39 protein-coding genes and 1 pseudogene are annotated in these 51,700 nt (G+C 40.7%); 16 read left to right on the top strand and 24 right to left on the bottom strand.

From position 1 onward, the window contains the following. Positions 1-200: 200 nt before the first annotated feature. The 4 genes from J8M01_RS19520 to J8M01_RS19535 form a co-directional block, all read right to left on the bottom strand. Positions 201-1,127 (bottom strand): putative sulfate exporter family transporter, encoded by a 927-nt coding sequence (locus tag J8M01_RS19520; protein ID WP_211059033.1) that lies wholly within the window; start codon positions 1,125-1,127, stop codon positions 201-203. A gap of 51 nt (positions 1,128-1,178) precedes the next feature. Then, entirely contained in the window at positions 1,179-2,327 is a 1,149-nt protein-coding gene (locus tag J8M01_RS19525) for a 5-(carboxyamino)imidazole ribonucleotide synthase (RefSeq protein ID WP_192507399.1), read from the bottom strand. Between the two features lies 1 nt (position 2,328). Beyond that, positions 2,329-2,811, bottom strand: a complete 483-nt coding sequence (gene purE / locus J8M01_RS19530) for a 5-(carboxyamino)imidazole ribonucleotide mutase (RefSeq protein ID WP_192507398.1) — start codon at positions 2,809-2,811, stop codon at positions 2,329-2,331. A 220-nt stretch (positions 2,812-3,031) separates the two neighbouring features. Then, the gene (locus J8M01_RS19535) at positions 3,032-4,621 is read right to left on the bottom strand and encodes an ABC-F family ATPase (RefSeq protein ID WP_192508543.1); all 1,590 of its coding nucleotides are present in this window, start codon (positions 4,619-4,621) and stop codon (positions 3,032-3,034) included. A 411-nt stretch (positions 4,622-5,032) separates the two neighbouring features. On the opposite strand from J8M01_RS19535, the gene J8M01_RS19540 reads away from it, so the two are divergent. Further along, positions 5,033-5,557, top strand: a complete 525-nt coding sequence (locus J8M01_RS19540) for a TetR/AcrR family transcriptional regulator (RefSeq protein ID WP_211059034.1) — start codon at positions 5,033-5,035, stop codon at positions 5,555-5,557. Here the strand turns inward: J8M01_RS19540 and J8M01_RS19545 are convergent. Continuing rightward, positions 5,537-6,097 carry a GNAT family N-acetyltransferase gene (locus tag J8M01_RS19545; RefSeq protein ID WP_211059035.1) on the bottom strand — a complete coding sequence of 187 codons (561 nt, stop codon included), beginning with the start codon at positions 6,095-6,097 and terminating at the stop codon, positions 5,537-5,539. The genes J8M01_RS19540 and J8M01_RS19545 overlap by 21 nt on opposite strands. Before the next feature lie 75 nt (positions 6,098-6,172). Here J8M01_RS19545 and J8M01_RS19550 point away from each other — a divergent pair, with 75 nt between their 5' ends. Together J8M01_RS19550 and J8M01_RS19555 are read left to right on the top strand one after the other, a co-directional pair. Next, positions 6,173-6,373, top strand: coding sequence for a hypothetical protein (locus tag J8M01_RS19550; protein WP_211059036.1), 201 nt, complete (start codon positions 6,173-6,175; stop codon positions 6,371-6,373). A 203-nt stretch (positions 6,374-6,576) separates the two neighbouring features. Continuing rightward, complete coding sequence (locus J8M01_RS19555; RefSeq protein WP_211059037.1) at positions 6,577-8,088, top strand: DUF1735 domain-containing protein; 1,512 nt, start codon at positions 6,577-6,579, stop codon at positions 8,086-8,088. A gap of 70 nt (positions 8,089-8,158) precedes the next feature. Here J8M01_RS19555 and bioD read toward each other — a convergent pair whose 3' ends face one another. Genes bioD through bioB form a run of 4 tightly spaced genes read right to left on the bottom strand, consistent with a single transcriptional unit; the run spans position 8,159 to position 11,791 of the window. Continuing rightward, positions 8,159-8,842 (bottom strand): dethiobiotin synthase, encoded by a 684-nt coding sequence (bioD, locus tag J8M01_RS19560; RefSeq protein WP_211059038.1) that lies wholly within the window; start codon positions 8,840-8,842, stop codon positions 8,159-8,161. Next, positions 8,839-9,624, bottom strand: coding sequence for a methyltransferase domain-containing protein (locus J8M01_RS19565; protein ID WP_192507392.1), 786 nt, complete (start codon positions 9,622-9,624; stop codon positions 8,839-8,841). Before J8M01_RS19565 ends, bioD begins: the two co-directional genes overlap by 4 nt. Beyond that, positions 9,621-10,754: an 8-amino-7-oxononanoate synthase gene (locus tag J8M01_RS19570; RefSeq protein WP_211059039.1), complete on the bottom strand. Its 1,134-nt coding sequence runs from the start codon at positions 10,752-10,754 to the stop codon at positions 9,621-9,623. Before J8M01_RS19570 ends, J8M01_RS19565 begins: the two co-directional genes overlap by 4 nt. Beyond that, complete coding sequence (bioB, locus tag J8M01_RS19575) at positions 10,754-11,791, bottom strand: biotin synthase BioB (protein ID WP_210997600.1); 1,038 nt, start codon at positions 11,789-11,791, stop codon at positions 10,754-10,756. Before bioB ends, J8M01_RS19570 begins: the two co-directional genes overlap by 1 nt. A gap of 122 nt (positions 11,792-11,913) precedes the next feature. Between bioB and bioA the strand changes: the two genes are divergently transcribed. After that, a complete protein-coding gene (gene bioA / locus J8M01_RS19580; protein WP_211059040.1) occupies positions 11,914-13,203 on the top strand; it encodes an adenosylmethionine--8-amino-7-oxononanoate transaminase in 1,290 nt (429 codons plus the stop codon). 151 nt (positions 13,204-13,354) lie between these two features. After that, positions 13,355-14,692 carry a lysine 2,3-aminomutase gene (locus tag J8M01_RS19585; protein ID WP_192507388.1) on the top strand — a complete coding sequence of 446 codons (1,338 nt, stop codon included), beginning with the start codon at positions 13,355-13,357 and terminating at the stop codon, positions 14,690-14,692. A gap of 92 nt (positions 14,693-14,784) precedes the next feature. On the opposite strand, the gene J8M01_RS19590 is transcribed toward J8M01_RS19585, so the two are convergent. Beyond that, a complete protein-coding gene (locus J8M01_RS19590) occupies positions 14,785-15,228 on the bottom strand; it encodes a GNAT family N-acetyltransferase (protein ID WP_211059041.1) in 444 nt (147 codons plus the stop codon). Positions 15,229-15,788: 560 nt separating this feature from the next. On the opposite strand from J8M01_RS19590, the gene J8M01_RS19595 reads away from it, so the two are divergent. The 3 genes from J8M01_RS19595 to J8M01_RS19605 all read left to right on the top strand — a co-directional run bounded on the left by J8M01_RS19595 (position 15,789) and on the right by J8M01_RS19605 (position 20,397). Next, on the top strand, positions 15,789-16,295 hold the full coding sequence (locus tag J8M01_RS19595; protein WP_192507386.1) for a hypothetical protein: 507 nt from the start codon (positions 15,789-15,791) through the stop codon (positions 16,293-16,295). Positions 16,296-16,526: 231 nt separating this feature from the next. Then, positions 16,527-17,162: a hypothetical protein gene (locus J8M01_RS19600; RefSeq protein WP_247671203.1), complete on the top strand. Its 636-nt coding sequence runs from the start codon at positions 16,527-16,529 to the stop codon at positions 17,160-17,162. Between the two features lie 13 nt (positions 17,163-17,175). Next, complete coding sequence (locus J8M01_RS19605) at positions 17,176-20,397, top strand: carboxypeptidase-like regulatory domain-containing protein (protein ID WP_211059043.1); 3,222 nt, start codon at positions 17,176-17,178, stop codon at positions 20,395-20,397. On the opposite strand, the gene J8M01_RS19610 is transcribed toward J8M01_RS19605, so the two are convergent. Continuing rightward, on the bottom strand, positions 20,381-20,713 hold the full coding sequence (locus J8M01_RS19610; protein WP_211059044.1) for a hypothetical protein: 333 nt from the start codon (positions 20,711-20,713) through the stop codon (positions 20,381-20,383). The genes J8M01_RS19605 and J8M01_RS19610 overlap by 17 nt on opposite strands. Positions 20,714-21,067: 354 nt before the next feature. Here J8M01_RS19610 and J8M01_RS19615 point away from each other — a divergent pair, with 354 nt between their 5' ends. Continuing rightward, entirely contained in the window at positions 21,068-21,484 is a 417-nt protein-coding gene (locus J8M01_RS19615) for a methylated-DNA--[protein]-cysteine S-methyltransferase (RefSeq protein ID WP_247671204.1), read from the top strand. A gap of 23 nt (positions 21,485-21,507) precedes the next feature. Here J8M01_RS19615 and J8M01_RS19620 read toward each other — a convergent pair whose 3' ends face one another. From J8M01_RS19620 to J8M01_RS19640, 5 genes and pseudogenes are all read right to left on the bottom strand, one after another. Next, positions 21,508-21,669 carry a hypothetical protein gene (locus tag J8M01_RS19620; RefSeq protein ID WP_211059046.1) on the bottom strand — a complete coding sequence of 54 codons (162 nt, stop codon included), beginning with the start codon at positions 21,667-21,669 and terminating at the stop codon, positions 21,508-21,510. A gap of 284 nt (positions 21,670-21,953) precedes the next feature. After that, positions 21,954-22,904, bottom strand: coding sequence for a nucleoside hydrolase (locus tag J8M01_RS19625; protein ID WP_211059047.1), 951 nt, complete (start codon positions 22,902-22,904; stop codon positions 21,954-21,956). 134 nt (positions 22,905-23,038) lie between these two features. Continuing rightward, the gene (locus J8M01_RS19630; protein WP_211059048.1) at positions 23,039-23,971 is read right to left on the bottom strand and encodes a GTP-binding protein; all 933 of its coding nucleotides are present in this window, start codon (positions 23,969-23,971) and stop codon (positions 23,039-23,041) included. 60 nt (positions 23,972-24,031) lie between these two features. Next, a pseudogene (locus J8M01_RS24385) lies at positions 24,032-24,400 on the bottom strand (DUF6702 family protein). Between the two features lie 476 nt (positions 24,401-24,876). Continuing rightward, complete coding sequence (locus J8M01_RS19640) at positions 24,877-25,311, bottom strand: AAA family ATPase (protein ID WP_192507377.1); 435 nt, start codon at positions 25,309-25,311, stop codon at positions 24,877-24,879. Positions 25,312-25,618: 307 nt separating this feature from the next. Here J8M01_RS19640 and asnS point away from each other — a divergent pair, with 307 nt between their 5' ends. Further along, on the top strand, positions 25,619-27,016 hold the full coding sequence (asnS, locus tag J8M01_RS19645) for an asparagine--tRNA ligase (protein WP_192507376.1): 1,398 nt from the start codon (positions 25,619-25,621) through the stop codon (positions 27,014-27,016). Between the two features lie 94 nt (positions 27,017-27,110). Here asnS and J8M01_RS19650 read toward each other — a convergent pair whose 3' ends face one another. From J8M01_RS19650 to J8M01_RS19660, 3 genes are all read right to left on the bottom strand, one after another. Beyond that, the gene (locus J8M01_RS19650; RefSeq protein WP_210997613.1) at positions 27,111-27,269 is read right to left on the bottom strand and encodes a hypothetical protein; all 159 of its coding nucleotides are present in this window, start codon (positions 27,267-27,269) and stop codon (positions 27,111-27,113) included. A gap of 95 nt (positions 27,270-27,364) precedes the next feature. Continuing rightward, the gene (locus J8M01_RS19655; protein WP_348772766.1) at positions 27,365-28,120 is read right to left on the bottom strand and encodes a phytanoyl-CoA dioxygenase family protein; all 756 of its coding nucleotides are present in this window, start codon (positions 28,118-28,120) and stop codon (positions 27,365-27,367) included. A gap of 107 nt (positions 28,121-28,227) precedes the next feature. After that, a complete protein-coding gene (locus tag J8M01_RS19660) occupies positions 28,228-28,995 on the bottom strand; it encodes a type 1 glutamine amidotransferase domain-containing protein (protein WP_211059051.1) in 768 nt (255 codons plus the stop codon). Between the two features lie 400 nt (positions 28,996-29,395). On the opposite strand from J8M01_RS19660, the gene J8M01_RS19665 reads away from it, so the two are divergent. Next, positions 29,396-29,554, top strand: coding sequence for a YqaE/Pmp3 family membrane protein (locus J8M01_RS19665; RefSeq protein WP_192507372.1), 159 nt, complete (start codon positions 29,396-29,398; stop codon positions 29,552-29,554). A gap of 105 nt (positions 29,555-29,659) precedes the next feature. On the opposite strand, the gene J8M01_RS19670 is transcribed toward J8M01_RS19665, so the two are convergent. The 3 genes from J8M01_RS19670 to J8M01_RS19680 form a co-directional block, all read right to left on the bottom strand. Then, positions 29,660-32,788, bottom strand: coding sequence for an efflux RND transporter permease subunit (locus tag J8M01_RS19670; RefSeq protein ID WP_211059052.1), 3,129 nt, complete (start codon positions 32,786-32,788; stop codon positions 29,660-29,662). Next, complete coding sequence (locus J8M01_RS19675) at positions 32,785-33,873, bottom strand: efflux RND transporter periplasmic adaptor subunit (protein WP_211059053.1); 1,089 nt, start codon at positions 33,871-33,873, stop codon at positions 32,785-32,787. Before J8M01_RS19675 ends, J8M01_RS19670 begins: the two co-directional genes overlap by 4 nt. A gap of 102 nt (positions 33,874-33,975) precedes the next feature. Next, positions 33,976-34,677, bottom strand: coding sequence for a class I SAM-dependent methyltransferase (locus J8M01_RS19680; protein WP_211059054.1), 702 nt, complete (start codon positions 34,675-34,677; stop codon positions 33,976-33,978). 183 nt (positions 34,678-34,860) lie between these two features. Here J8M01_RS19680 and J8M01_RS19685 point away from each other — a divergent pair, with 183 nt between their 5' ends. The 5 genes from J8M01_RS19685 to J8M01_RS19705 are packed head-to-tail and all read left to right on the top strand — an operon-like array spanning position 34,861 to position 41,769. After that, complete coding sequence (locus J8M01_RS19685) at positions 34,861-35,610, top strand: MipA/OmpV family protein (RefSeq protein ID WP_211059055.1); 750 nt, start codon at positions 34,861-34,863, stop codon at positions 35,608-35,610. After that, positions 35,600-36,688, top strand: a complete 1,089-nt coding sequence (locus J8M01_RS19690; RefSeq protein ID WP_211059056.1) for an efflux RND transporter periplasmic adaptor subunit — start codon at positions 35,600-35,602, stop codon at positions 36,686-36,688. The genes J8M01_RS19685 and J8M01_RS19690 overlap by 11 nt, the downstream gene beginning before the upstream one ends. A gap of 4 nt (positions 36,689-36,692) precedes the next feature. Next, entirely contained in the window at positions 36,693-39,719 is a 3,027-nt protein-coding gene (locus tag J8M01_RS19695; protein WP_211059057.1) for an efflux RND transporter permease subunit, read from the top strand. A gap of 20 nt (positions 39,720-39,739) precedes the next feature. Next, positions 39,740-40,405 (top strand): response regulator transcription factor, encoded by a 666-nt coding sequence (locus tag J8M01_RS19700; protein ID WP_211059058.1) that lies wholly within the window; start codon positions 39,740-39,742, stop codon positions 40,403-40,405. After that, positions 40,402-41,769, top strand: coding sequence for an ATP-binding protein (locus J8M01_RS19705; protein WP_211059059.1), 1,368 nt, complete (start codon positions 40,402-40,404; stop codon positions 41,767-41,769). Before J8M01_RS19700 ends, J8M01_RS19705 begins: the two co-directional genes overlap by 4 nt. Before the next feature lie 2,604 nt (positions 41,770-44,373). Here the strand turns inward: J8M01_RS19705 and J8M01_RS19710 are convergent. After that, entirely contained in the window at positions 44,374-44,682 is a 309-nt protein-coding gene (locus J8M01_RS19710; RefSeq protein ID WP_211059060.1) for a hypothetical protein, read from the bottom strand. A 693-nt stretch (positions 44,683-45,375) separates the two neighbouring features. Next, on the bottom strand, positions 45,376-51,700 hold a 6,325-nt coding region (locus J8M01_RS19715), incomplete at its 5' end, for an Ig-like domain-containing protein (protein ID WP_211059061.1).

Raw genomic sequence — 51,700 nt, forward strand, 5'->3', positions numbered from 1 at the left:
AAATATGTCTTCATATTTCGACTTATTTAAGACTAACAACCAAGTTTCAAGATAAAAAAAGGCCAGTAAAGGTTACTGGCCAAATACTCTCTGCGCTCACATAATCGTTGATGGACAACGAGTATGAAGTGAGGCCTATCCACGCCTCATAAAATAAGACCGCCGAAACCACAAAAGAGTTCCAAATTAAATAAAACTTTTTACGAAATGTAACCATCTTTTATTAGTAATAAAAGCACACTGCTTACTATGATCCATAAAATCATGGCCATAGCGAATGGCCGCCAGCCAGTTTCTATGAGTACTTTTCTCGAAACGCCAGCACCAATCAAGAATAAAGTCGCAACCAAGATGTGTTTTGCCCCCGAGTAGACACTCTGCCAAACAACTTCGAACTGCTCAAACCACGTATTGCATAATGCCGCAATTAGAAACCCAAATATAAATAGTGGAATGTTGGCCTTTTCTTCACTTTTCCAAAATACGCCAGCCAATGCTGTATAGGGGATTATCCACATCGCCCGCGTTAACTTTATCGTTGTTGCAATACCCACCGCCAATGGGCTAAATGTTGCCGCTGCAGCAACCACACTACTGGTGTCATGAATAGCCAGTGCAGCCCAAACAGCAAATTGCTGTTCTGAGAGTACAAAGTAATGGCCAATAAGGGGGAATATTATAAGGCCTACCGCGTTTAACAAAAACACCACTGCAAGCGCAACAGCAATCTCATGTTCCTTGGCTTTAATAACTGGCGCCATAGCTGCAATGGCACTACCGCCACATATTGCGGTACCAAAAGAGATTAAAATACCGGTGTTTTTATTTAGCCTAAATAGTTGAGTCAGTATTTCTCCTAAACCAATGATTGCGGTAATACTAACAATGGTTAACACGATTGAACTGCGACCGACTTCTAGTACATCATATATATTGACATTAAAGCCGAGTCCAATCACTGCGACTTTCAGCATCCATTTACTGACTTTGCTACTCCAAGCCTCCATGGGGTTTCCCCAGCACCACGTAAACAGCATCCCCATGGCAAGGGCCAATGCGGGTCCAACGAAGGATGTAAAACTCGCAATAAATAACAACAAGAAACTAAATTGACTAAAAGTCATCATATGCCACGTGTTTAAATCCAAAAAAAGCCGGATATTAAATCCGGCTATTGGTTAATTTAGAATAAGTTGGTGCCCAGTCGCGAGTACACCGGGGTAGTACTCCTCTGGCAGAAATTCTGCAAGTTCACCTAACTTTTCTCCCAACTCATGCAGCGAGTTAGCTGACACATTAATGTGCCCCATTTTTCGACCAGGCTTCGCAGTTTTACCGTACCAATGGCTCGTCACGCCATCGACGGTTAGTACTGTACTCGGAATGCTTTGCTGACCCAACACATTGATCATCGCTGTCGGCCTAATCAAGGTGGTCGAACCCAACGGCAATCCAGAAATTGCACGCATATGGTTCTCAAATTGACTTGTATGACAGCCCTGTTGTGTCCAATGCCCTGAATTATGAACACGTGGCGCAATTTCGTTAACCAGCAGCTCCCCTTGTACATCAAAAAACTCGATGGCTAAAACACCCACATAATTAAGCGAATTGGCCAATGCATTAAAAGCATCTTCAGCTTGTTGCTGAATATCATTTTTCTCTTTACCTGCAATCGACAAGGTCAACACACCATCCGTATGTTGATTTTCAGTCAATGGATAGATTTTACACTGTCCGTTACGATCACGAACACCAATAATTGATACTTCACGATCAAATGGGATCATTTTCTCAGCAATAATAGAATGTGGACTCAGTGTTGTACCTGTCGATAAAAACTCAGCCATTTCTAACCAGATTGACTCAATATCCTCAACTGATTTAACACGCCACTGCCCTTTACCGTCATAACCGGCTTGACATGTTTTGACAACCATAGGCAAAGCCAATTGTTCTACGGCATCTAAAAAGTGCTGTTTTTCGGTGATCAATTTATAAGGCGCACATTTCACTGCCGCTTTATCAAGTAACGCTTTCTCTTTCGCTCGATCACCGCCAGTCGCTATGGCTTGCGCACCTGGATAAAACTTCCCGCTGAGTGAACATTGTTCAAGCACATCATGAGGGATATGCTCAAACTCAGCCGTGATTGCGCAACTTGATGCAATCGCCTGTGATAACGATTGCTCACTAAGCTGACCGGTAACCGGATTAACGACCTTTTTAGTGCTAACGTCATACGCTAACACATGTAAATCTAAATGCGTCGCAGATAAACTCATCATCCGCGCTAACTGCCCTGACCCTAAAACTAATATATTCATATTATTCAGCTGGATTCGGGTTAGCTAGAATTGTTTCCGTTTGCGCTTTGCGGAACGCTTCAACTTTTTCGAAAATCTCCGGTTGCTGACAACCCAAAATTTGCGCAGCAAGCAATCCAGCATTAGCAGCACCAGCATCACCTATCGCAAGGGTACCTACAGCAACACCTTTTGGCATTTGACAAATAGAAAGTAATGAGTCAACTCCGTTTAATGTTTTAGATTTAACGGGAACGCCTAATACGGGTAAACTCGTAAAAGCAGCAGCCATACCCGGAAGGTGTGCAGCACCACCTGCGCCTGCGATAATGACTTTAATACCACGCTCAGCAGCAGTGGATGCATAGTCAGCCAATAATTGAGGAGTCCGGTGCGCTGAAACAACTTTAGTTTCATACGCAATGCCAAATTTGTCTAACATATCTGCTGTATGCTGCATGGTAGGCCAATCTGATTTTGAACCCATAATAATGCCAACCGTCATAGTAAATCCTCGGTAATAGTAAGTTAAACGATACAATATAAATCACAGTTTTGAATGTATGTTGGGGTAATCAAAACTATGTTAATTTTTGCGCGGTATTATACCTAAGTGCGATGCTAATACCATTTTTATTGCCGCTTTGTGATATACAGCCTTTGATATTAAAAACGACAATAAAGCGCGTAACAAAAAACCGCACTCTACAGCGCGGTTGATTAAGTTATGCCAGTTCTTGTGATGCTAGGTACTCTTCGTAACTACCTCTAAAGTCAATTACTTTCCCGTCTTTAATCTCCCAAATTCGGGTCGCAAGTGATGATACGAACTGTCGATCGTGAGATACAAAAAATAACGTGCCTTCGTACTGCTCTAACGCCAAGTTTAATGCTTCAATTGACTCCATGTCCATGTGGTTTGTTGGTTCATCCATCAATAACATGTTGTGTTTGAACATCATTAACTTACCAAAAAGCATACGACCTTGTTCACCACCTGAGAGCACTTTCACCGACTTCTTAATGTCATTTTGAGAGAACAGCATACGGCCTAAATAACTGCGAATAACTTGCTCGTCGTCCCCTTCTTGCTGCCATTGCTCCATCCACTCAAAAACGGTCATATCTTTGTCAAATTCATCAGCATGATCTTGCGCATAATAACCAATATTGGCATTTTCAGACCATTTAAAGTCACCCTCTTTTAGGTCAAGTCTACCAGCAAAAGAATGCAATAGTGTTGATTTACCAACCCCATTCTCACCAATGATCGCGATGCGTTCACCTACTTCAACTAACCCTTCAAGGCCAGAAAATAATAACTCATCATAGCCTTGGCCAACGTTATTAAGTTCAAGTGCGTTTCTGAAAAGCTGTTTTGACTGTTCAAAACGGATGAATGGTGACTGACGAGATGATGCTTTAACATCATCTAGCTGAATTTTATCTATTTGTTTAGCTCGAGAAGTCGCCTGTTTAGCTTTCGATGCATTGGCAGAAAAGCGTGATACAAACTGTTGTAGCTCCGCAATTTGCGCCTTTTTCTTGGCATTTTCACTGAGCAGCTTTTCACGTGCTTGTGTTGCCGCGAACATATATTCGTCATAATTGCCCGGGTAAACACGTAACTCACCATAATCTATGTCAGCCATATGTGTACACACTGAATTTAAGAAATGCCGATCGTGGGAAATAATAAGCATAGTACAATCACGTTGATTCAAAACGTCTTCCAACCACTTGATAGTATAGATGTCTAAGTTGTTGGTTGGTTCGTCTAGCAGCATGATATCTGGATCAGCAAACAACACCTGCGCTAACAGCACTCGCAGTTTAAAACCAGGCGCAACTTCAGACATCAAACCATAGTGTTGCTCAGTTGGAATCCCCACACCTAACAGCAATTCACCTGCTTTAGCTTCGGCGGAGTAACCATCCATTTCTGCAAATTCCGTTTCAAGATCTGCGACCTTCATCCCGTCTTCTTCACTCATCTCTGGTAATGAGTAAATACGATCTCGCTCTGCTTTTATGCTCCAGAGTTCTTTGTGACCCATAATAACCGTGTCAACAACGGAGTACTCTTCGTAAGCAAATTGGTCCTGATTTAATTTAGCTAGACGGGTGTTAGGTGACACACTTACGTTACCAGCGCTGGCTTCAAGTTCGCCACCAAGAATCTTCATTAACGTAGATTTACCACAACCGTTTGCACCGATAAGGCCATAGCGATTGCCATCTCCAAATTTTACAGAAATATTTTCGAATAATGGTTTTGCACCAAACTGCATGGTGACGTTAGCTGCGCTTAAAATAACAGGCTCCTCAGGATTATCTGAATTTACATTTTATCAGTGCTTGATTTTAAACTAAACGCGCGCGTAAAACCACGAAAGTTCATAGTGAAGTACTTGCTTTATGCTTTCTAAGTATATTTTTTATTGGGGTTCAACCATTCTCCAGCGTTCCACAGCAATTAAATACCGATATTAAAAAGAGTAGCAACATACCTGTTGGGCATAGCACCTCCTTCTATAGCGAGCGTAATCGCCATGGATAAAAGTCAACAACTGGAAATAGTAAACGTCCCAATATCTGAGACACAGCACGTTACTTTAAATTGAGCGCACTCATAAATATAGCTGAGCGCGCTCATAAAATAAGCATTTTATGTGTTTGTATAAAAAATAGTGCTAAGATATTTGCTTCTTCGGATAGGGACTATTATGAATAAAAGAGAAAAAACATACTCTGCAATTTTAAACGCAAGCTGGGACCTATTTAACAAGTATGGGTACCACGACACCACAACTCGGCAAATATCACAATATGCTGGTGTAGCAACTGGCACGGTGTTTAGCCATTTCCCGTCAAAAGCCGACATACTGAAAGTCGCAATGTATCGCAAAATAGACTCGGTAATACAGGAGGCGGCAGAAACAGATACGCACCATACACCCAGATTAAAGCTTCGCCATTATGCCAAATATTTGTATGCCTTTTATTTAGAAAATAAAGAGTTTAGTAAAGAGCTAGTGGTTTGCATTTTATGGCAACAAGCGTATTTTCTAGATCAATTGAACGCATTTAAATTAATGCTATATTCCGAACAGCAATACGATGCAACACAGGCAAACGTCATGATGGATTGCTATTTCATGACTTTATTACAAGGGTTATGTGACGACAATACCACTGCACAGGAGATGGTCCGTACTCTCAGCAATAAATTACATTTGATCCAAAAGTAATGTATCTTCTACCTGCTCGTACATCGCATTCGGATCTGCTTCTTCTGCAGCTTCTAAGAGCATGATATATTCATTTACGTTCGATTGCGTAAACATCAAGCGTGTTAATAGTTTTATGCAGTTCTTATTTAAACTCTCAACTTTTGCTCTTACCAGCAAAGGAAGCGCATTTTGTGCGATGTTTTCAACTAAATAGTTAAATAGGCACTCGAGTGCTTCACGCATAATACCTTTTCCCCATTCGGATGGCGAAAGCTCGAAACCTAAAAAGCAATGCTTTTTAATAATATCATGGTCATAGATGCCTAATGTGCCTATAAATTCATTTGATATTTTATTAATAATAACAAAGCGCGTACCTGTTCCCTGATAAGCTTGCTCAAGATCCCATTGGATCAATGATTTTGCTTCATCACGGCTCACTGTTTGCCCATAATCATTATACTGAGCGATCAATGGCTCATTAAGTAGCCGCAACAGGGCATCTATATCTCGATGCGAGATAGGCCTTAAAAATAAACGGGTGGTTTGTAATACCATCGGAGCTACATAGATTGGAAAATTCTATAATTAGTATAAACTATCAGCGCAAAATCAGTCCATCTAGGAAATATAATGTCTGAAGAGTTTAAAGTGATTCAACCCACCACGAAAGTCTACTGCCCTGAACGCGGCGAAGGTTGGACACTAACCGGAATAACAGGTATTGATGAACAAACTTCTGTTATGTTTAGTGGAGTCCGCTATACCATTAGTGCAAAAAAAATTGTCGAAGAGCTATTACCTAACTATATAAAAATGAACAACAAAGCGTAACCCCCACAAAAAACCAACCCTTTAGTACCAAATAAATGTTGATAAAATGTTTTTAAGTGTAGATAATAACCTCAGATTGCAAAGTCAATAACGGAAGCACTCGCCTCAAAGGATTAAGAAATCACACCTGCGATATGGACCGGGTGTGACATTACTTTGTGTTGTATTAGTTGTTCAGGATGAACTACCTTGGATACTACACCATGACAAAAACTTCATTAACCATGCCTGCACTATCACTCATAGCTATTAGTATTTGCGCTCCGAGCTATGCAAACGAATGCCTAGGGGAACTCTATGGGATCAATGCCGGTCGCGGAGATTTAGGTCTGCTCTTCAGCCTCAATGAGGAAGTGCAATCAGCGCAAGCTAAATCAATTGCTAAGTTCAGCTCTAGTGCACTCGCCTATGATAACAGCAATAACCGAATGTATTATGTCGCCTCCCCGCGCCCAACAGAGTATGAGGTTGACGTAAGTGCCTTGGCGATTAGCGCCGATGAACTTGCACACCTACCAATTAAAGGTAAAAGGTACAAATCAACAAAGTTAGCTTATTATGACTTTGCAAGCCAAAGCCATACTATTGTTGGTACAACAAAATCAGTAATAGGCATGGTTTATGATAATCAGAATGATACTTTACTCGCCAGCAGCTACAGTAAGCTGTATCAAATAGACAAGCAAACTGGTGAAGCAACCGAACTTGCTAGTTTAGGTAACCTATTAGGTAAGTATCGTGGTGACTTGGTAATTAAAGGCAGTCAACTGCTGCTCGTGACGTCAAGCTCAACCTACGAAATCAACCGCAGTACCTATGCACTAACTTTACTTTCTAATCACGGCTTAACTTCAGTTACAGGCGCAACCCTAAATCAAGCAGGCGATGTGGTGATCAGTCGGACACTCATTAACGACCATGGGCACGCTAATAAGTCGCAAATATATATGTTGGAGCCTAATACAGGGTCAACTTGCTTACTTGCCACTGTGCCCGTTAGATTAAATGATTTAGCAACAAATACTAATCAACCTGTCGCATGCTACACAAACGTGCAATGCGGCACTGCACCCAAACCCACTTTTTCACTTCAACCCGTCACAGACTCGGTTGTCGAAGGTGGAACACTGACATACAATGCAACAATAAGTACAACATTTACTGAAGATATTACGGTTGCATTGTCGGTGACGGATGGAACAACATCACCAAGTGATTACACATTATCAACGGCATCCGTGACAATTCCGTCTGGTCAAACAAGTGCCGCAGTCTCTATTCTAACAATTGATAACACTGTACATAGCGCAGATAAAACGCTAACCGTTAATGCTGTTGCACAGTCAGGCATTTCTGGACAAAGCAGTGCCGGTGGCACAATTGTTAATGATGACGCTCCATGCACGCCTGCAAATTACACGCGTATTAATTATCAATTCGTTTCTGAAGATTCATTATTTAATAATGACTGGGGTATAAAAGTGAATGGTAGTTATGTCAAACTGCTTGATGAGTATGGTGCAAATGGCAGTTATGATGTATTGCAATCGAGCTCAATCTCATACGTTATGGCTATCAATGGTAACAGTGGCCAATTAACTACTAATATGAGACAAAGTGGTAATATTCAGTACTGGGAAGACCAAAATGATAGTGATTACAATGATTTCACTGTAAGAGTATCAACTCAAACTGTACAAAAAGGATGTAATTAAGCTTCAGTACTATCTCCAACCTGTAGCACGCAAAGCCAAAGTGAACCTTTCACTTTGGCTTTTTATGTATTTAAAGATCAATACCAAATAAGTTGGTCAATGCAGCATGGATCTGCAAGGTAGGGGTTTCTTCTGTGTAAGGCGCAACAGCGAGTAAAGGGGCGCTTATTCGCTGTCGAAGAGACGCTAAGTTTTCGTCAAACTCAGCCATATCTCTATCAATCTGATTGGCAATCCAACCTACACACTTTACGCCTTGAGATTGCAAAACCTGCATCGTCAAAAGTGTATGGTTAAGGCAGCCAAGTTTCATACCTACGACCAGTATGACAGGTAATTGCTCAGCAATTACCCAGTCGTAAAGGTATTGTGTATCATTGATTGGTAACGCCCAACCGCCCGCACCTTCCACGAGTCTAAATTCGGCACCCAGGTCATCTAATGCGAGATAGTGCTTGTGCAAAACTTGAACAGAAACTTCAACACCAGCCCGTTTTGCAGCAATATGTGGTGCAATTGGAGGGGCAAAACAAATAGGATTTATTTGCTCATATTTACCGTGTACCGACGCACATTCCATTAGGCTGAGTGCATCTTCGTTGACTAATTGGCCAAAAGCTTCCTCAGCCCCTGCTGCTATGGGTTTAAAGCCCAAAGCTTTCCGCTTGTGCTTGGCTAAAAACTTCAGTAACAAAGAAGTTACGTAGGTTTTGCCAACCTCAGTATCTGTACCTGTAATAAAAAATGCGCTCATCGTTTGAATAACTCCAATAGTGCGACTTGGTAGGTCACAGGCGCACAGCTATCTGTAATTGGATACCCATCAAGTACTTTTCTGTACGCTTTTCGCCCCATCAAGCCTTTCTTTTCTCGGCTACCTTGTAACTTATTTGCTCCAATATGTTTGATTGATTGTATTGCTGCTTTCGCATCAGGATACTCGTCTACCAACGCAATTTGCTTAGCACTGCCAATGTCGAAGCCAGCCTCTGCTGCATACCCAATCAGTGCCGATAAAGTCAAAAAGTGATTAACATGTGTTTCACAATCATTTGCCTGCCATGCTACCGCTATCTCGTTTAGCGAACCAGTTAATACAGATGATAGGACAACCTGCCCTCCTGACTTACATACTCTCGCCAATTCTGTAAACAACTGAGCCGGGGACTGACTCCATTGAATTGCAAAATTTGAAAACACCGCGTCAAAAGTTTCAGATTGAAATGGCAAGGCATCCATATCAGCGCACACACGTCCTGTCGTATTTGGCCCCTGCATTAACATGGCATGACTCAAATCCATATGTACTACATCGGCGGCCCGGGCTGCTAATATATCATGGTGTAATAGTGGCCCCGCCCCCAAGTCTAGTATATACCGATTACTTAAACGCAACTTAGTGAATAATAATGCCGCTGCTTTTGTTTGTACTTTTGCATATTTACCATAATTATCAGCCGCTTTGGAGAAGCATTCAGCCGTATGTTGTTTAATAGCATCTGACATTACACTGCTTTTTGGTGAGTGGCGGTTCATAATACCTCCCCCAAAACTTGTACTAAATAGTGTATATCATCACTTTTATGGGCTGCTGTTAAGGTAACTCTGAGCCGTGCCGTATTGTGAGGTACCGTCGGTGGCCTAATGGCCGTCAACCAAATATTATGTTCTTTAAGCTTTCTCTGAGCCTTTAAAGCATTCTCAGCGGACCCTAACACAATAGGTTGTATCGGTGTGTTCGATGTCAATAAAGGGATATTTACGTTTGCACATAATTGTTGAAATAGCGCAATATTTTCTTGTAACTGAGTACGCGCGTCATCTGCATTAATCACTTTATCTAACTGTTGTAACGCACTATGTGCCATGACTGGCGACATTGCGGTAGAGTATATGTAATCCCTATTTACCTGTACTAGATAGTCAATAACATCGTGGCTAGCCAATACTGCAGCGCCTTGGCAAGCCATTGCTTTACCAAATGTGATCACTAATATGTCCGGTTTGTTCTGTGTTTGTGCACTACCTAGTCCCTGCTTCCCGGTAATACCAAAAGCGTGCGCATCATCAATCATTAACCAAGCACTATGCTGCTGCTTTAATGCATGTAACTGCGCTAATGGCGCGCTATCACCATCCATTGAAAACACCCCTTCACTCACGATCAACTTATTTAATGCGTTACTTTTTTCTAAACGTGCTCGCAAGTGATTCATATCATTGTGATTAAATCGAATGTGCCTTGCATCACTGTGCAATGCGCCATCAATTAAACTGGCATGATTGAGCTTGTCTTGAAAAATAGCACTGTCTTTTGCAACTGATTGTTCATTAAAAAGCGCTTTTAATACACTGCTATTCGCGCTAAACCCACTGCTAAATAACATTGCATCATCGTAACCCAGCAATTGACATAAAGCATGTTCTAGCTTTTTATGAACGTCTAAATATCCCGTTACCAATGAAGAACTTCGGCTCCCCGATAATACGTCGTTAGCCAAAACCGGGCCACCTAAGCCTAAATAATCATTGCTGGCAAAGTTCAAGTAACGTTTTGAGTCAACGTTAATATACCTTGCATCACCGCTTTGTATACATATACGACGGCGCAGCAACGACTTAGTACGTCGTTGCTTGATACTGTGTTCAATAAAATCAAACGCCATTAATTTGCTTCGTAAAATAGCTCTGAGGTTGCTTTATCAGCGATGGCTGAAGATAGAGATGCCTCATAAGCTTCATCAGAATAATCATGACGTTCTTCAGGCTTCATTCCTAACTTTTTCAGTAAGTTCATATCTGCATCCGCTTCAGGATTTTCAGTAGTCAGCAGTTTGTCACCATAGAATATTGAATTGGCACCAGCGAAGAAACACATTGACTGCATTTGCTCATTCATTGCCGTGCGACCTGCAGAGAGTCGTACGTAACTAAATGGCATCATAATGCGCGCTACTGCAATTGTGCGAATAAATTCGAAATGATCTAAATCATCCACATCTTCAAGTGGCGTCCCTTTAACTTTAACCAGCATGTTAATTGGTACACTTTCTGGTTGTTGGTCTAAATTCGCCAATTGAATTAGTAAACCGAAACGGTCAGATGCTTGCTCACCCATACCAACGATACCACCAGAGCATACTTTCATGCCTGCATCGCGTACATGGTCAATGGTGTCAAGTCTGTCTTGATAAGTGCGGGTTGTTATTATTTGCTGGTAATATTCTGGTGAAGTATCTAAGTTGTGGTTGTAGTAATCTAGCCCAGCGTTTTTAAGCGAGTGAGCCTTATCATTGTCTAGCATGCCTAATGTCATGCAGGTTTCTAAACCCAACTCTTTAACTTCTTTAACCATTTTCTCTATATATGGCATATCACGGTCTTTAGGATCTGACCATGCTGCACCCATACAAAAACGCGTTGCACCTTTATTCTTAGCTAAACGCGCTTGCTCCACCACTTTCTCAACTTCCATCAAACGTTCACGTTCAAGGTCTGTTTTATAATGACCTGACTGAGGGCAGTATTTACAATCTTCAGGGCACGCCCCTGTTTTTATTGATAGCAAGGTTGAGATTTGCACTTCATTGGGATTAAAATTTTCGCGATGAATACTTGCAGCCCTAAATAGTAAATCATTAAATGGCATCTCAAATAGTGCTTTTACTTCTTTATGAGTCCAATCGTGGCGAACTGTGATCATATTGTTTCTCTTTATTCTTGTAGCAAGTGTCTAAATTATGTGCACTTAACTTGACGGTGATTGGCTTAGTCTACTGAGTGACGTAGTATTGTCAACGACAAAGCAAGCAGCAGGGTTTACAAGTGAGCAAAAATAACGCAGTTGATTTAGATTTTGACAAAGAGCATATTTGGCATCCTTATACATCCATGATTGACCCACTCCCCGTTTACCCGGTGAGTCATACGGATGCCGCACATATATATTTAGAAACTGGAGAACAACTCATCGATGGCATGGCATCTTGGTGGAGTGCGATTCACGGCTATAATCACCCAAAACTTGTGAAAGCCATCACTGAACAAGCGCAGTCTATGAGCCATGTCATGTTCGGTAGTATTACGCATGCGCCAGCGATCAATTTATGCAAAAAATTAATCAACATAACGCCAGAGCCATTACAAAAAGTATTTTTGGCCGATAGTGGCTCGGTCAGTGTTGAAGTGGCTATTAAAATGGCGCTGCAATTTTGGATGAGTCAAGGGACGCAACATAAAACGAAACTAATGACGGCAAGAAAGGGTTACCATGGAGATACCTTTGCGGCAATGAGCGTATGTGATCCCGTTAATTCAATGCACAGTATGTACCAAGGGTTTTTACCAGAACATATTTTTGTGCCAGCACCAGCATCATCATTTGGCGGTAATATTAATCATGATGAATTAGTAGAATTAGAAAATAGCTTTAAGCTACATCATCATGAAGTCGCGGCGTTCATTATCGAGCCTATAGTTCAAAATGCAGGCGGCATGAATTTCTACCACCCCGCTTATTTAAAAGAGCTACGCATACTCTGTGATAAATATAATGTGTTATTGATCCTCGATGAAATAGCAACAGGTTTTGGCCGTACAGGGAAATTGTTTGCTTGTGAACATGCGAACATAAGTCCAGACATACTGTGCATAGGCAAAGCCTTAACTGGTGGAACCATGACACTATCTGCAACACTTACCACAAACCATGTCGCCACCGAAATAAGTAAAGGCAATGCCGGTGTACTTATGCATGGGCCCACATTTATGGGCAACCCATTAGCCTGTGCTGTGGCGTCAGCAAGCATTGATTTATTATTTGAAAATAACTGGGAAGCGCAAGTAACGAGGTTATTTGGTGCAATGCAACATCTTCGTTTGTGTGAAGAACTCGACGCAGTAGAAAATGTGAGAATACTCGGGGCTATAGGTGTGGTGGAAGTAAAGCACACCGTCAATGTTGCCAAAATTCAGCGATACTTTATAGACCAAGGACTATGGATCAGACCTTTTGGCAAATTAATTTATATTATGCCTCCTTACATTACGTCAAACCAACAAATTCACGCCCTATGTAATGGTATTTATACTGCTTTAGCGCAACAACAGTATTAAAAGACTATGCTCTAAGGGAATAGGGCAAACGGTTTTATTGACTTAACCCTGTCTATCAAATTATTGCAAATTCTAGTATTTACACTGAAATTTGTTCCTAAAGATGATAGACTATGGCCTTTTTGAATCTAGCAAGCTTAAAAGGGCAAATATGCATCAAACCGTCAAATTGCAGCCAGTCGAGGCGTATAAAGCGCCTCGATTTACCGTTTATCAACATCGTCAAATCGACAAGATTGAACAGCTAGACAAGCTACCAGAACACCTTCGTTTCGAAATGAAAGTTGTGGCTAACGTCTTCCCATTTCGGGTAAACAATTTTGTTATCGAGGAATTAATAGATTGGGACAAGGTGCCCAACGATCCAGTATTTCAGCTTACCTTCCCTCAACGTGGTATGCTTGATGATGAATCTTATGATGAAATGGCTGCTTTGTTGCAAGGCGATCATACTCCTGAAGATGTGTTTAATCTTGCCACAGAACTTCGCCAAAAGTTCAACGCACACCCTGCGGGGCAAATGGAAAAAAACGTACCTGAATACGAAGGCGAACGGGTTGACGGTATTCAGCATAAATACAAAGAAACCGTCTTATTCTTCCCTTCTCAAGGTCAATATTGTCATTCTTATTGTACTTTTTGTTTCCGCTGGGCCCAATTTGTAGGCAAAGCAACTCGATTCAACAATAATGATGAAGAACTGTTACATAACTATCTTGCAGAACACACCGAAGTCACTGATTTACTCATGACCGGTGGTGATCCGATGGTAATGCGTACCGTTAAATTACGTAAATATTTAGAAGCATTAAAAGAACCCCGCTTTGACCATATTCGCACTATTCGTATTGGTACTAAATCTTTAACGTTCTGGCCATTCCGTTACGTTACTGATCCAGATGCACAAGAGTTACTCGCGCTTCTTAAGGAGCTAGTTGATGCAGGCAAACATGTATCCATCATGGCGCATATCAACCACAAGCAAGAATTGCGTACCGAAGTAACTAAAGAAGCCATCCGTTTGATCCGTCAAACTGGTGCACAAATAAGAACCCAAGCTCCTCTTCTGAACAACATCAATACAGACCCTAAAATGTGGTCTGAAATGTGGAAAGAACAAACTCAAATGGGCATGATCCCTTATTATATGTTCATTGAACGTGATACCGGTGCCAAGCGTTACTTTGAGTTGCCGCTTTATAAAAACTGGGAAATATTCCGTGAGGCTTATAAAGAAGTATCTGGCGTAAGTAGAACTGTGCGAGGCCCTTCAATGAGCGCTGGGCCCGGTAAAGTAGAAGTATCAGGTGTCAGTGAAATAAACGGTGAGAAAGTATTTGTTTTACGCTTTATTCAAGCCAGAAACCCTGATTGGGTACAGCGGCCTTTCTTTGCAAAATACGACGAGAAAGCCACTTGGCTTGATGGCTTAGTCCCCGCGTTTGGAGAAGAAAAATTCTTCTGGCAAGATGAATACGACGCAATGTAAATATTTATATATACATTAAACAGATGCATTACAAAGCCGATTAAATTGCAGGTTCAATTTTATCGGCTTTTTAAATGAACATACATTTTTGCTCACGTGACATCAGGCTTAATGACAAACCCTTTCTCAATACCACTTTTGAACCCTACAGACTCATAAACACGGTGCGCCGCAGTTAATTTTTCACCCGATAATAGCATCACTTTACAACAACCTAGCTGCCATGCCAACGCAACAGCATATTCTAGTACCTGGCGACTAAACCCTCGTCTACGAAACCCACTTCCTGTGACTACATGTTCTATGATTGCAAATGGTTTTCCACCATTTGCAATGCTCCTATTTAAACCTAACGCACATGTTGCGGCTATCTTCCCCCCTGCTTCTGCAACAATTATATGGGAATGCTCATCATCTATTAATTCCGCCCATTTCTTTTTCATAACTTCCAGTTCAAGTACTGGATCATGTGGCCTAAGCTCCTCATACAACCCCAATACACCAATTAAATCATTTATATTTGCTAATCTGATCATAACCGCCACTGATTTGTCGTTCTATCACTATGAAACGGCTTATTAGACACCACCTCACAGTACATTTGTCCCTAACTTTTGACCATAAATAAAATTTACTGTTGCGTCAACCATTTACCCCTCGTAACTTATTTTTGACCGCTTGATTTGCTTCATTAAACGTTGTTTATATAAAGGAAAGAAAATCCACCCAAATGAACTAAGCCAAGACTAAATTTGGCTCAGAGTACCTATTTAACTGCTAATTATTTAACCTTTCTCAATAAATATTAAAAACAAATAAACTTTATTGTAATAAAAACAACATTAAATTTTTGCATACTGTGAATGTATTTATTTACCTACAAACAATTAGTTAGGTAAATGGTATTGGTTTATGTAACTTGGTTTGTTACATTTTTATTGCAGGAAATGTCAACATGTGAAAATAAAGTATTTTTGATCTGAATCAAACTATGTTTAAATTGCTTTTCAAGGACTCAAAAACTTATTCTTTTAATAACAATAAGTTTGCTACATGGAGGTGTATTTTAAGAACAACAATCATTGTGGTAATCAATATGAATAAAAAACTACTTTTATCTGCAGTACTCGCACTATCATCAACATCTTTACTTGCGTCTAACCAAACATTTCAAGCCAGCATCAATGGTTGGAGTGAACCCACATTTGCAGAAACAAATGCGCTACATTTCGGTAAGATTCGTCTTGCTGCAGGATCAGCCTGTACCATGGATAACGCAGGGGCGGTAACCGGCGACTGTGATGCATCTGATGCAAATATTCAACTTGGTGGTATTACAGTGTCGGGTTTAGCACCAAACTCGGCAATGAATATTACCGTTTCAGGTAGTTCAAGCGCCAATTTAACTTTTGCACCAGCAACGACCGCAACTGACGGCACATCAACGGAAACCACTGCGGATGGCGTTGCAAGTGCATTCACAACTGATGGTTCTGCGTCTGATATTACTATCAATGTATACGGTCAAATGACGGTTGATACAGCGCTAACGGCTGGTGGTGACTATGACGTAGACTATACTGTAGATGTGTCATTCCAATAAATTTATGACCTTTATTCAATGAGTTAAATAATTTTGTTTCATTCGAACTTGTGGAATGTCACTCCGCAAGTTCATTTCTTTTTTTAGTCTGTAAGCTGTATTATGACCTGCAAAAAACACATCGCTCTTCTGCTCGCTTTATCATTAGTATTCTCCAGTAAGGTATTCGCCAATTTAGCACTATCTGAATACCGTTTATATTTTGATAATCGTACAAAAAATAATTCTCTTATGATCAGGAATACATCTGGTAAAACGTTAGATTTTAGATTAGTACTTACGCATAAAGATATGACGGAAGACGGCGCACTCATTGATGTACCACTGTCTGAAGTTACAGGACGCTCCGCCAAAGGCATGCTCAGATTTTCTCCAAGAAGAGGCCAAATTGCAGCTAAAGAAGTACAAGCTATTCGAATGACGGTTCGTAAAAAAGCCGACTTATCGCATGGTGAATACAGAGCAGTTTTAAGGATCATCGCCTCGGAATCTCAAGACCCGAATGCCTCAGGGATCAGTATCAAGCCCAAAGTTGCCTATAGTGTCCCCGTCATAGTAAGGCATGGTCAACTAGAGGTTAGTTCTCAACTTATCAATCCACAACTTGTTACACAAAATGGCCGCTCGAATGTGTTGGTATGGCAAACTCTTCAAGGCAATCGCTCTTTATACGGTGATTTCAAAATACTCGATAGTGACAAACAAATTGTAGGTGAAATCAGAAACGTGGGCGTATATACGCCACTGAATAGACGGAAAGTGTTCATCCCACTACAAACGTCAGTTCAAGGGCCGGTCACGATTCAATATATTGAGAATAATAAGTATGGCGGTTCTATTGAGTTAGAAGTACCGATGCAACTTTAGGCGCTACTTCAACTTGATCAACACATTATTATATAGACTACAGCTTATCGTGATTGTGGGCTGTGTTCTCTTTAGTTTGCCATTACACGCACAACCGTTACAACCTTTGTATCAGTGGACTGTTGACGATGATGCTTTTGTCATCGTCAATGTTAAATTGAATGGCAGCTCGGTCATATCCGATATGGAGGCGTACTACACAAAAGATAATCGACTGTTAGTGCCAATACACTCGGTGAGCACAACATTAGGTATTACATTAACCATAAAAAACAACATGCTCATAGGCCAACTAGAACATAGTGACAACCCCTTTTCAGCGGTATTACACAACAATGGGGGCGCTCAAAACGCATGGCTTTGGGCAAAAGACGACTTTGATCATTATATTGACCTCGAGATATTAAATAGCGTATTAAAAACCCAATCTAAATTTAACTACTCACTCATGCAGCTTTCTTTTACAAGTTCGCTTTTAAAAGCTAAAAATAATAACGCGACAAGTACACCTGTTAGTTATCGTAATAAGGCCATCCAATTTGACCACAGTATGCCTGATTTATACCAAGCAATTTCCTACCCTATTACTGAATACGCATTAAATACCAGTTATAGCTCGCGTACAAAACGCTCAAAAGGGTTAGTGAGACTTAACAGTTACTTTGACTTACTTGAACATCAAGCCGAGTTGCGCTTTAACCAAAATAAGAATCAAACCAGTACTTTTTTCAAAGTTAAAAAACACATTGATTTATTTAATAGTGATGAGCGACTTATCAATACCCATTATCAAGTGGGTGATATTCAATCTAGCAGAGATCCACTCGTCATGTCTGCGACTCAAGGTCGTGGCGTTACCTTCTCAAATACAAATCCAAATACATCGCAAAGTTTCTCGACCATAACCATCGAGGAACCCACCCTCCCAGGTTGGATAGCCGAACTCTACCGCAATGGGCAATACATTGCGTCATCAGTTTCCCAGAATGAGAATGTAGTCCGCTTCGAAGACATTGAAACCTTCTATGGTAACAACGTATTTGAGATCAGACTATTCGGCCCACAAGGCGAACAACTCACTAAGAAACAAAAAGTAACCGTGGGAGAAAATGCACTTGCTCCAGGTAAATTCAGCTATAAACTTGAAGCGATAGATGCCCAAACAAGTTTATTCGGTAATAAACAATCTAATACAACGCCTTTTGAACACGCTTTAAATGCTAATCTTTCATATGGTTTAACTGACAAACTCACGTTCGACTCAAGTATAAGTGCCTTAAACGCCGAACACCCTAATCGCTATATAAGTGCGGGCATTAATGGAATTTCTGATAGTGGCAGCTATAAAGTCATTGCAGCCAAACAACTCTCAGCTGGGCACGCATTATTTACCGGTTATCGAGGTATCATAACTGGTCTAACGGACCATGACATTAACATCAATGCACAGGCGAGTTTAATCGACAACTTTACCAGCGCTATTTTCTCAAAACAAAAACACTTACTTAAAAGGCGCATGTCTGTGTCTCTTAATGGAAAGTCATCATGGATAAGTGACCTTAATTGGGACTTTCGTTGGCTCAATGAACATCGAAATAACAAGTCCGAACGTAATATTACCTCTTTTGGCATCAATAAGAATTACCTCGGTGGCACCTGGTCGAGTCAATTTCAGTATGATGACTCTCAAGATATGCTGACAAACCGTGCTTACTGGTCTCTTGATCTCAAAGGCTGGCGATGGACAAATTCAGTTGATTGGCTGCCAGTAAATGACCGTAAATTGAAAAGTTTCAGAAGCAATTTACGGTGGCCACAAACCCAAGATAGCTTCAACCAAACTCAAATCTCATACAACCCAAATGCCAATGCTAAATTATTGCTAGGGCATCAATACACTTATCGACATCATGATTTTAATGTTAACTTTTCAGGTCAATACGACAGTGAAGATGATTGGCAAATATCGGTTGGTTTAAGCGGTACATTTAGTTTTGATCATGTTGAAAACACATTTGAGTTTGACTCTCCTAGGGCACTTAGTAGTGGGCAACTTGAAGTATTATCATTCGTTGATTGGAATAATAACCAAGTCTTTGATAGCGACGACCAACCTGTTTCTGATGCTATTTTAACGGGTAATTATCGCTGGAAAGACCTAAAAACCAATGATAATGGTCGAATACTGCTACCCAGCAGCAGTGGAGGACAAATTTTGGAAGTCGACGTTCGTTCACTCTCCAATCCATACTATCAGTCATCATATGGTAAAATAAAAACCCTCTCGCACCGTGGCGGCATTAGTCGAGTGAATGTACCCATCTCTGTTTTCAATGAGGTTGAAGGCACGCTCTATTTTGCAAATTCAAATGCAAGTAAGCCAGCTGCTGGGGTGTCTGTTATGCTATTAGATGTAAATGGTGATATTCAATATGAGACAATCTCAGAGTATGACGGATACTACTTTTTCTCCAATGTTTCTGCCGGTAAGTACACGGTTAAAATAGAGTCTAATCAGCTTAACATAGCTAATTTAATAGTAAAAAACCTACCTAATGAAATAATAACACCAAAAACCGGTGACACACTGATCCTAAAAGATATCATTTTATTGGAACAGCATGAGCAGCTGGAACACTCTCATATACTGACAAATCAAGATATTTCTGAGAATAGCTACTTTGTACAGCTCGGTGTTTTCAAAAAGTTCTCTTCTGCGCTAATTGTTGCCAAAAACGTACCAAACAACCTCAATGCGTTACACATTTATCATAATCAGTTAAATATGAATTACTATTTAGTATCAGGATCATACGCCTCTAAAGCGCTTGCGCAACAGGCTATCAATTCAGTATACGCAGTGCCATCCTTATTCGGCAGTTTCATGGTTGATGCAAGACGCTATGACGCTAAAACCTGGCATAACCTTGGTACAATTAATCAAGATAGCAACCACCGCTATTTTTTCTGTGAATATGCACGCTACCGGTCAGCAAAACAACTCAATAGTGCTTTAATAAACTCAATAGATACCCTCTTTATTCTTAAATTAAATCGCAACGCTAAAGCCAATTTTCAAGTGCTTTCCGGTCCACATGATAGCAATAAGGGTAAACAATGTGATCCACATACAAGTCAATTAATCAAGTCACCGCTGAAGGTTGAAAAGCTCAGTTGGCATGGTGTTATTTCAGGTTTACGAGATGCTCGTGAAAAGGTTACTGCAGAGGATTAAACACCACGTTATGTGTTTTATTAAAGCTATCTAATTGAGAACAGTGTACTTCGCATTGCGCCCCAAATGATTCTAAAACCCACTTGCTTTCTATTACCTTTATATAACACGCAGATCTAATTTCATCTTGTTTTTTCGCTGAAATCACCCGACACATGCTAAAGCTGCCTAATACAGTTATCTGAGCATCAAAATATGACGTTTGTGCAATGACACCCGCTTTAAAACCTTGATTGGTAGCATGAACCCGTTTTTGCAAATTTAATGAGATGAAAAGCAAGCTTATGAGCAGTGCGGTTAATAATTTATGTTGCATCGTTAAAACTCAGGGTTTATATGCTTATAAGTGTAGTGCAACATCAACCATTCAACGAATGTGTAGAGCGTCTATTTACAGCACTAAACACGTAAAACCTAAAAACACAAACGCATTACTAGCATCACTAACACTTTTCTGCATCGTGAGACCGTTTCCGAACGGCAAAAGGAACTTCCTACTATCTGATTTAATTGATATTATCGCAGGTAATATGTTCCACCTCTGATCTCAGCTTGGTTTATCACGTCAATGAAGAATATAAATATCCAATATTTTAAACACCCTTACGCAGAGTTTATTCTTGGTTCCTTTGACAACACCTTATGTTTGTGTGACTTCAGGTATAGAGCGATGAGGCGCACGATCGATACGCGGATCAAGCATGCCCTCAATGCGGATTTCATAGAAAAAAGTGACGGTATTACAACCGCAGCTGAGCAGCAACTTACGCAGTATTTTATGGCCGAACGCCGCCATTTTGATATTCCTTTACGCATGGTTGGTAATGATTTTCAGCAGTCTGTGTGGCAAACACTTACCAGTATTCCTTATGGCGGCACTGCAACATATGACGATTTGGCTAAGCACTTACCAGCAAAGTACACCACCCAAAATATACACCATGCTAACGGGGCAAATGCATTGGCTATCATCGTACCTTGTCATCGGATTCTAGACATTTCAGGGTCCCTCGTAGGCTACGGTGGAGGCTTATCATTAAAGAAACGTTTGCTTGATTTGGAGCATAATCTCTTCAATCCACTGTAGCCTAAAGAATATCATTCCACCCGTTACAGTTGTGCGCAGTTTTTGCTAGGTTTGATTTCTACATATTTAAACTCAGCAAGTCCATTCTCAATTCGATAATCTGAGTGTGACAATTGTAAAACAAGTAACGCGTATTGCTCTGTTGGCGCGCAAAAAAACCGGCATGATTCGCTATTAATACACATACTTTGTTGCCTATAAGTAGCAATATTCCTGCATAATACCAAGCAGATTCATTCTTATAATTTGAGTTATCAATTAGCTGTGTTTTAAAAATCGTCGCGAATTTTGTCGCTCGCTTAAAAAACGGATCCTTATGGGTGATTAAGCTTAGCTTTAGTAACATATACGTACATGGCAAGTATTTGTTATGCGCTAAGCGAATCCCTTCGTTATACTTAATTTAATGGGATTTAGACAGAGTGGGCAAATACAGAGCCTGCGCGCGCCCAATCAACCTGTTTGCGCACTATGTTAAACTGTTCATGTACAAATTTAATAATGCTTCGCTGTCTACATTAGTACAAATTGTTTGCTTTGGATAATTGCTCCACTCGTCAATTGGGAATAGTCTATCGCTTTGTTTAAATAAAGTATGCCCGGTTGCCACACCCTCAGTAACGACTCTTATGTTGCCTCGTTCAGTTGTAAATATTTCAGGTGCAATCGCATACACGATTGCCGATGAGTCATGTACATAAAATCCATCCAAACCTAAGTCCGCATGATAAAAGTGTGCGTAAAACGCTGATATTTCAGAAATGAATGCGCCATACTTCGGTGATTTACTCTTAAGTTTATTGATATATGCGTTAGTCATAATTGATTGCTGAGTGACATCTAAACCGACCATGGTCACAGGCCAATCAGCAGATACAACAATATCTGCCGCATGCGGGTCGCCATAAACATTTGCTTCGGCAAACGGTGTCAAATTACCTGAATGTCCATTGAAGCCAAAAGCGCCCCCCATGATAACCACTTCTTTGACCAACGAAGCAATTTCCGGTGACTTGTTTAATGCGAGTGCTAAATTAGTTAAACGACCTATCGCAACAAGTGTGATGTCGTGAGGATGCGCTTTAACACTATTTATAATATAGTCATGGGCCGTTTGACTTACCGCTTGGCTTTGTTGTTCAGTCGGAATAACAATATTACCCAACCCATTATCTCCATGCACAACCGTCGCTGGAAGGCTGGCTGGCAGTACCAATGGAGTATTAGCACCTTGTGCTACGATTGCTTTTAAACTGAACTTATCCTTTAAATAAAGTGCGTTACGTGTGCTATTTTCAATCGATGCATTACCAAACGTTGTTGTTATTCCAATTAAATCAACTGCATCACTTGCGTCAGCAAGCAAAATGGCCATAGCATCATCGATGCCCGGATCCGTATCTATTATTATTTTTTTCATAACATCCCCTTAACTATTAATGCTTGTTAATTTTGGCAATAAAGTTGATTATTACACACTGTATAATATTCAAGAATTAAACGAATTGCACCCATAATTAAAACGTTCCAAATAGTATTTTAATAATGTTTATTCTAACTAAAAGCGCAGAACGACCCTTCTACTGATACCAAATGTAGACTTTGCTTAATCGCATCCTCTAATACGTTTTTTTCACTCCCAGGTCCAATTGTGAGTAGTTTTGCACCAGTCGTGGGTGACCCTTTATATGGCCTTACGTAAACTTCTCCATCAGGACAGCGCTCAAAGTATGTAAAATGTGTTTCATTTGCTATTTGAGTGCACCCTTTCACACGTAAAATAGTACTGGGCAACAGCGTACATATTTCCTTAATACAGCTATATACAGGCAAATTAGGTAAATCAGTTGAGCAAGAAGCCCAATGCGCTTTGTGATGTGCGAGCTTTTTAATATCGTTATCAATAGGCGTAACTTCAGGTAATTGTGACAGATCCAGTGTGTCGATGGGTAAAATCGTGGCACTTGGGTTAATGGCTTTAATTTCATCAGTCACCTGAGCAACTCTACTTAAGGGTGATTGCTCTAAATGCGCCAAAGCGATTATTGAAGATACTTGAATTTGGTTCGCTTCCAGCTCATTATGTTCACCTCGCGTTTGCCAGTTTTTTACGTCAACAACAGACAGTTGAATCGGCGGTAAAAATCTTGCGTCTATCCCCACACCTAAAAACCCCATTAATGAACAGGCATCGGTGGTGCCATTTGCTTCTATTAACGTGATACCTTTTGGCCGACTAGGGATCCTATTAACCGTATCTCGTAACTGAGATATACCACTGCAACAAATACAGCTTCCACTTAATGACTTTAACGACTTAGGGTCAATATCATCACTGAGTTGATCAATATCTAAGTTAGCGTTTTCGTAGTCGTTTAATATAACAAATGGCTGCCAGTTTTGCACTAACGCACTCTTAATGAGGTTTTTTAAAAGGGTCGTTTTCCCTGCACCTAAGAAACCGACGATGACAACGATTGCTTCCACAGCGAACCTCCAAAATAAAAGCGTGCCTCAGCCAAAAGTGACCTCGGCACTGCGGGTAAATTACAACTTGGCGATTAACCAATTTTTATGCATTGAAAAATATAAGGTACGCACCTTTCCTTTGCCTTCAATATTGACCATATTCACTTGGGTTGGCCATAAATTTCTCAGCGTACCGTTAAATAACTTAATCCCTTGTATATTTTCGGGTAAATTAGCTTCTTGCTATACTCAAAAAAACTGACCGTCGACTTCATACCCTACATTGTTTAATATCAGCGCTTGCTCAGATAAGTCTCGCGCAAAAAACTGCTGTGAAACATACTTTGCAAACTGTTGTTGAGTCTGTTTAGAATCCAAAATATCTGCTTTTTTATTAAATAATTTCTGCACAGCATGCTTGGTATCGTGCAAATGAAATAAAAGCATTCCAAACTAAACTCGAAGAAAACCTATTAACGTATTGGCCAACTCCTGTAAAGCTGGCCATCAAAACATCGGTTAATCAAGGTAAATAAGTGTCTAATACAATAAAATATTTAGCTAATGGCTAAGTGACAATTGACCATCTTCACCCTTTCTTAGGGTCGTATACATATATAACTAGCCTACACTCTATTACCAAATAAGTGTATGAAAAGCGGCAATTCAACAAACGTTGAGCAATTACTTTAAAGATAAAATGGTGGACCGTGATAATTAATGACATTATATGCAGTGGTTAACCGCCTAAAGGGTGTCAAGCGCCTAAGTAAGCTATTTTTTCTGTGATATTAAGCTGCTAGATTGAAAATACTAATACTTGGCCTGCGCGCTCACTCATTTGCAAAACACCTAAAAAAGCACCTAAAACAAAGCCGACTTTCAAAGTCGGCTTAATTAACACACTGTATTAAATCGCAACACTACCACTCAAACATATATGCCATTTTACTAATGGTTTTTAACGCCACGCCATGGGTATTTCGCTTTGCATACAGGTGTTGCAGTGATTTATCTTTCACTTCTCCAACAATTACCTCTTTTACTTGGTAGCCCATTGCCGTCGCTGCAGTGCTATAAGCCACAAACTCCCATTTACGAATGTTGGTGTTATCGAGAATAATCAGTGGGATCCCTTCTGCCAACGCATTAATAAAGCGCGCCAAGTTTAAATTATGAAACTGGGGCAATTTGAACTTTTGAAAGTGGTATTCACCTTCTTCATTATAAAAGTAGTCATCGGTTGAACAGATAAAAAACTGGCTCTCGTCACCCCCAACCATCTCATCAGATAGAGACTCAGCGTAGTGACTTTTACCGCTTCCCGGCAACCCTCTCAGGATAAAAACTTGTTTCATCGACAATTGTTATTACCTATGCTCTTAAGCAAATAAAGTGAGTCTTACTACGGTTATAATGCCATAAATCTTTAGAATAATCATGAACTATAGCTGACTCATAAAGCAATTATCCTAAAGCGAACAAATTACACTCGAAAAAAATGTAAAACTGTCGTTAATTTCAATAAATTTGGGACTAGATGTAAAAGAGTTGCCTCAGGCGGTTTTTTTATTGCCGTATCAAAGGTAAGATACGGTTCTTGTGCCTACGAATGACCGTAGGTACACTCGATTAATTTAGGTAACTTATATCATTGGAGTGAAGATGAGCCACATAGCGATAACGGAGCTACTAAAAGGCACCGTTGCGGTAGACAGCCAAGTAACAATTAAAGGTTGGATCCGTACACGCCGCGATTCAAAAGCAGGTATTTCTTTCTTAGCCGTTCATGACGGTTCTTGTTTTGACCCTATTCAAGCTGTCGTACCTAATTCGCTCAATAATTATGACGAAGTTACGAGTTTAACCGCGGGTTGCTCTGTGAAAGTAACGGGTGTGCTTGTACAATCTGAAGGTACTGGTCAATCGTACGAAATTCAAGCAAACTCAGTTGAAGTACTTGGTTGGGTAGAAAACCCAGATACATACCCAATGTCTGCAAAGCGTCACAGTATTGAATACTTGCGCGAACATGCTCATTTACGACCTCGTACGAACGTAATAGGCGCTGTTACACGTGTTCGTAACTGTTTATCACAAGCATTACATCGCTTCTTTCACGAACAAGGTTACATGTGGATCAGCACACCAATCATCACAGCAAGTGACTGTGAAGGTGCGGGTGAGATGTTCCGTGTTTCAACACTGGATATGAATAACTTGCCTCGTACTGATAAAGGCGATGTAGATTACAGTGAAGATTTCTTCGGTAAAGAAGCATTCTTAACGGTTTCTGGTCAGCTAAATGGCGAAACATACGCCAGTGCAATGTCGAAAATTTACACCTTTGGTCCAACTTTTAGAGCTGAGAATTCAAATACATCTCGTCACCTAGCTGAATTTTGGATGGTTGAACCAGAAGTAGCATTTGCCGACTTAGATGACGTAGCAAACCTTGCTGAAAGCATGCTGAAATATGTATTCAATGCTGTATTAACAGAACGCCGTGATGATATGGAGTTTTTCGCTCAACGAATCGAAAAAACCGCAATCTCGCGCCTTGAAGAGTTTGTAGAAAAAGACTTTGCACAAGTTGATTATACCGACGCAATTACCATTTTAGAGCAATGTGGTAAAAAGTTTGAATTTCCAGTTAAATGGGGCGTTGATTTACAATCTGAGCATGAGCGTTATTTGGCTGAGGAACACTTTAAGTCGCCAGTTGTCATTAAAAACTACCCACGTGACATTAAAGCATTCTACATGCGTCAAAACGAAGATGGTAAAACAGTCGCAGCCATGGATGTAGTCGCCCCAGGTATTGGTGAAATTATTGGTGGTTCTCAACGTGAAGAACGGTTAGATGTTCTTGATGCACGTTTAGAAGAAATGGGTCTAAATAAAGAAGATTACAGCTGGTATCGCGATCTTCGTAAGTATGGCTCAGTGCCACATTCAGGTTTTGGACTTGGCTTTGAGCGTTTAGTTGCGTATGTTACTGGTATGGGTAATGTCCGTGATGTTATCGCTTTCCCACGTACCAAAGGCAGCGCAACGTACTAAGGTCATGCTCAATAGCCAGTGACACGTACAAAATAAAAAACCCTGCTCGGCAGGGTTTTTTATTTTAGCTATCTTTTAGTATCTCAACCAACCACTATGGACAAAGCCAGCCTGTTGGGCATCGACACTCACTCAGTGGTCCAAATGTATTGGGATAAAGACGGCCGCCCGCTACTTGTGGCGTATTCTCTGATGCTAAGTCTAACTTCTTATCAAGCAATTTTAGTTTAGATTTTTTTAATTTTAATTTCATAACAATATCCTTTTATTTATTATTGCACTACCATCCTATAGTGTCCTAGGTTAAATAACAACCTAGACAGTTCCTACTAGGTGGACTCGAGTGCGTTATGAAATAAACACATTCGTATTTACAAAAAGTGATGGATTTTCGAGTTCTTTTAACGTTAGTTCACTAGGCAAAATATCTCGGCTTATATATTTCTCGAACATGGGATCTGGATCACATAACAGTATATCTAAGGCAAACCGATTTTTGCCATAAAGACCTCGATGGATCATGTTAGCGAAAAAAACCAGTATATCTCCGGCCTTTAAAGAAATTTTAACTGCACCTTCTATTTCTTCATCGTTTGTATGACCATTTTTTTGCAACCTAATATCTAGCTCGCCATTACGGTCCCAACGTTTATGGGTTTCCGGTACTAGCTCTACGCCGGGGTCATCTGTCAAAGCCACTCTATAATGCACAACATTAGGGCCTGTTAGCGCCAATTTTTGCTCTTCAATTGTTAGATGATATTGTGAGTCTCTATGCCAATAATTTGCTTGATTGGGATTCAAAGGATCGAAAAATAGCTGAGTATTCATAAATGCCGCATCAGGTCCAAGTGTATCATCAATGATATGACGCAATTTATGAGACCCAATCACATTAAAAAGTATTGCACGCTTGCCCTCAGGTAAATGCGCTTGATGAGTTAAATAAGCGGAATTTATCGCTCCATTTTTATATGCTTCGTCGTTTTTTTTCTTCCATAATTTATGGTAGTACTGCGTAGCTTCCTTAATTGGCGCTAACTCCTTGGCAGTCAGCGCATTTCTAATCACAGCAAAACCACTTTTTTCAAACTCTAACGTCACGTCCACACCTTTCTAATAATATGTTGCACCCGATTTGCACTGAACATTACCCCCTTCGAATAAATTTCAATCATTAATTTATAATGATTAAATCTTTATCAAATATATCAATGCTTACTACCCAATTCTCGTAACCTAATCATCTCTTTTGCCACTAGTGCCGCTGACGGTAAGAACATAGTACTGACAATTCTTTGGTCAACAATAACCTCATGCTTATCAACCAATAGTTCTTTATTTTGTGCTTTTGCGCCATTTTTGTTTAACTGGCTTTCTACCAAAAATGGTAACAAAGTGCCCTGCTTCGCCCATGACTTTGATTTTTCTGTTGAGTCAGGAAAACCGGCTACTTTCTTTCCTTGCACTAAGTATGCGCCACTCGGTAAAATCACATTTGCAAATGCTCCAGCGCCATGGCCACTTGATCCAATAATTCCTCCAGCTTGATACACAGCAGCAATGATGGTTTGCATACTTTTATTGTTAGCAATATCAAATAAGGGACCATAACCTCCTCCAATAAATACGCCCCAATATTGACTCAAGTCTAGCTGTTTAGGTTTTAAAGTTCGCTGTGTTTTATCAGCAAACCCTTCATATTTAATTGTATAGCTGCTGATCCCAACGGGGTTCATCATAAATTCAGCCTTTCCGCCATTGGGTGAAACAAAGTCAACAGAATACCCATGACTCATGAAAACATGGTGTGGAGGCGCGACCTCCCATAAATTATTCCGTGCATCATGTTTTTCTGGATCCCCCATATCTAAAGTATTCGATACCATGATCAGCACTTTCTTTTGCTCTATTGCAACCACCTCTCCCACATAACACACCAATATCCACGCAATTAAGAGCCCACTTATCGTTTTCATAATTTCCCTACCTAATTGTTAAATGCCTCCTCTTAGACGCTGTGATTTAAAGAAAGGTTTAAATCCACTTCAGGAGATTAACAAAGTCTTGGTATCTAAAACTAGGTTACGCGTTTAATTAATAAGACGACTTAGTCGCGTATGTAACAATCTCTGCTATACCTAGTTAAGAAAACTAACTAACCTCAGGTTTGGATAAGGGTTTTGAAATAGGAAATATTTTGTAGACAAACTTACGTACAATCCAATGATGATATTTTGTTCAATATCAAGGCGCTTTTATGCAGTAATAGCGGGCTATTACAAATGAAAGCAACGCCGAGAGTGAGAAAAATAGCTTTATTGGGCAAATTCGCTTATCCAGAGCTGAGGTGAACTATAACCAGTAAGTGGGTGAACTATGGATTTATTACGAATAATAATTGCGATATTGCTGCCGCCTTTAGGGGTGTTTTTACAGGTCGGTTTGGGAGGGGCTTTTTGGTTGAATATTTTACTCACCCTATTTGGTTATGTACCCGGCATTATTCATGCGGTTTGGGTGATAGCGAAAAAATAAACACGCCTTTCATAAGATAATTCAATATTTACATCAATAACCAAACGACCATGTAATACTTACATGGTCGTCTTACCGTGACGCCTATCAAACGATTATGCAGCGTTATTTTCGTTCACTCTGGTTAATAACCGCGACAAGTAACGCAGGTAAAAAGGTCAAGCTTAATACCGTTGAAACCAATATACCACTGAGCACAATCACCCCTACGCCTCTATAAAGTTCAGTACCTTCACCTGGAATAAGTACCAAAGGTGCTAACCCAAATATCGTTGTTGCTGTTGACATCAAGATAGGTCTTAAACGCTTAGCCACTGCTTGTTCAACAGCTTCACGGACAGGCATAGCCTTATCTATAATGAAGCGTCGAGTTTGATCTACAATAAGAATCGGATTGTTTACCACCGTACCCAATAAAATGAGAAAACCTAGCATGGTGATCATATCAAACGGTTGGTGAAAAGCGGCGATACCGAGCCCTGTCAGCATACTATTGATCCCATTAACAGTAACCAGCCCCAGCAAACCACCTGCCATACCAAGCGGTACCGTTGCTAAAATAAACAGAGGGTAACGCCAATGCGTAAATATAGCCACCAGCAGCAAATAACTTAAAACCAATGCAATCACAAAATTGCCTGACAACGCGGATTTAGTTGCTTCAAGTTGGTCTGCTGCACCACTGATATTGAGCTTAATACCTTGTGCAATTTTACCTTGCTGCCACAAATTTGGCAGTAACTGTTGGCGTACAATTTCTTCTGCAGTTTCTAACGCAACGTCTCGTGGCGGAATAATGTAAACCGTGACTGTACGATTTCCATCAACACGGCGTACAGAGTTACTATTTTTACTCTCCACCAAATCTGCCAATGCATTTAACGGTAAAACCTGCCCATGGGGGGTAACAATTGGTGTATTAGCCAATTCAGTTAAGTCTTGTCGGTTTCCTGCACCACTAAACAAGAACATGTCGACTTTGTCATCATTCAAAATGAACTCATCAACATATGCTCCATCACTCATCGCTGCCACAGTATAACCAAAATCACCGTTACTGATCCCAAGCTCTGCCAATCTATGCCATCGCGGCTTTATTTCAATTAAGGGCTGCTCCAGCGTCAAAGAGCCAGGGTCTGAGTCAATTTGTGGATCATCAAATAGTCGCTCTGCCTCGCCATATACCGCTTCCGCCGCACTATATAATTCGGTGATATCGCTACCGGCTATATCAACAGCAACGGCACGCGTACCACCATCATTACTTGAAATAATTGACCCACGAGCAGAAAATGCACGCATACCATCATAGCTTTTAAACTTGGTTGTAATTGCTGACATCATCGCATTGATATTTTTTGAATCTACCGGTGCACTTAAAAACCAAATGCGGCCAACAGACACTGACATCGAGTAATACTCAAGTGGTGGCATTGTGATTTTACCCGTATCATAAGCCACACTATTCGCTTCAACATGCGCATCAAAAAAGGTTCTTAACTCGGCGCCAATTTTTTCCATTTCCGATAGGTTATAGTTAGGCGGCGCAATCATCATTGAAAAAGCTTTCGGCTCTTCTCCTTCTGGCAAGTACTCCGCGGCAGGCATCAAAGTATATGCCAACCCTAAAATCCCAATAATGAATGCTACGCTAATAACACGTGCTTGTTGCTGCGAACGCATAAACTGTTTAGATATTGATAACCACCATGTTCCAAGTTCAAACTGTTGTTTTTCATCTAAATCTTGTTTTTTACCAAAATGCGCAAGCGCCACTGGTACAACAAATAATGCAACGAGCATCGATGCAATGATGGCCCCTGAAATAGCAATGGCAATATCAGAATACAATTGCCCAGCTTCTTGCTCAACAAATAGTATCGGCGCAAAAACCAACACAGTTGTGGCTGTTGAGGCTAATACCGCAGGCCAAACTTCGGTCACACCTTTCACTGCTGCTAAACGCTTACTAAGTCCTTCTCGCTTTGCTTGCACAATAGACTCAAGTACCACAATGGTATTATCAACGGTCATACCGATTGCAAATGCAACACCAGCTAAAGAGATAACATTAATAGTACGACCGAAACTCATTAACGCAAAAAAAGCAGCAACCGTACATAACGGTATCCCCATTATGCCTACTAATGTCGCGCGCCCTGAGCGTAAAAAGAAATACATCACAAGCGTGGCCAATAATGCGCCTAATGCCAAGTTAGTCCATACGTTTTGCAATGAGCTTTTCACGTACTTTACGTCATCACTGAGCAACTTCAGTTCCAAGCCATTCTGCGTTAATAGTTGCGCATTAAGCTCAGCAATAACCGGCAACATTTGCTCTTTTATCGCTAGTACATTAGAACCACTTTCTCGCCTAACCGATAAACTTAACGTGCGTTCACCATCTGAATAAGACATACCGCGCGTCTCAAAGTGATCAAGCGACACACTGGCCACATCTTTGAGTAACACATTAGCTGAACCAATTCGTTTAATAATGAGGTTCTCTAATTCACTAAGTTTATCAAAGCGCCCAACAACACGAAGTAAGTAGCGGCTCTGTCCACTTTCAATATCCCCGCCCGAAGCATCTCTATTTCGTGTTCTAATAGCATTTCTTACCTCAGTTAAGCTGATCCCACGCTGCGCTAACCGCGATGCATCAACTTTAATTTGGATCTGACGTTGTGCGCCCCCTCCAACTCGAACCTCAGACACGCCCGCTACACTTTCCATACGAGGGCGAATAAAATCTTCAGCAAAATCTCGTAATAAATCCATGTCGAGTTGCAACGGATTACCTGGTTGCGGTTTAAGCAAAAAATACATGAAAGCATTATTAGAGAATGAACTGGAAAACAGCCTTGGTTGGTCAACGTTTTCAGGATAAGCGGGTACTTGGCTTAATGCATTATTAACGCGAATTAGCGCGTCATTCACTCCAACGCCAAATGGAAACTCTAACTCTACCGTTGCCTCACCCATTTCTGCATACGATATCATCCGCTTTAAGTTAGGCAGACTTCTTAAATAACGTTCTTGCTCAATCAAGATTTCTTTTTCTACATCTTGCGGTGTCGCACCCGGCCACCCTGTCTGCACCGTGATCGTCCGTACTTCTAAGTCAGGGATCATCTGTACTGGAATATTTAGCGCAGAAATCAATCCTAATATTGTCGTGATCAGCACGACAACCGTGACTAGCGTTCCGCGTTTTACAGCAGCTTCAATCATAGCGCACTGCCTACTGTAGATTTAATGGTTAACGATGACCCATTCTTAAGTAATTCAACACCTGAAACAACAATATGTTCAGTGCCATTTAATCCAGTCACAGCCACTTTATCAGCGTGTGATTCGATAATATCAACTAAATATCTCGTTGCTATTCCACTTTCAATTGCAAATATACTACTTCCGCCATCTGGATGCTGTTTAATCGCACTTTTAGGTAACCACACGGTATTTTTTTGAGACGCCATATGTATTTTCGCTGTTGCAGACATACCTGTGATAAAGTCACCTGTCGCCATATTATTGCTTGGTAAATCTACATGTACAACAAACGTCCTGCTTATAGGGTCTGCAACTCCCACTATACGGCTCACAGTAATGTCTATTGCTCTGCTATCTAGTGTATCGGCATTTACCGTCGCACTAAGGTGAGGCTGTTGTATCATTTGCGTATAGTATTCTTGCGGTACATCCAATACCAAACGTAAGTTAGACTGGCCCACTAACGTCAGGACACTATTTTGTGGTGTGATCCACTCTCCAATATCCACTTCTCTTTTTGCGATAACCCCTGAAAAAGGGGCATATAGTGTATGACGTTGTATTAATTCTTGCTGTAATGATACAGCTGCTTGCTGCTTAATCAATTCAGCTTGTGCGTTAGCCAAATTCGCTTTTCGTTCACCAATAAGTGTTTTTGCAACGCTTTGCCGGTTAGATAAAGCCACAACTTCGTTAAGGAGACGTTCAGCTTCTATTTTGGCAATATTAGCCGCTTGTAAACTCGCTTTCGCCTGATCTAACTCAAGCTTTGCTAACGTGGCGTTCAATTGCAGTAACTTATCCCCTTTGGCTACCTCGGTACCCACATCAACAAACAGCGTCGAAACCGACCCCGCTTCCATAGTTGCGATATTTGCATGTTGCGCTGACTCTATCGAGCCCGTTAATTGGATCGTCTCAGGGGAGCGGTCAAGTGTGGGCAGAAAAACATCAACCTCTGTTGAATTAGCATGGCTATCACTAGCAACACACATAATGGCAGTAGCCAACAAACATAATACGGCACGAGCAGCGACTTGCATAAAAACCTCTAATGATAATTATTTCTATTTAATTCTAAACACTTCGAAATTTAGCGCACCCTATTTGCGATAAATTACTAATAACGCCAGATGTGATGAAAATTACGCTTTTTTAGATTTAATAAACACAAAAGCAGGCTCACTGGAGAGCTTTCTATATGTGGCTGAGCACAGCACTTCAGCTTCTCGTGCCACCTGCCCTTCCGTTAGTTGTGTGACCACTAAACCCGATTGAGTTATCGCAGTGAATAATTGTGTCAATGAGCGTCGGAAAAACTGTACTTGTACTGGTTGCCCTATCGTTCCCCATACATCCGTCACCCTTTCTGTTGCAAAATAGTTGTTGGCTTGGCTCAATTCAGCCTCTGAACACGGGTGATGCGTTGAAAAAACAATATGTTCTGATGGCTTTAGTACGCGATACACTTCGTTAAAAAAAGGCACCAAGTCTGCTAAGTAATGCACCATTAGCGGACATATAATTAAATCTTTACTATTTGATGCTTCCCGTGGGAGGCCATGCGTTAGGTCTTGCTGATAGACATTTACCTGTGCACCTAAACGGTTTCGCACAAGTGCAACCATCGCATCAGAAATATCTACACAGGTCACTGATTTTGCATTTCGAGATATTAAATAGTCAGCATAAATACCTGAACCACAACCAAGATCTAATACATCTAAGTCTTTCACTCTATCTATTAGCGCTTGCAAAGAGGGCCGTTCATAATGCGCATTATATATATTACTTTGCACTACTTGGTCATATTCTGTTGCAAATTCGGTATACAGTTTCGATGTCATATTGCCTCTTGAATTCGCGTTCATAGCGACCTAAAGCCTGCGAAATCTCATATTTTTAAAATAATTACGTATTGTAAGTTTCTAGAAAGCTTCGTGCTTTACATTACCTACATCAACTCATTCTGTCGTTAAATGAACACAATAGCACGGAATAACATTTTACCTACTTGCAAAGGATATAGTATGACTTTAACAAAAATCGGTTACGTGGCTTGTCTACTCGCTTGCTCTACATATGTGCACGCCAATACTCCCTCACCCGAATTAACATGGAGCTTAGGCATTGCCACAATTTCTCAAGACCAAGGCTATATAGATGTAGGAAATGAAACTAATTTGATCCCGATAGTTGGACTACAATACGGTAATTTCTCTTTGCTCGGTCCGCGTGCCAGCTATCAATTTTTTGCCAATCAAACGCTAGAAATCTCTGCCATTGCCAACCTGCGCTTTGATGGTTATGAACAAGCCGACAGCGATATATTCAAGGGTATGGAAGACCGCGATATGAGTTTTGATGCGGGGATTGAAGCGGAAATAGACACACAATTTGGTGAGTTCGGCGTTGAATTTACGCACGATATATCCAGCACCCATAAGGGATATGAATTAAGCGCAAGTTATGGCGTGCCTTTTATGCTGAATAATGGGCGAATAATGCCTTATATTGGTGCAAATTATCAAAGCGATGATCTAGTAGATTACTACTTTGGAGTAATGCAAAACGAAACGTTCAGCACTCGCCAATTTTATCAACCTGGGGCTACAACAAGCTTTGAGATAGGCGTAAATAGCACCTGGATGTTCAATAAAAAGCACATGATAAAAGCGGATATTAGTTATTTATCTTATGGCAGCGATATCAAAGACTCGCCGTTAATTGATAAATCAGGTTCTGCACAGATTTTGGTTGGCTACGCGTATGTATTTTAATGAGAGTGTATTTAAATACCTATACTTGATCACTGCATGTGCCACTTTAATCGGGTGTAACAAGCAACCTTTAGAAACCGAGACGTTAGGTGATAACGCAGATAAGCCAGCTACAATAGTAAGTGACAGTGTTTACGCCACGCGAGTCAACAAAGTACCTGAACAGATTTTCTATGGCCGCGTTCAAGGCTACACCAGTTATGATATGGCCTTGTTTGTCGATGGTAGAATCGATCACGTTGTGGTACGAGAAGGTCAACTGGTAAATAAAGGAGATGTACTAGCAACGCTGTACTCTCCAACCCTATCTCAGCGTGTTGCAGCAAGAGACTCTGATTATCAAAGTGCAAAAGCAGTGTTGCTTCAAGCTCAGGCGCAAAAAAAACGCAGTACAGAACTGGTTCGCAAAAAGTTACAGTCTGATGCAATGCTAGACGATGCCATTCGTGCACTGCAAGTGGCAAAACAGCAAGTTAACAATACACTTGCACAACTTAATGAAGCGCAGAACCAGCAAAAAGAAACCCAATTAGTTGCTCGCCACTCAGGCGTAATTGCAAAACTGTATTTACGCGGAGGCGACTATGTAAATTCAGGTAGCAATATATTGCGATTTGAGTCAACCGAGCGACAAAAAGTGACATTTTCAGTCCCTGAACGCATTGCGATTAAACTTGAAAGCCAGCAGCAAGTAACAATAACATTACCCAATATTAATACGACTTTTAATGGTCAGATCTCAGAACGGAGTTTGCCAAGTATTGGCGAACTTGCGTTATTCGATATAACCGTGTCTATACCAAACAGTACACCCAATAATGTCGGCCTTACAGCGCAATTACATTTACCCATTACCAATCAAACTTTATATAAAGTGGTACCATCAGCACTGCGTTATGATGCCCTCGACCAAGCTTATTTACTCACCGCAGATGGCACGACCCAATATCCTGTCTCGGTAGTCGCAATCGAAGAAAATGGTTTGCTTGTCACAAGCACCTCCTCACTTGAACAACCCCTCAGCCTTGTCTCTGAAACAAACAGCCAATTGAATTTGGCCCAACTAGTCAAAAGGTAACTTTATGTCTATGTCCCAAACCAAATGGTATCTACAAGCACGGTTAGTTCTTGGTATCGTCGCTATTTTAACGATTACAGGTCTTGTTGCATGGCATAGTGCCAATGAGCAAGAAGATCCAAGCTTCCCCTATAGAAATGGTATGATATTGCTGGTTAAACCAGGTATGGACATCACACAGCTGACAGATGAAGGAGTCAGACCTATTGAGCGAGTGCTCAGCGAAATAGACGAAATACAAACCTTCAGCGCGCGAATAAAGCAAGGTTACGCAAATATTGACCTTGAACTGAAGGAGCACATTTACGATACCGATCCAATTTGGCAGCGGATCAAAGATCGCATTCGTCAACTTGAGCCTCAATTAAATCCTATTAATATTTCAGTACATGATCGTATTCAAGACACACAAGGCATTGTGTTATCTATAAGCACAGGGAACGGCATACTCCATGACCATCGTTTCGCTTTAAAAATTAAGGACGAGCTACTCTCGCTTTCCGACGTGCGTACAGCAACCTTGATAGGTGCCCCTAAAGAGCAATTACAAATAGCATACTCTGCACAAAGCATGAGAGAAACAGGAATAACGCCAACAAAAATAGCAAAGCATGTAGCCCAGCTCAATACCGAAGCGACCCCACCAATTTTACAAAACGGGTCGTTTACAACGGGTTTTAACTCATTAACCCGGATCTCTACGTTAGACAAAGTCAAGGGTACGCAGATATTTTCACCAAATGGCAGTGCTATGGTACTGGCAAACATTGCCGATGTAGCCTACCGAATAGACCCAATTAGTAATGAACAATTTTGGATTAATGGCAAACGTACTGTGGGTATTGCACTTACATTACCCCCAGATACTATCCAAGTCACCGCTGTTGGTGCACGTATTAAGCAGAAAATCGCACGATTGAATCACCAATATGCTCCTTTCAAAGTGCATGTTCATTTATTCCAACCTGATTGGACTCAAAAGCGTCGTAGTTCACTCTTAACCTCATTGTTAGTCAGTTGCTTGGGTGTGACAGTGGTATTAATGTGCCTGATGTCATTTCGTAGCGCATTAATTGTTAGTGTCTCTATTCCAGCAATTGCACTCTCTGCACTTGGTATATTTGGCATGTTTGGGGGGGTTATTCATCAAATGACAATTGCAGGTTTGGTTCTCTCGTTGGGGTTAATGGTTGACAATAGCATCGTCACGGCTGAACGTATTGTTCATCACTTAGAGCAAGGCGCGTCTCGAGTGGCAGCACCTTTAATGGCCATTCGAGAGTTGTATAAGCCATTAGCAACTGCGACGCTTACCACCATTGCAGCATTCATTCCTATGTTACTGTCAAAAGGCAATGTTGCTGATTTCATCGCCACGATCCCAGTGCTCGTGATTATGTGTATTGTTTTAAGCTATCTAATTTCATTATCACTGGTCCCCGTTATGAGCATGTTTTTTGCCCGTAATTCCAAGCCTTACCGCACGACTAATCACCCACTTAGTACAGTTGCAAAGGGTATCGCGTTGTGGTCATTAAAATACCCAAAAAGCACATTAACAATGACTGTTGTATTCATTGTACTCATAATGAATTTGCCCAGCAGTCATGGTGAGTTTTTTCCGAAAACAAGTCGTAACCAAGCATATATTGATATTCAACTTCCTTTTGGTACCTCCGTCGACGAAACCACAAGAATAGCCAAACACATTGCTCACAAATTGAAAGGCAATGATAAAATTACCCATACCTATCTATTTTCAGGTAATTCAGGGCCCCGTTTTTACTACAATTTGGCACAACAGCCCAATGAAAGCCATATCGCACGTATCGTCTTTGAAACAACACCTGATACTCTAGTTTCATCAATTGTAGAACACCTTAACAAGCAATTTGTCGTCCAGTACTCTGATTTTATTGTTATCGCTCGTGAACTTGGCCAAGGGCCTCCTATTTCTAGCCCCATTGAATTGAGAGTACTTGGTGGCAGTGAGTACGCGAACTTAGCCGCATCAGAGGCTATATACTCTCTCCTGTCACAGCATCTTGATACTCAAAACACCCGGCGTAACTACGGATTAGGCAAACCGCAACTTGCACTATCGATTAACAAACAACAGTTACAACTGAGCCAGCTTACTGAACACGACCTCAATAGTTATTTGGCTTGGCAAAGCTCAGGGTTAACTGCAACCACATTGAACTACACAACAAACCCAGTTGATTTAGTCATAACCGTTCCAAAGCCGGTTAACAACTCAACCGAGTTGCTAAACACACAAGTTATGATGCAAGATAATCGCTTTATTCCTCTTTCATTGCTTGCAGAACAAATAGTTACCGCAGCACCACCCGTAATTACTCGCTACAATGGCTTTTATGCACGCACCCTATTCGCTGATGTGCGCCATAATGCAGACGAAGAAGACATTATTGATGATTTGCAAGGTCAAATAAATGATTTGGCGAAACAGTACGGCGTTACCATAAAATTTGGTGGTGAAGCACAAGAATCAAGTCAGGCAAATAACGCGCTATTGGTCGCAATGCCCGCAGGCATCGTATTACTCTTTATAGCGCTAATTTTGCAGTTTAATTCATACCGGTTAAGTTTATTGGTTATGCTGAGCATCCCAATGGGGATCATTGGTGCACCCGCAATGCTGTCGTTAGTGAATATCCCGTTTGGTTTTATGTCGATTTTAGGCGTACTTGCATTAACTGGGATCGTAGTTAACACCGGTATTATACTAATCGAAAGTGCCATTAATGGGCTAAAAGCAGGCTTAAGTAAAGAATTGGCAATAACCACCGCGGTGCAGCAACGCTTCAGACCTATTTTGTTGACCACAACAACCACCATTGTTGGTATGCTACCGTTAACGTCATCGCAAAGCCCACTTTGGCCGCCATTGGCATGGGCGGTTATTGGCGGATTAATCACCTCCACAGCTTTAATGATGTTTGTGATGCCTCTGGCACTTAATTTATTACTCGAAAACACCGTCAGTGAAGTAGAAACACTGAAATGATTGAGATAAAGGAAATAACCATGCGTGTTTTAATAACAGAAGACAATCAACAGCTTGCTGAATTTATACAAAAAGCAATAATGCAAGATGGCCATGCCGCTGATATCGCGTTAGACGCCGCGACCATGATGACTCAACTCACTATGTGGCAATATGATGGGGTTGTTTTAGATCTAGGGTTACCCGATAAAGATGGATTAGATGTGATCAAACATTTGAGAGCGAATAATAACCCGATCCCTATATTGATCCTCACAGCAAGGGGTGGCATAGATGATAGAATTAAAGGGCTCGACTTAGGTGCTGATGACTACCTCAATAAGCCGTTTTCTGTTGATGAGCTAAAAGCGCGACTTAGAGCACTAATGCATCGTCCGGTCGATTATTCAGGTAACGACCTAACAAGAGGAAATGTTACCGTTGAAACTAAATCTCGACGCGTCACGGTGAATACAAAAAATATTACCATGGGGAAAACCGAAGTCGCCATCTTAGAGTACTTATTAAAACACGCGACACTCACTGTCAGTAAAGAGTCTTTATTTGATGCCATATATGCTATGGGGTTCGAAGTAACCGATAACGCGATTCAGGTTGCAGTCCATCGCATTCGCAAGAAACTGGAAGGTTCAGATGCAACAACACAGATTACCACCATTCGAGGCATAGGATACATTTTGTCATGATTTTCAACAAAAGCTCTCTTTCATGGCGTTTGCTAAAACACTTTTTGCTGATCGGTGGCGGTGTGTTCTCGCTTATTGCCATCATGCTGTATTTAATGTCAATTAACTTTGCCAATCTCGCGGTAGAAAAAAGTATGTTTGGTATGGCGGAAGATATTCAGTCCAGTTTAGTTTTTGACGAGCACAATCAACTTGTCTATCACCCCGACCAAGTGGCAGAAGTCTGGGGATACGATGCATTATATAATAACCTTGGATTTCGTATAACGGATATAGACTCTGGTCAGGTAATATTGCGTTCGTATACAAATCCTAAAGTAGCAACTATTCTCGACGCCATGCCCGACATATTGCCAGAAGGATACTCAAAAAGTATCAATGAAAATGGTTCACGTACAGACATGTATAGAATTGTTTTTCAACTTAAAGAGCAGCTTTTAGCTGTTGATTTAGCGCGGAAAGACCTTGTTGGTGAGCTTGCCAATGAAGCTGTAAAACCCGCCTTAAGTTTTGTCTCGGCACTCACTATGGGCGCAGCGTTTTTAGTGTTTGTAAGTGTCACCCTTGTTTCTATTCGTTCACTTATACGGCCTGTTAATAATGTCACCTCTCAACTTTTACAAATAAAGCCAAATCAACTTGATAAACGCTTGTCAACAGAAGATGTACCAACAGAGATACTGCCCCTAGTGTTGGGGCTCAATGACGCAATGGAGCGCGTAGAGCAAGGATTTGAAGAACAGAAACGCTTTGTCGCCAACGCAGCTCATGAATTACGCACGCCGTTAGCCATACTGTCGACACGTGTAGAGCTGACTCAGATACCGCCCGAGGTGGAACCTGCATTAATGGCTGATATTAAATATATGTCTCGGGTAATTGAACAACTACTTGATTTATCTCGTGCTCAAAATCAAGCCGGATTTGCCCACAGCTTGGTTGACCTTAAGGAAATTGGGAAAGATGTGTGCATGTTGCTAGGCCCACTATCGGTTACGCATAAAAAAGAACTGTCATTGGACGCAGACAACATGCCTTGTGAGATTATGGGTGATAAGGGCGCATTAATCATTCTGACAAAAAACCTATTGGAAAATGCACTAAAGTACGCGGATAGAAACGCCAGCGTACAACTTATTATTGAACAAAAACGGATCAGTGTAAAAGATTCAGGCCCAGGTATAAGTGATGATGACCGAGTGAAGTTATTTGAGCGATTTTGGAGGAAGGAGCAATCAGCATTAACGGGAAGCGGTCTAGGGCTCTCTATTGTTAGTGAAATTGCACATGCCCATAACGCTGAAATTGAAGTGATATGTAAAAATGACTTAGGAGGCGCAACATTCAGGGTCGACTTTACTTAAACCAATAAGGTGAAATTGCGTACCCGAACATACTTTTTGCGCCATTATACGAGTAGCGCTATCAGATAGTTGCTACGTTGTCGTAATAACGATATATATACGTACTACATATTAATATAATAAAATGGATAACGTTAAGCATGTTATCCTCTTTCAACATCAACAACAATTGACTGGGTATAATCTAAACCTATAATAACTTTTAATTAAAATCCTTCCAAGAAGAAAATGCTATTTTTGATACGACATAAGGCGCTACATGTCGCTTTTCAAAAATTATTAGAGGTAAGGTAGCGTAAGAAATCAATAAACTTGATTTAGATATAGCGTGTAGTTATACAATGATGGCGAAACCGTCATCATAGACAAATATCATATACTGGGAAGTTCATATAAGTGAAAGCTTCACAATCTCGCCACCTGAAAAAACTGATCTCATTTTCCTTAAATTTAGTATTAGAGACTCCCATTAGCATCATTCAATCAAGGACATGGTTAACAAACCAATTTTGGTATTGATATGGCCCTCAATAAATCAATATTCAAGTCACGCTAACAGACCTTCAACAAGCTGTTATCGATAGTCTTGAAGTAGCTAGGGTTTATATATGAATCTGATTATGAAAGCGTAGGGTCTGTATCATTCACAACCTTGCCGTTCATACTGTAATGCTGACTAACAGGTTAAGACTAACCCATTGTGTAATGACAGTGATGTTTTTAACCTAGTTGACGATATTATTAGACAAGAAGCTACAATACAACTCTTTCGGTAACTATTATCTTAAGCAGGAAAGTCTTGTGAAATGATTTTCAATCAAGCAATTGATACTAAAGACCGTTCAAAATAATTAGAGAATACTGTCGTACTTGCAATTGATGCCATTGACATTGATCAATAGCACATCACCTATACAAATATCATAAAGTGCGATCAGGATTTAGACCTTCATAAACTATGTAGTCGTGCGAACATCGGAGCTGCAAAAGCGACACCAGCAATAGTGAATTATAGCGCGTTACATACCACTTATGCAGTTGAGGTATACGCTACATTTTAACATTGAATACATATCAATAGAAAATTGACATTGCCCGAAAACACGATGATTTTGGGCTTGTAACTACCGATAATAGAGAATATTGCGTCAATTCATCAGTGTATCAATACAGTTTAGTTTTTTTAACCAACAAATAACCGGTAATTGATACAATCAAACACCCTAATCCTAGAACAAGATACACGTATTTTTCATCCTGTATGCCTAATGAAACCAGAGCGATACCTATAATTAAATTTACACCCTTTCCAAACACATTTTTCGCCCTATTTACATGAGATATTATCTAAAATTTACTTGAAACATATCAGGGCACATCACCAAATAACGGTTAAATTAACCTTATACATCTTAGGACCTAAAATTAACACAAACTAAGGTGCTGCTAAAGTCTTTCTCACAGAAATAGTCCAATATTTGTAAATAAAAGTAAACCTATTGCTATTTTAATAGATTCTTACACACCATTTCTTGGTTCTAAACACGTGATAAAACAGCGGGCTTTGAATAAAGCCAAGTAATTTTTATTATTTATAAAAAATGCCATGACACTAAAAAGACGTTATTGCCAGGTTTATTTTAGAAAGGTAATAAAAGGTGATAATACGGGGAGAGACACCATTCCCTGCACTTCTAAACTATAATGTATAAGTTATGTAGAAACACTACAAGCATCATTTACTATACATCACTCATATTAATTCTCCGTGCGCTTTAATTCATGGGGCATTCCAATGTTTCAACTTTTGAAAATGTATAAATTTCATATAAATAATAAAGCAGGCAGACCATTACAACTCATAAAATTAACGTTAATTAAGGTGGTCATCTCACAGTCTTGGCTAGTGTGCTTTACGTTATAAAATTATACAAGTTAATATAGGTATACCTATATTAACTTAACTTTTCCTAACCACTGCATAAAAGTTTGGCTATCTTCTGTACATGCATTCGAGTCATCATTTGGGCATTTCTTATTACGGTAATATGGGTACTAGAAGCTGCAGATTTGCCAAAAACATTACCATCAGCATTGGTAACAATAACTTCTGAGTCAATGCTATTTTACCACCAAGCACCCAAAAAATAATTCTATTGGCATTCCCTCTCATCCTATAATCAATGATGTTAGCATGAATATTATTCCCGAGATTTTCACTTTATTAAAAAACTCTTTCACTCTTCATTTTTATCTACGGTATAATTTACCCATTTTAGAAAAACCATTCGAATTTTACTATCAACCACAACACTAGAATAATTATTAAGTCTTTGACTACTTAAATTAACTTCCTGAAATACAGCTGTTGAGCTACCCCCCATTCATCAATATAGCTAAAAAATAACAGTGAAATTTTCGTTAACTTTATCTGACAACTTGCAAGTTAATTATATAATATATTTTATTACAATAAAAAGATGGTGAAAAATAAAATGATTTATTTAAATATACTATCGGAAAAACTTAATGTGTTGATGTTGCTTGGAGAAGTCCTGAATATCACTACTAGTGCGTATATCAATCATAATAGTCACAACTATTTTAGTCTTCAGGCCCTTCTAACGTAAAAACAAGGTGATTGCGCATCTGTTTTAGCACGACTCCTTTTTTCATCATTGCTGCGCTCAATGACTTTTGCCATTTTAATAAATTTGGCTTAGCTGCGGTTAACGCTTGTTCATTTTCAAATTGAAACCGTAGAAGCAATGAACTTGGAAATAAGTGATATTCCATACTAAACCAACATTGCACCATGCCGGGGATCTCACTACGAGCTTGCTCTTCTAATTTGTCCGCGATGTCTAACACAACCTTTTGTTGCTTTATTTGTACTGCAGAGAGCTTTTTCATTAATACATCCAATATATAAATATAACTTTTGAAATGACGTCAATCATATCAAACCAAACACTGCTCAGACAGTTATTGGTGCTACTTAGCTTATTAACTTTTGAGTCTTGATGAAATAAAAGCCGAACTTTTGCTTATAAGGCCTACAATATCACCTGAGTAAGTGTGTAAGGTAATATATTTTTGAGCTAAATTACTTATTCTTTTTCTATACAAAGCAGTTCCTTTTACAACTAATCTTAGCTTTTTTCTGATCTGCGCCTTCAGTAATGAATTTTGTAATATTTACCTAACAGATATTTTTCGTTGCACAGTACAATATGCAATCGTCCATAGAGCTAATACCGCCCCCGTAATATGCATACTTTTTATTTATCTGTTCAGCCGCTTTTTCACCATTATGCACCGTGTCGTTGAGCTCATCCTGGAAACTACTCGATGTAAAAACTTAATAAATGACGAGTTTCGCTCTCAATTAAGTCAAAACTACTGAAAACCCTTCCAAAATTAGCGCTTGCCAATCTGAATGTGCCTTTGGCAAAAACAACTACAGTTTAAATAAGCAAGGTACACACCATGAATCGCCAACCGTTCAAGCTAATATCATTGTTATACAAAAATATACCCAACACATAAATATTCGGCTCGGCCAGATTAAAATAAAGCCCCAAAAGGGGCTTTATTTTACTATTTTTAGAAGTGATAAGTCACACCGAGCGATAGCTCGTTAATGTCGTTTTCAGACAAAGGATAACGTGTATATTGCGCATCTAAGTTAACAGAGTCTGACAGGTGATATGCTAAACCAACACCATAGTAAAGATCTGTTTGTTGATCTTCATACCGGGTGTGAAAACGTCCATCTCTGGTGCTATCCAAATGATACTTCCAATCAAACGCCCCTAAGAAAAGCTTGCCTTCAAATGAGTTGACATTAAACACATCGTAACCCAATTGCATCGCAAAACCTTCTGGTAAAATGGGCGCTACTCGATTCACTTGTGACTGTGCATCATCTGGCGCAATAACATTACCATTGAAAGTTACCCTACCTTGCCCTAAATCGATATACCGAATACCAATTGTGAATTGTGGAAGTAATTCATAATAAATACCCGCTGACCAACTATTGCTGCTGTCATCAATATTTGAGGCAGCTAATGACGAATCATAGGCAAAATTAGCACTTGATTTACCAGCCGTACCTTGAACAGACCAAGTATTAGCCATAGCCGGAACACTCATTAAACATGTCGCCGATACGAAAGCGAAACTCGGTAGCCCTAGTTTCCTTCTGCGGATCACAAGTGCCGAAATCATTAACACAATTATTCCTCCTAAACTTCCTGATGATTTGTTTTCTATAGAAACTGCTTTTAATGCAGTCACTGTGACTTTTACGACCCCTTGAGACACCGCGCCTTTCGAGTCTTTCAATTGATATGTAATGGTGTCTATGCCTTCAAAGCCCAATTTAGGCGTATAAGTAAGGGTATTATCAATATTAACAACCGCAGTACCTGTTTCTGCGCTTGCCGATATAACAGATAACACATCACCATCAGCATCCGAATCATTTGCTAATACGTCAATAACAACATTACCAGAGCCAACCACGTTAGCTGTATCAGCTTGTGCAACAGGGGCTGAATTTACAGTTAAATTAACCGTTGCTGTACTGTTAGATGTCCCCCCTTTACCATCTTTTATGCTGTACTGAATCGTGGCCTTTCCAAAAAAGTTCACAGGTGGTTGATAGACTAGCTTTTCATTCACAATCGCTACTTGACCAAAGTCTACCGTTGCACCTGTTATTGACAATACGTCACCATCAGCATCACTGTCATTAGCAAGTACATCAATAATGACCTCTTGCCCTGCTGAAATGGTCACCTCATCACTATTGGCAACCGGTAACTGATTCGAGCTAACAGGCACTGCAATCCCACCTGGATCAATAACACTGCGGTTGGCGATGCCATCATCATCATTCGGACCACCATCAACAATTTGTAACTGCACACACCATGCACCTGCTACCAAGCCACTTTGCCACTCACTGCTTCCCGGTGGTGGGCAGTAACCCGGCTCTCCTTGTGTTGACAATATATTGTTGTCGCCTGATTCATCAAAGTTTACCCACTGATCATTACGGAGTTTACGATATACCCCATTTTCTGGCACTGGATTCCTTTGTGGTATTACTAAACTATACGTATCACCCGCTTGAGGTAGACCATTAGCAATAAAGCCAAACAAGCCACCAATATTATTTGCATCTTGGTCTTCAGGTAATTCAGTTACCAATAACTGAACACCGCCCGTGGTGTTTTGAGGTACTGTTGCGCCTTTGCGTAAACATACCCCAGGATCACCTTCTATTAAGAACTGCTGTGACTCTGCGGCCTGCTCTTGCATTACATTACAATCACTAATGGCATCTTGAAAATCTGGAATACCATCTCCATCTGAATCACTATGCCCCTCTTGATCATCTGGTATGAGATCACCATCCGTATCGTTACTCCCTAACGCTTGTAATTCTGGCACTATTTCAAGGTAGATATCTTGTTGCGTGGATAAACTTGGTACCGCATTATCGGCCGCAATAACTGATAACTTATATACCCCTGATGCAATGCCTTGCGGTGAAAACTCGAACTGTTCAGCTTGATTACTTTGATTAACCAACACCGTATCACCAGACCACGTTGTCGTGACTACATCTGATAAGTTTGCATCAAATGTACTGGCTGTAACCGTTACTAAATTCTGATTCGATGTTAATGTAAGTCGCTTTTCACCGGCTTGCATAACGGTTGTTGAGATAGATGGCGCAACGTTTTGCTCTACGATGGTCACCGTTGACGTTGATTTAGCACCAACATTCAGCGCGTCGCTCAAACTTACGATAATGGTCTCGTTGCTTTCGGCAATGTTATCTGCAAATACAGTGAACGATATTTGCCCTTGAACACCCGATTCAATGACAAACTCACCCGCGGTTAAATCATGGTCATTGCCATCAGCTGTACCTGATACCGTATAAGGCACCGTTAATGGGTATTGAACAGCTGGGCCGTTCAAATAAACATCAATGGTATGTGTTTGCTCTTCTGCCACCTGACTGTCTTTTTGTAACGATATAAGCGGACGAACTGACACGGTTTGTGTCGCTACAGCTTGCTGACCCTGCTGATCGGTTGTTTGCCAGTAGGCAATATGATTACCCGGTACAAATACAGGCTGTCTTCCAACCAAAGATACTGGTAATGAATTACCCTGGTTGTCTGTGGCTATGGCGGTCCCTAGATCCACTTTAGTGAATAGCCCTGTGGCATCAACACTTACATCAACCGGTGCTGTTATCGTTGGAATAGCCGTTGATTGACTTGCGCTAAAGGTGACTGTTGCTGTTGCACCGCTGCGCGCTCCCTGTGAGTCTTCAATTAAATATTTAACAATCACGGTCCCTTGCGTATTGTCTGAACCAACGTATTCAATTTGGTTGTTAACAATCGTTGCGGTTCCCAGTGATGCACTCGCACCAATAATGGTTAATACTTGGTTCTCAATATCTGTATCGTTTTCTAATACATTTAACGAATACGTATTGCTTGAATTTGTATTAAATGCAAATACGTCATTTTGTGCGATGGGCGCATCATTCACCGCGTTCACCGTCACAAACACCGTCGAAATATTCGACGTTAATTCACCATCAGAGGCACTATAAGTGAAACTATCGACCCCAAAGAAGTTCGCAAAGGGTTGATAAGTAAACACATCACCCTGAACAGATAAAGTACCATTTTGCGGTTGAGTATTGATGTTTATTGTAAGCTGATCGTTATCTATGTCTTCCGCGACAGCGCTAAAACTGGTATTTGCATCTTCCGTTACCGTCGCCTGAATGTTACTTGATGTAGGTGCCGCGTTCACTGCCTCTACAACTAAATCAAAACGCTCAAGAGAGGCACTTAACTGCCCATCAGAAACCGAAATTTGAATGCCTGAGTACGCACCAACATTGTCTCTGCTAGGTGTACCAGTTAGACTCCCTGTTGCTTCATCAAAACTTGCCCAATTGGGCAAGCCCGTTATTGTAAACGTTAACGATGTAGAGTCTTCATCACTCGCCTGAGGCGTAAATGTGTAACTCTCATCTTGTAAAACACTGAGTGCTGGGTTACCTGCTATAACAGGCGCATCATTAACGTTGTTTACAGTTAAAGTAAACTCAGGTAATGCATCACTAAGTTGACCGTCACTCACACTAATAACAATACCCGAGTAACTGCCAACATCACTATTTGTTGGCGTACCACTGAGTGTGCCTGTTGTCGAATCGAAGGTTGCCCATAATGGTTGATTCGTTATTGAGAAGCTCAAGTTGTCTTGGTCGTCATCTCTTGCCGTCGGTGTAAACGTGAATAACGCATCTTCGTCTGTATTTGACGCTGGTGAGCCAGATATAACCGGTGCATCATTTACACTAGAAACCGTCATAGTAACCGTTGCAGCATTAGATGTGAGGCCCTCTTGGTCATCGACCGTATATGTAAATGTGTCTTCACCGAAGAAATTTGCATTCGCGGTATATGTAATTGCACCCGATGAGCCTATTGATACCTGACCATTTATGGGTTGAGTAACAATGGCGACAGAACTTGCATTAAGTGTACTATCAACATCGGTATCATTACCTAATACGTTAACCTCAAACTGCCCATCTTCTAACAATTGCGCGGTATTATCTACTGCCACTGGAGCATCATTAATAGCACTAATAGTCACTGTCACCGTTGCTGCTGCTGAGGCAAGATTATCACTATCTGTCAAAGTGTAAGTAAACGTTTGTTGCCCATTTAGATCTGCTTTAGGTGCAATATTCAGTGTGCCATTGGTGTTCACTGTCACCGTTGCAAGTGAATAATTTCCAACCCCTTGGCCTTGGTCCTCAAGGGTTATATTAGCGCCGTTAAAGGCTTGATCTTCCACATCTGAGTCATTACTTAATATTGCAAGTGTAGTCGACGTGTCCTCAGGGGTTGTCACTGTGTCATTACCAGCGACCGGCCTATCATTTATTGATCCGATATTAACCGTTACTGTGGCGGTATTTGATGCTAATCCAGCTGAATCGGCAACAGTATAAGTATACGTATCAGTGCCATTTTCATTGGCATTTGGCGTATACACCATAGTGCCATTAGTTTGGTCTAAGCTAACTGTACCTCTGGTTGGCTGCGACACGATGCTAATCGCACCTGAGGGGTTGGTATCTTCGACATCTGAAGCATTAGATCTTACAGTTAAGGCATTAGTTGCAATATCTTCATTCACTGTTTCATTAAAGTTTGCGGCAACAGGTGCATCATTAACCGCGTTTATGGTCATAGATACAGTGGCTTTAGCAGACACAAGCCCGGTGCTATCTTTAACATTATACGTAAATGAGTCAGCCCCATTTTCGTTACTATTCGGTGTATACGTTACCACCCCATTTGCGATTGTCACCGCACCTTTAGTTGGACTGTCTACAATTGCAGCTGACGCCACAACCATATTATTTTCCGCATCGGTATCATTGGCAACAACACTGAAAGTGATTGGAGTATCTTCATTGGTTGAAGAAGCATCTGCCACTGCCTCTGGTGCATCTTCAACAGCGGTCATAGTTAAAGTCACGGTCTGAGTGGTAGATTCCGCATTCGAGGCATCTCTTACTTTATAGGTAAAACTGTCACTGTGGTTTTCGCTGCCGTTATGCTGATAACTAAAGCTGCCATCACTATTAAATGTAAGCGACCCATATTGCGGATCTGTTACCTTCACGGCCGATAGCGTATCGCCACTATCGGTGTCATCGTCCGTCGCATTGCTTAATACCCCATCAGCAACCCCTTTCGTTAGCAATGCACCTTCATTTAAGCTAAACGCGAAACCTTGCCCTACTGGTGCATCATTGGTGTTAACTACTTCAATATTAAACGTGAGTGGGTCGCTATCTTCCATACCATCTGATACTTTTATTGACACGTTATTGGTTGTGCCTACATGTTCATCAGTCGGGGTGCCCGTTAACGCGCCTGTATTGGTATCAAACGCTGCCCAAGTGGGCTTATTTGTAATAGAATAAGTATGTGTATCACCGCTATCTGAATCAGTTAACGTCGGTGTAAAGCTATAAGCTGCATCTTCATTTACTGAGGTAATTGCTGTACCAGATAAAACCGGTTTTACATTATAACGTTTTGTTGTGGTCGCAGTAACGCTGCTAGCGGCATTGCCTGCTGCGTCGCTCACGGTCGCTGAAAGTGTCAGTGTTCCTTCATTCAAGTTTGACACATTAACGTTTGTAACTTGAGCCGTTGATCCTGTAATTGTTGTCGCTGAGCTGCTAGAAACCGTACTTGCGCCATCAGATATTTGATACACAAATGATCCTGAACTTTCTAACCCACTTAATGTAAAGCTTAACGCAGCTTCATTACTCGCATTTATCAAGCTCTGATCTATCGCTGCGGTTTGGCCTGTGGGTGCGATGTTATCAAGTGTAATTGTGTGTGTTGAAGAGTTTGACGTATTGCCTGCACTATCTAACTGTGTCGCTGTGACCGTCAAACTACCATTATTTAATGCGCTAATATCTAACTCATTGCCTGACAGCGTCCAGTTTCCGCTTGAGTCTGCCGTGGTCGTTTTACTGACTCCCCCAATATCAATAGTCACTGTAACACCCGACTCTGCACCAGTACCCTGAACCAATACATCACTATCTTCACTGGCGTTAACAATGCCATCACCTTCAATTGGCGTGGTGATTGTTAACGTACTCGGTGCCTCATTATCAAGGGAAATCGAGGTGGTGGCCGCAGTAGAAGTGTTACCCGCCGCATCCGCTTGGCTGGCCGATACCGTTAAGCTACCGTTATTGAGCGCACTGATATCTAATTCATTGCCTGACAGCGTCCAATTTCCGCTTGAATCTGCCGTGGTCGTTTTACTCACCCCA

Source organism: Pseudoalteromonas sp. MMG005, from assembly GCF_018101015.1.
Classification (GTDB): Bacteria; Pseudomonadota; Gammaproteobacteria; order Enterobacterales; family Alteromonadaceae; genus Pseudoalteromonas; species Pseudoalteromonas aurantia.

Bases quoted from the DNA above. Each gene is read 5' to 3' on its own strand.
- J8M01_RS19520 (WP_211059033.1), bottom strand. From the start codon at position 1,127: ATGATGACTTTTAGTCAATTTAGTTTCTTGTTGTTATTTATTGCGAGT.
- J8M01_RS19525 (WP_192507399.1), bottom strand. From the start codon at position 2,327: ATGAATATATTAGTTTTAGGGTCAGGGCAGTTAGCGCGGATGATGAGT.
- purE (WP_192507398.1), bottom strand. From the start codon at position 2,811: ATGACGGTTGGCATTATTATGGGTTCAAAATCAGATTGGCCTACCATG.
- J8M01_RS19540 (WP_211059034.1), top strand. From the start codon at position 5,033: ATGAATAAAAGAGAAAAAACATACTCTGCAATTTTAAACGCAAGCTGG.
- J8M01_RS19545 (WP_211059035.1), bottom strand. From the start codon at position 6,097: ATGGTATTACAAACCACCCGTTTATTTTTAAGGCCTATCTCGCATCGA.
- J8M01_RS19550 (WP_211059036.1), top strand. From the start codon at position 6,173: ATGTCTGAAGAGTTTAAAGTGATTCAACCCACCACGAAAGTCTACTGC.
- J8M01_RS19555 (WP_211059037.1), top strand. From the start codon at position 6,577: ATGACAAAAACTTCATTAACCATGCCTGCACTATCACTCATAGCTATT.
- bioD (WP_211059038.1), bottom strand. From the start codon at position 8,842: ATGAGCGCATTTTTTATTACAGGTACAGATACTGAGGTTGGCAAAACC.
- J8M01_RS19565 (WP_192507392.1), bottom strand. From the start codon at position 9,624: ATGAACCGCCACTCACCAAAAAGCAGTGTAATGTCAGATGCTATTAAA.
- J8M01_RS19570 (WP_211059039.1), bottom strand. From the start codon at position 10,754: ATGGCGTTTGATTTTATTGAACACAGTATCAAGCAACGACGTACTAAG.
- bioB (WP_210997600.1), bottom strand. From the start codon at position 11,791: ATGATCACAGTTCGCCACGATTGGACTCATAAAGAAGTAAAAGCACTA.
- J8M01_RS19585 (WP_192507388.1), top strand. From the start codon at position 13,355: ATGCATCAAACCGTCAAATTGCAGCCAGTCGAGGCGTATAAAGCGCCT.
- J8M01_RS19590 (WP_211059041.1), bottom strand. From the start codon at position 15,228: ATGATCAGATTAGCAAATATAAATGATTTAATTGGTGTATTGGGGTTG.
- J8M01_RS19595 (WP_192507386.1), top strand. From the start codon at position 15,789: ATGAATAAAAAACTACTTTTATCTGCAGTACTCGCACTATCATCAACA.
- J8M01_RS19600 (WP_247671203.1), top strand. From the start codon at position 16,527: ATGATCAGGAATACATCTGGTAAAACGTTAGATTTTAGATTAGTACTT.
- J8M01_RS19610 (WP_211059044.1), bottom strand. From the start codon at position 20,713: ATGCAACATAAATTATTAACCGCACTGCTCATAAGCTTGCTTTTCATC.
- J8M01_RS19615 (WP_247671204.1), top strand. From the start codon at position 21,068: ATGAGGCGCACGATCGATACGCGGATCAAGCATGCCCTCAATGCGGAT.
- J8M01_RS19620 (WP_211059046.1), bottom strand. From the start codon at position 21,669: ATGTGTATTAATAGCGAATCATGCCGGTTTTTTTGCGCGCCAACAGAG.
- J8M01_RS19625 (WP_211059047.1), bottom strand. From the start codon at position 22,904: ATGAAAAAAATAATAATAGATACGGATCCGGGCATCGATGATGCTATG.
- J8M01_RS19640 (WP_192507377.1), bottom strand. From the start codon at position 25,311: ATGAAACAAGTTTTTATCCTGAGAGGGTTGCCGGGAAGCGGTAAAAGT.
- asnS (WP_192507376.1), top strand. From the start codon at position 25,619: ATGAGCCACATAGCGATAACGGAGCTACTAAAAGGCACCGTTGCGGTA.
- J8M01_RS19650 (WP_210997613.1), bottom strand. From the start codon at position 27,269: ATGAAATTAAAATTAAAAAAATCTAAACTAAAATTGCTTGATAAGAAG.
- J8M01_RS19660 (WP_211059051.1), bottom strand. From the start codon at position 28,995: ATGAAAACGATAAGTGGGCTCTTAATTGCGTGGATATTGGTGTGTTAT.
- J8M01_RS19665 (WP_192507372.1), top strand. From the start codon at position 29,396: ATGGATTTATTACGAATAATAATTGCGATATTGCTGCCGCCTTTAGGG.
- J8M01_RS19670 (WP_211059052.1), bottom strand. From the start codon at position 32,788: ATGATTGAAGCTGCTGTAAAACGCGGAACGCTAGTCACGGTTGTCGTG.
- J8M01_RS19675 (WP_211059053.1), bottom strand. From the start codon at position 33,873: ATGCAAGTCGCTGCTCGTGCCGTATTATGTTTGTTGGCTACTGCCATT.
- J8M01_RS19680 (WP_211059054.1), bottom strand. From the start codon at position 34,677: ATGACATCGAAACTGTATACCGAATTTGCAACAGAATATGACCAAGTA.
- J8M01_RS19685 (WP_211059055.1), top strand. From the start codon at position 34,861: ATGACTTTAACAAAAATCGGTTACGTGGCTTGTCTACTCGCTTGCTCT.
- J8M01_RS19690 (WP_211059056.1), top strand. From the start codon at position 35,600: ATGTATTTTAATGAGAGTGTATTTAAATACCTATACTTGATCACTGCA.
- J8M01_RS19695 (WP_211059057.1), top strand. From the start codon at position 36,693: ATGTCTATGTCCCAAACCAAATGGTATCTACAAGCACGGTTAGTTCTT.
- J8M01_RS19700 (WP_211059058.1), top strand. From the start codon at position 39,740: ATGCGTGTTTTAATAACAGAAGACAATCAACAGCTTGCTGAATTTATA.
- J8M01_RS19705 (WP_211059059.1), top strand. From the start codon at position 40,402: ATGATTTTCAACAAAAGCTCTCTTTCATGGCGTTTGCTAAAACACTTT.
- J8M01_RS19710 (WP_211059060.1), bottom strand. From the start codon at position 44,682: ATGAAAAAGCTCTCTGCAGTACAAATAAAGCAACAAAAGGTTGTGTTA.